47 protein-coding genes and 2 pseudogenes (2 of these 49 cut by a window edge) are annotated in these 57,671 nt (G+C 64.9%); 26 read left to right on the top strand and 23 right to left on the bottom strand.

The window, feature by feature from the left end:
• From HD841_RS14055 to HD841_RS14130, 17 genes and pseudogenes are all read right to left on the bottom strand, one after another.
• Positions 1-124, bottom strand: the beginning of a protein-coding gene (locus HD841_RS14055; protein WP_179509523.1) for a DUF6527 family protein. It extends 401 nt beyond the left edge of the window; 124 of the gene's 525 nt are visible here — the first part of the coding sequence; its start codon is at positions 122-124; the stop codon falls past the left edge of the window.
• Positions 121-1,467 (bottom strand): HesA/MoeB/ThiF family protein, encoded by a 1,347-nt coding sequence (locus HD841_RS14060; protein WP_179509524.1) that lies wholly within the window; start codon positions 1,465-1,467, stop codon positions 121-123. Before HD841_RS14060 ends, HD841_RS14055 begins: the two co-directional genes overlap by 4 nt.
• Positions 1,464-1,847 (bottom strand): E2/UBC family protein, encoded by a 384-nt coding sequence (locus HD841_RS14065; RefSeq protein ID WP_179509525.1) that lies wholly within the window; start codon positions 1,845-1,847, stop codon positions 1,464-1,466. The genes HD841_RS14060 and HD841_RS14065 overlap by 4 nt, the downstream gene beginning before the upstream one ends.
• Positions 1,847-2,590 carry a multiubiquitin domain-containing protein gene (locus HD841_RS14070; protein WP_179509526.1) on the bottom strand — a complete coding sequence of 248 codons (744 nt, stop codon included), beginning with the start codon at positions 2,588-2,590 and terminating at the stop codon, positions 1,847-1,849. Before HD841_RS14070 ends, HD841_RS14065 begins: the two co-directional genes overlap by 1 nt.
• An 89-nt stretch (positions 2,591-2,679) precedes the next feature.
• A complete protein-coding gene (locus tag HD841_RS20775; protein ID WP_373563041.1) occupies positions 2,680-3,483 on the bottom strand; it encodes a PD-(D/E)XK nuclease family protein in 804 nt (267 codons plus the stop codon).
• 124 nt (positions 3,484-3,607) lie between these two features.
• Positions 3,608-5,986, bottom strand: a pseudogene (locus HD841_RS14075) (UvrD-helicase domain-containing protein); the annotation flags it as partial.
• Between the two features lie 99 nt (positions 5,987-6,085).
• Positions 6,086-6,676 (bottom strand): hypothetical protein, encoded by a 591-nt coding sequence (locus HD841_RS14080; protein ID WP_179509527.1) that lies wholly within the window; start codon positions 6,674-6,676, stop codon positions 6,086-6,088.
• Positions 6,669-7,478: an RNA polymerase sigma factor gene (locus HD841_RS14085; RefSeq protein ID WP_179509528.1), complete on the bottom strand. Its 810-nt coding sequence runs from the start codon at positions 7,476-7,478 to the stop codon at positions 6,669-6,671. The genes HD841_RS14080 and HD841_RS14085 overlap by 8 nt, the downstream gene beginning before the upstream one ends.
• Before the next feature lie 326 nt (positions 7,479-7,804).
• Entirely contained in the window at positions 7,805-8,239 is a 435-nt protein-coding gene (locus tag HD841_RS21015) for an aconitase X swivel domain-containing protein (protein ID WP_179509529.1), read from the bottom strand.
• The gene (locus HD841_RS14095) at positions 8,236-9,540 is read right to left on the bottom strand and encodes an aconitase X (RefSeq protein ID WP_218845568.1); all 1,305 of its coding nucleotides are present in this window, start codon (positions 9,538-9,540) and stop codon (positions 8,236-8,238) included. The genes HD841_RS21015 and HD841_RS14095 overlap by 4 nt, the downstream gene beginning before the upstream one ends.
• Positions 9,541-9,682: 142 nt before the next feature.
• Positions 9,683-10,624, bottom strand: a complete 942-nt coding sequence (locus HD841_RS14100; protein WP_179509530.1) for an alpha/beta hydrolase — start codon at positions 10,622-10,624, stop codon at positions 9,683-9,685.
• On the bottom strand, positions 10,621-11,538 hold the full coding sequence (locus tag HD841_RS14105; protein ID WP_179509531.1) for a sulfite exporter TauE/SafE family protein: 918 nt from the start codon (positions 11,536-11,538) through the stop codon (positions 10,621-10,623). The genes HD841_RS14100 and HD841_RS14105 overlap by 4 nt, the downstream gene beginning before the upstream one ends.
• Positions 11,539-11,607: 69 nt before the next feature.
• The gene (locus tag HD841_RS14110; RefSeq protein ID WP_179509532.1) at positions 11,608-13,557 is read right to left on the bottom strand and encodes a M2 family metallopeptidase; all 1,950 of its coding nucleotides are present in this window, start codon (positions 13,555-13,557) and stop codon (positions 11,608-11,610) included.
• Positions 13,554-14,558 carry an ornithine cyclodeaminase family protein gene (locus HD841_RS14115; RefSeq protein WP_179509533.1) on the bottom strand — a complete coding sequence of 335 codons (1,005 nt, stop codon included), beginning with the start codon at positions 14,556-14,558 and terminating at the stop codon, positions 13,554-13,556. The genes HD841_RS14110 and HD841_RS14115 overlap by 4 nt, the downstream gene beginning before the upstream one ends.
• A gap of 102 nt (positions 14,559-14,660) precedes the next feature.
• Positions 14,661-16,949, bottom strand: a complete 2,289-nt coding sequence (locus HD841_RS14120) for a TonB-dependent receptor (protein ID WP_179509534.1) — start codon at positions 16,947-16,949, stop codon at positions 14,661-14,663.
• Between the two features lie 297 nt (positions 16,950-17,246).
• Positions 17,247-17,900, bottom strand: coding sequence for a helix-turn-helix domain-containing protein (locus HD841_RS14125; RefSeq protein ID WP_179509535.1), 654 nt, complete (start codon positions 17,898-17,900; stop codon positions 17,247-17,249).
• Positions 17,901-18,005: 105 nt separating this feature from the next.
• A complete protein-coding gene (locus HD841_RS14130) occupies positions 18,006-19,247 on the bottom strand; it encodes a M24 family metallopeptidase (protein ID WP_179509536.1) in 1,242 nt (413 codons plus the stop codon).
• A gap of 424 nt (positions 19,248-19,671) precedes the next feature.
• Between HD841_RS14130 and HD841_RS14135 the strand changes: the two genes are divergently transcribed.
• Positions 19,672-20,316, top strand: coding sequence for a recombinase family protein (locus tag HD841_RS14135; RefSeq protein ID WP_179509734.1), 645 nt, complete (start codon positions 19,672-19,674; stop codon positions 20,314-20,316).
• 23 nt (positions 20,317-20,339) lie between these two features.
• Here the strand turns inward: HD841_RS14135 and HD841_RS14140 are convergent, their stop codons facing one another.
• Complete coding sequence (locus HD841_RS14140; RefSeq protein WP_257015582.1) at positions 20,340-21,773, bottom strand: transposase; 1,434 nt, start codon at positions 21,771-21,773, stop codon at positions 20,340-20,342.
• A gap of 473 nt (positions 21,774-22,246) precedes the next feature.
• On the opposite strand from HD841_RS14140, the gene HD841_RS14145 reads away from it, so the two are divergent.
• The 5 genes from HD841_RS14145 to HD841_RS14165 all read left to right on the top strand — a co-directional run bounded on the left by HD841_RS14145 (position 22,247) and on the right by HD841_RS14165 (position 26,427).
• Positions 22,247-23,767, top strand: coding sequence for a PAS domain-containing sensor histidine kinase (locus HD841_RS14145; RefSeq protein ID WP_257015584.1), 1,521 nt, complete (start codon positions 22,247-22,249; stop codon positions 23,765-23,767).
• The gene (locus HD841_RS14150; protein WP_179509537.1) at positions 23,760-24,389 is read left to right on the top strand and encodes a response regulator transcription factor; all 630 of its coding nucleotides are present in this window, start codon (positions 23,760-23,762) and stop codon (positions 24,387-24,389) included. The genes HD841_RS14145 and HD841_RS14150 overlap by 8 nt, the downstream gene beginning before the upstream one ends.
• A gap of 53 nt (positions 24,390-24,442) precedes the next feature.
• On the top strand, positions 24,443-24,832 hold the full coding sequence (locus HD841_RS14155; RefSeq protein ID WP_179509538.1) for a response regulator: 390 nt from the start codon (positions 24,443-24,445) through the stop codon (positions 24,830-24,832).
• 72 nt (positions 24,833-24,904) lie between these two features.
• A complete protein-coding gene (locus tag HD841_RS14160) occupies positions 24,905-25,705 on the top strand; it encodes a universal stress protein (RefSeq protein WP_179509539.1) in 801 nt (266 codons plus the stop codon).
• A 35-nt stretch (positions 25,706-25,740) separates the two neighbouring features.
• The gene (locus HD841_RS14165; protein WP_179509540.1) at positions 25,741-26,427 is read left to right on the top strand and encodes an OmpW/AlkL family protein; all 687 of its coding nucleotides are present in this window, start codon (positions 25,741-25,743) and stop codon (positions 26,425-26,427) included.
• 40 nt (positions 26,428-26,467) lie between these two features.
• Here the strand turns inward: HD841_RS14165 and adhP are convergent, their stop codons facing one another.
• On the bottom strand, positions 26,468-27,496 hold the full coding sequence (gene adhP, locus HD841_RS14170) for an alcohol dehydrogenase AdhP (protein WP_179509541.1): 1,029 nt from the start codon (positions 27,494-27,496) through the stop codon (positions 26,468-26,470).
• 230 nt (positions 27,497-27,726) lie between these two features.
• On the opposite strand from adhP, the gene HD841_RS14175 reads away from it, so the two are divergent.
• From HD841_RS14175 to HD841_RS14245, 15 genes are all read left to right on the top strand, one after another.
• Positions 27,727-28,074: an ArsR/SmtB family transcription factor gene (locus HD841_RS14175; protein ID WP_179509542.1), complete on the top strand. Its 348-nt coding sequence runs from the start codon at positions 27,727-27,729 to the stop codon at positions 28,072-28,074.
• On the top strand, positions 28,071-28,499 hold the full coding sequence (gene arsC / locus HD841_RS14180; protein ID WP_179509543.1) for an arsenate reductase (glutaredoxin): 429 nt from the start codon (positions 28,071-28,073) through the stop codon (positions 28,497-28,499). The genes HD841_RS14175 and arsC overlap by 4 nt, the downstream gene beginning before the upstream one ends.
• Positions 28,499-29,785 carry an arsenic transporter gene (locus tag HD841_RS14185; RefSeq protein ID WP_179509544.1) on the top strand — a complete coding sequence of 429 codons (1,287 nt, stop codon included), beginning with the start codon at positions 28,499-28,501 and terminating at the stop codon, positions 29,783-29,785. The genes arsC and HD841_RS14185 overlap by 1 nt, the downstream gene beginning before the upstream one ends.
• Positions 29,786-29,920: 135 nt before the next feature.
• A complete protein-coding gene (locus tag HD841_RS14190) occupies positions 29,921-30,970 on the top strand; it encodes an endonuclease/exonuclease/phosphatase family protein (protein ID WP_179509545.1) in 1,050 nt (349 codons plus the stop codon).
• 89 nt (positions 30,971-31,059) lie between these two features.
• Entirely contained in the window at positions 31,060-31,359 is a 300-nt protein-coding gene (locus tag HD841_RS14195; protein WP_373563028.1) for a hypothetical protein, read from the top strand.
• Positions 31,360-31,421: 62 nt separating this feature from the next.
• Positions 31,422-31,829, top strand: coding sequence for a response regulator (locus tag HD841_RS14200; protein WP_179509546.1), 408 nt, complete (start codon positions 31,422-31,424; stop codon positions 31,827-31,829).
• A 484-nt stretch (positions 31,830-32,313) separates the two neighbouring features.
• A complete protein-coding gene (locus HD841_RS14205; protein ID WP_179509547.1) occupies positions 32,314-33,489 on the top strand; it encodes a zinc-dependent alcohol dehydrogenase in 1,176 nt (391 codons plus the stop codon).
• Between the two features lie 371 nt (positions 33,490-33,860).
• A complete protein-coding gene (locus HD841_RS14210) occupies positions 33,861-34,097 on the top strand; it encodes a DUF3253 domain-containing protein (RefSeq protein WP_179509548.1) in 237 nt (78 codons plus the stop codon).
• A gap of 48 nt (positions 34,098-34,145) precedes the next feature.
• Complete coding sequence (locus tag HD841_RS14215; RefSeq protein ID WP_179509549.1) at positions 34,146-34,400, top strand: hypothetical protein; 255 nt, start codon at positions 34,146-34,148, stop codon at positions 34,398-34,400.
• Positions 34,401-34,565: 165 nt separating this feature from the next.
• Positions 34,566-35,645: an L-glyceraldehyde 3-phosphate reductase gene (mgrA, locus tag HD841_RS14220; protein WP_179509737.1), complete on the top strand. Its 1,080-nt coding sequence runs from the start codon at positions 34,566-34,568 to the stop codon at positions 35,643-35,645.
• Positions 35,646-35,917: 272 nt separating this feature from the next.
• Positions 35,918-37,738 carry a TadE/TadG family type IV pilus assembly protein gene (locus HD841_RS14225; protein WP_179509550.1) on the top strand — a complete coding sequence of 607 codons (1,821 nt, stop codon included), beginning with the start codon at positions 35,918-35,920 and terminating at the stop codon, positions 37,736-37,738.
• On the top strand, positions 37,735-38,310 hold the full coding sequence (locus tag HD841_RS14230; RefSeq protein ID WP_179509551.1) for a TadE/TadG family type IV pilus assembly protein: 576 nt from the start codon (positions 37,735-37,737) through the stop codon (positions 38,308-38,310). The genes HD841_RS14225 and HD841_RS14230 overlap by 4 nt, the downstream gene beginning before the upstream one ends.
• Entirely contained in the window at positions 38,307-38,957 is a 651-nt protein-coding gene (locus HD841_RS14235) for a TadE/TadG family type IV pilus assembly protein (protein WP_179509552.1), read from the top strand. Before HD841_RS14230 ends, HD841_RS14235 begins: the two co-directional genes overlap by 4 nt.
• Before the next feature lie 222 nt (positions 38,958-39,179).
• Entirely contained in the window at positions 39,180-39,674 is a 495-nt protein-coding gene (locus tag HD841_RS14240) for a YfiR/HmsC family protein (RefSeq protein ID WP_179509553.1), read from the top strand.
• Between the two features lie 2 nt (positions 39,675-39,676).
• A complete protein-coding gene (locus HD841_RS14245; RefSeq protein WP_179509554.1) occupies positions 39,677-41,716 on the top strand; it encodes a TonB-dependent receptor plug domain-containing protein in 2,040 nt (679 codons plus the stop codon).
• A 376-nt stretch (positions 41,717-42,092) separates the two neighbouring features.
• Here HD841_RS14245 and HD841_RS20780 read toward each other — a convergent pair whose 3' ends face one another.
• The 3 genes and pseudogenes from HD841_RS20780 to HD841_RS14255 form a co-directional block, all read right to left on the bottom strand.
• Complete coding sequence (locus tag HD841_RS20780; RefSeq protein ID WP_373563042.1) at positions 42,093-42,476, bottom strand: NAD(P)H-dependent oxidoreductase; 384 nt, start codon at positions 42,474-42,476, stop codon at positions 42,093-42,095.
• A gap of 7 nt (positions 42,477-42,483) precedes the next feature.
• A pseudogene (locus HD841_RS21020) lies at positions 42,484-42,807 on the bottom strand (NAD(P)H-dependent oxidoreductase); the annotation flags it as partial.
• Between the two features lie 820 nt (positions 42,808-43,627).
• Entirely contained in the window at positions 43,628-46,711 is a 3,084-nt protein-coding gene (locus HD841_RS14255; RefSeq protein ID WP_179509555.1) for a tetratricopeptide repeat protein, read from the bottom strand.
• A gap of 499 nt (positions 46,712-47,210) precedes the next feature.
• Here HD841_RS14255 and HD841_RS21025 point away from each other — a divergent pair, with 499 nt between their 5' ends.
• Positions 47,211-47,468 (top strand): SEC-C metal-binding domain-containing protein, encoded by a 258-nt coding sequence (locus tag HD841_RS21025; protein WP_373563043.1) that lies wholly within the window; start codon positions 47,211-47,213, stop codon positions 47,466-47,468.
• 195 nt (positions 47,469-47,663) lie between these two features.
• Here HD841_RS21025 and HD841_RS14265 read toward each other — a convergent pair whose 3' ends face one another.
• Positions 47,664-49,814, bottom strand: coding sequence for a putative bifunctional diguanylate cyclase/phosphodiesterase (locus tag HD841_RS14265; protein WP_179509556.1), 2,151 nt, complete (start codon positions 49,812-49,814; stop codon positions 47,664-47,666).
• A gap of 276 nt (positions 49,815-50,090) precedes the next feature.
• Here HD841_RS14265 and HD841_RS14270 point away from each other — a divergent pair, with 276 nt between their 5' ends.
• The 4 genes from HD841_RS14270 to HD841_RS14285 all read left to right on the top strand — a co-directional run.
• Entirely contained in the window at positions 50,091-52,715 is a 2,625-nt protein-coding gene (locus tag HD841_RS14270) for a glycosyl hydrolase 115 family protein (protein ID WP_257015586.1), read from the top strand.
• Between the two features lie 114 nt (positions 52,716-52,829).
• The gene (locus tag HD841_RS14275) at positions 52,830-54,014 is read left to right on the top strand and encodes a TetR family transcriptional regulator (protein ID WP_179509558.1); all 1,185 of its coding nucleotides are present in this window, start codon (positions 52,830-52,832) and stop codon (positions 54,012-54,014) included.
• A gap of 78 nt (positions 54,015-54,092) precedes the next feature.
• Positions 54,093-55,448 (top strand): MFS transporter, encoded by a 1,356-nt coding sequence (locus tag HD841_RS14280; RefSeq protein WP_179509559.1) that lies wholly within the window; start codon positions 54,093-54,095, stop codon positions 55,446-55,448.
• A gap of 74 nt (positions 55,449-55,522) precedes the next feature.
• Positions 55,523-57,671 carry the 5' portion of a TonB-dependent receptor gene (locus tag HD841_RS14285; RefSeq protein ID WP_257015589.1) on the top strand. It continues 275 nt past the right edge of the window, so only the first 2,149 of its 2,424 coding nucleotides appear in the window; its start codon is at positions 55,523-55,525; its stop codon lies beyond the right edge, outside the window.

Here is a 57,671-nt window from a genome sequence, read left to right on the forward strand (position 1 = left end):
CGATCGCCCGCGGCCTGCCCCGGAGGATCAGCGACGCGTCGCCCGGCTGGCCGAGGGTGGCTTCCGCCTGGTCCCGGTATTCGGCGTCGCCGACCATGCGCACCTTCCGCGCCGGCGGGCTCATCGCCCGCCTCCCTTGCCTGCGCTCGGTCGGACCGGCAGGCCCCACGTCGCGCCCTTCGCCAGAGCGCCCGCGTGGGAACACACGACGCAGTCCGGATGCGCCGCCACGGCCATCTCCCGAACCCTTCCGCGGATGCCGTCGTAGGTCTGATGTCGTGGCTTGATGGGCACCGGCGTCACCGCGCCGAGGACCATCGTCATCGCGAGCGAGCTCACCGTCGAGTTGATGGAGAGCACGGCGGGCTGCGGCTCCCGCACGCCATGGACATACGGGTCGGCCGCGCGCTGCTCCGGCGTCTGCATCTCGCGAAGGATCGCGTCGGCGTCGAGCGCGCCGCAGCAGGTCAGGCACGGGAGGCCGGGGGAGAGCATCTGCACCCGTCCGGTGACGTGGCTCACCGCCCCGTTCGCGACCGTGATGCTGACGCCCATGTCGATCACGGGCACCAAATGCTGGTAGGCGGCCTGGTTCACCACGGCGCGGCTGGCGTGCGAGTCCGTGCACAGGAGGATGAAGTCGAACGTCGCCAAGCGGGCGGCAACATGCTCGTCCACGATGTCCGCCTGCATCGGGATCACCGTGGCGGCCGGGTTGATGGCGCGGATCATGCGCGCGGAGACATCCACCTTGGGCCGGCCCACGTCCGATGGGATCGAGCCCACGAGGCGGTTGAGGTTCGTCTCTTCCACGAGATCGGGATCGATGACGGTGATCCACGAGGCGCCGAGATGGGCCAGCTGCTGGCATTCAAGCGATCCGGTGCCGCCAGCGCCGATCACCGCGAAGCGGAGTCGGCGGAGCAGGCGCTGCCCCGGTTCGCCGAAGGCGCGGACCTGGCGGTCGTCACGGCCGTGAGAGGCCCTGCCTGCGAGCGGCGAGTGGAGGACGAGCTTCTCGCCCACCTCCCACACCGGCACCTCCTCGTCGCCGCCAAGGATGCGGGCGCGCGCGCCCTCCGGGCCGATCACCAGTGCGACGTGGGGCACCGGCGCGCCGCGCCTGCCGAGATAGGACGCGAGTTCGGCCTCACCGTCGTTGTCGGTCTCGGAGAAGTGTGGGTTGCCGCGGCTGCCGGGATGGGTGTGGATCGCCACGACCGCCATGCCGGTGATCCGACTGCGATTGCCCACGTCAATCAGGAACCCGGGCTTGAGGACGGCCGAGACGCAGTCGCGACGTTCGTAGGCATCGTCCGGCACGGGAGCGGCGTCGGCGACGATCCACGACCCGCTCGCGGGATCATGATGGGCGTAGCCGATGGCGCAGCTCTCGAAACCGTCGGCGTCTAGCAGGCCGGAGGCCAGCGCCGAATAGGTCGGCGCCGCGAAGCGCAGGCCGCTCATCGGACTTGCCTCAGACGATCGATCACCACGTTCATCCACGTCGACAGGGTGTCGCGGTTCGGGCTCCAGGCGCTCGCGAGGTGCCACGAGAACCACATGCCCTGCTGCCTGGTCTCGGGGATGACGTTCAGCGCCGCGTTCTGCGGCGTGGCCCCGGGGGCGAGGAGGAGGTCGGGATCCGCCCAGAAGCAGTCGAGCTGCGCGAAGGGGTAGCCGGGCGGGACGAGGAAGCGAATGGTGGTCGAGGACCTCGACCACCCCTCCGGCAGGCGCACCCCGGGCACGGTGACGAGCGTGGTGCCGCTCGCCATCGTGCTGGCGTGCGCTTCACCGAAGCGCTCCCGCAGCTGCTCGAGCTGCATGCTGAGGATGCCCGACATCAGCCGAAGTTCGCCTTGGGGACCGACGAGAAGCGGCGAACGCCGTGCTTGGGGTCGAGGCTGACCGTCTCGTCGTCGCCGATGATGCGATCGGGATCATCGCCCGCGCCTTCGAGGGAAAGGTCGTGGGTCTGATCCCAGTCGGGCACCATCGCCTTGATCTGCGCGCCGGTGACCTTCTTCTTGTCGGTCTCGTAGGGCTTGCCGTTGACGAAGAAGGTGTAGGTGACCTTGTTCGGCGCCGTGATGAACTTCTCGACGCCGTCGCCGGCGAGATCGGCCGCGCTGCCCTGCTCGATCAGCTTGTCCTTGCCGCCGCGCACCTCGAGAAACACCGCCTCGTCGTCGCCGATGCCGGCGAGCGAGCGGAGCACAGCTTCCGGGATGGAGGGGCGGCCCCACACGATGCGGCTGTCGTTGAGCTTCACGCGGTAGAGCGGATCGGTGCTGAAGGCGACGAACCGGTGGGCGGCGCGGTCGCGCAGATCCACCTCCTCGTCGGCGCGGACGTCCTCGAAGTCGCCTTCGGGGGTGATGACGAACAGCGCGTGGCCGTCCACGTCCTTGATGCCACCCGCCTTCAGGATCTGGCGGCCGAGGGGCACGGGATCGTCGAGGACGATCGGCTGGTAGTTGAGGTCGTCGAGTGCGAAGGAGACGCGGTAGCGTCCGGGACACAGCGCGCGGCCCTCCTGAACGGCGCTCTCGACGTCGTCGATGTCGGGGTGGTCGATGATGGTCATGGTGTTGTTTTTTCCTCTTCGGACCTCGGCAGATCTGCGTCGGTCTCGAAGGGTCAATCCCGCCAGCTCGGGCCGACCGGTAATTCCGGTCAGAGATTTTTTTGCAGGTTCCCGTCGGCGAGGGGGCCGCAGGTGAAGAAGGCGGGGCAGAAGGGACAGGTGCGGTCGGACCGCTCGGGTTCGAACCGGCCCGAGGCGATCGACTCCAGCGTCTCCGTCAGCTTGCCCAGGTTCCTGCCTAGTGCCTTGCCGTCGAAGGCAAGCGCGATGGTCGGCTCGTCATCGCCGAGGTGGATGATCTCCACGACGCAGCCGGGCAGCGACGCCGCGGCGGCCATCTGAAAGGCCGCGTCGGCGAGCGCCTTGCCGGTGGAGGACGACTTGTGCCCGGTCCTGATGACGCGGGCCACGTGACGACCGCCTGCGGTGACGACGTCGTCGGCGACCGCGGTCACCTCGTCGCCCCCGATCGTCGCCACCAGCGGCCCCGTGTCGGCGCGGGCCCCTCCCGCGCGGATCGTCACGAAGCGTCGGAGGAGGAGCGTGGCGACCTCCCGATGGAGGCGATACTCCTCGGTGGCGAGGGGACCCTCGGACCAGCGCAGTTCGAGCAGCGCCTCCATGTCGGCCATCGAGGATGCGGAGGGATCGGTGGCCGCGAGCTCCTTCACTACGCCTCGCACCAGGTCGTGCATCCTCGTCATCGTGGTCGGCGTGCGCCGCCCGCCTACGTCGAGGACGTGCGTGTAGAGAAAGCGGCGGGGGCAGCGGGAGTAGAGGTCCAGCTGCGCGGTGGTGATGCACACCGGCGGCCCGATGCGGATCGGAAGCGGCAGGGTCTCGGGATCGGCTGCACGTTCCGCATGCGCGATCGCCGGGCGTGCGTTCGTCACCCCCAAGTCGGGCGATGAAGGGGGAGGCGTCGCGCCGGGCCCCCTTCGCCGTCCTGGTGGCCGAATACAGCAGCAGCCGGTCGCGCGCGCGGGATGCGGCGACGTAGAGCAGGCATTCCTGTTCGAGCGCGTGGTCCGCGGCGGCGAGGGCGACGGTGCCGCCCTGTCCTCCCTCGATCATCCCGTCCGGGACCGGGCAGGCGGGTTTGCGCGCCGTGCTCGGCATCGCGTTCTTGTTGAGGCCCATGACGTGCACTGCGGGGAACTCGAGCCCCTTGCTGCCGTGGATCGTCATCAGCCGCACGGCGTCGATGCCCTGCGCCGCCGCAGGAAGCTGACGGAGGTCTCGCTCGTCGGCGAGCTGGACGAGGCGCCTGATCCCGTCGAGCGTGCGCTGGATCGGGAGGCCGGGTCCCGATCGCTCCGCGCGCAGGAAGCCCATCAGCTGCCAGATCGCCACTCCCATGGCGCGACTCGAGACGTCATCCGCCGAGGCGAGCAGCGCTGCCGTCCGCGTCCGGTCTAGCAGGAGGTGGGCGATCACCGTCCACGGCCTCGCGTCGATGCCGAAGCCGGCCAGCATCCCGGCGGTCCGATCGAGCGCGTCGGCGTCGCTCTGGTCCAGGTGCGGCGCCCTGGTCGTCGTGGATGTCCACTCCATTGGCGCCGCGTCGGTGGCGCGCAGGTGCTCGACGACGGCCGATGCGCCGGCGAGGCTCAGGCCGGTCGCGAGCCCTTCAAGCGAAGGTTTCCGAACGAGGCCCATCGCGCGTCGGTCGACCAGCAGTGAAAGGACGGACAGGAGATCCTTCACCTCGGGGCGCTCGAACAGGTTGCCAAGATAGAGCACCGGGATGCCGCGCCGCTCCAGCTCGCGGCCGACGCGGGTGAGCCGGTCGTTCCCCGGGCAGAGCACCGCCTGATCGCGGAACGGCACCTGCGGCGAGCCGCGGAGGATCTCGTCGGCGAGCGCGTCGGCCTCGTCATCGTTGTCGCCGAAGGTGACGTGCTCGGGTCCGATCCCGATGGACGCGCGGAAGGCGTCGAGCGACGCGTCACCGGTGCCTGCCTGCATGCTCCCGCCGAACCTGGAGAATGCGCCGACGATCTCTGGCGTCGAGCGGTAGTTGACGAGCAGTCGGCCGCCCGATGCGCCCGGGAAGTCGTGGGTCGCGAACCGGGACATGTTGAAGGACGAGGCGCCGCGAAACCTGTAGATCGCCTGCCGCGCGTCTCCCACGGCCCAGAGGTTCCTGCCGGCGTCGGTCAGCCTCTGGAGCAGCCGCACGCTGCTGCGGTTCACGTCCTGATACTCGTCGACGAGGATGTGCGAGTAGGTGGCGCGCAGCGCGGCCGCCGCCTGTGGGTCGCCGTCGAGCAGCTTGACCGGCAGCGAAACGAGGTCGCCGAAATCCACGGCGCAGGCCGCCTGCTTCAACTCCTCGTACCTCCTGTAGACGAGCGCGACCTCGGCGCACCGCTCTCCCGCCTCGCGGGCGTCGGCGTCGACGGCGTTGTCCACCATCTGCTGAGCGAGTGACGCGAAGCGCTCGGCGTCGGCGACCTCGTCCTTCGCCCGCGACATCGCGCCGAGCATGTCCTTGAGCGGCCGCGCCGGATCCATAAAGTCGCGGTGGTGCAGAAGGTTCAGGGCCAGGTATTCACGCTCCATGATGGCGATCGCCTCGCTGCGATCCATCATGCGCGGCTCCTTGGCGAAGCCCAGCTGGCGATGGTGGCGCCGCACGATGTCCAGGCCGAACGCATGGAAGGTGCCGATCCACATCGCCGGCGCGGCGTCGGGGCGGAGCGCCGCGATGCGGTCTGAAAGCTCGCCTGCGGCTTTGTTCGAGAAGGTGAGCACCAGGATCGTGCGGGGATCGACACCGTCATCGACCAGCCCGGCGACGCGCCCGACGAGCGTCTGCGTCTTGCCGGTCCCCGGTCCCGCCTCGAGTAGGTAGGGCGCGCCGCGATGTCGAGCGGCTTCGGCCTGTTCCGGGTTGAGGGGCTTGGGTGGGGACGCTGGCTGCTGTGGAGGGGCGGCTTCGATCTCGGGGAGCAGCAGGGCGTCGAGGAGCTGCATCGCGACGACGTCGAAGGGGGCGCCGAGCCGGTCGGCGATCTGGCTGGCGGTCATGCCGCCGAGATGCAGGGATCGCGCACGAGCGCGGGGAAGGATCAGCTCGCGGCCGAAGAGATCCATCTGGACCTCGCGGCGCTGCCGCCGGCTATAGTCGACAACCCTGTCCTCACCGACAGGCGCTGCCTCGGCCGGACGGGCGGGATCAACCTCCAGGGCGATGTGCGCCGTCCGGTCATCGCCAAGGGTGGCGTGTCCGAGCTCGTGGCCGATCAGGAACGCTCTTGCGAATGCGTCGCCCGCGTCCTTGTGTCGGATTGCCCGGTCGCTCGGATCGAAGTGCGCGTGGCCGCCGGCCAGGATGGGACTTCCCGCCTCGACCGGCTCGACGTCGAGACCTTTGTCGGCGGCGACGGCCATTACGATGTCGATCGGATCCCACGGGTCCGCGCCGCCGGCGATGACTGCATCGTGCAGGGCCGCAGCGCGCTGACGCGCGATCTCGACGGCGTCCACCGCTCAGTCCCGCGGGTTCAGCAGCTGCTTGCGCCTGTCCTCCGGGACCCTGCACTGCTCGAGCAGTGCCTTGAAGGTCACCTTGTTCCCGTCCGCGCCCGGCGCGTCGTCGGACTTGTAGCTGAGGCCCGGCGTCAGCCTCGGCGGTCCCGCCAGGAAGGCGCTTAGCTCGTCGACCCCGGTGCGCAAGCCGCGGGCCAAGTCCGCGAGGAAACCGACCGGGACGCTGGCGAAGTCGACCGACCGGGAGCGGAAGCCCTGGATCACGCCACTGGGGACGTCGAGCGAGCGCCTGAGCGTGACGAGTTCGCCGGACGAGAGCGTGGCGAACGGATCGGCTACCTGCGCCGCCATGCGTGCCGGTGCCGCGGCATGGAAGTCGGCCAGCGACGCCTCGACCCAGGCCTCGTCGACGGGCGCCGAGATGTCGGCGGTCGTGCGCTGGAGCCGCAGCTCCATCGACAGATCGATGAGGTCCTCGGCGAGTTCGGGGTGGAGGCGCAGGTATCGTTCTAGCGTGCCCCGGTCGTGCTCCGGCTCCACGGCGAAGGCCATCAGGACCTCCTCGGCGTCATGGTGAGCCTGGTCAGTCATTCCGGCTTCCGATCCCCAGCTGCTCCCGTATGGTCGCGATGGCGGCGTCGCGTCTGTTGCGCACGGTCTTCTCCGATCTCACGCCGAGGATCTTGCGTATCGTGAGGACGTCGTCGTCGATTGAGTCGATGGGCATGTCCTGGAGGAGCATCTCGATAACTCTGCGTTGCTTGTCTGGTAGCGTCCTGATCGCTTTGGCGACCTTGGACCGGTAATTTGGGTCATCTGATAGCAGCTCCTGTTTGACGTCGAGGCTGCCGACCGCCTTCTCCACCGCGATGGATGGTTCGCCGCTTTCCTCGTCGTCGATGGCGTCCCTTCTCGCCATCTGCCGTCGCGCCCGGCTCATGGAGGTCTTGCGCAACGCCGCGACCGCGCCCGAAAACATGACTTCAAAGTAGTCGAGCGCGGATCCAGGAGCCGCACGGTCCTCGATCAGCCTAGCCTTAAAGATGTCGCGCACGCTATCCCGCGCATCCGCCCCGTAGACGTTCTCGGGACCGCCGGCCCGCTCGCCCTCAATGCGGGGAAGAGCGGACGCCAAACGCCGCATGAGTTCTCGGTAGAGTTTGTTGAAGTACCGCTCATCGTTGTCGTTCCGCGCGGCACGGATCAGGTAGACAAGGCACTCTGACTGCACATAGTTCGGTGAGGTCGGGTGTCGCACCTTCAGCCTCTCCAGCATCTCGTCGCGCGACAGGTTAACCAGCGATGCCAGCGCGGTCTCAACCTCCACACGTCGAGTGTAGGGAGTGCCATCCTGCTTCTTCTTGGTGAGCGCCTCAACCTGCCGTTTCTGCAAAATTTTCCTCTGAGTTTTTTGCCTTTTGGCGTTTTACTTCTTTAGATACATAAGTGGCAGAACTGACCAACTATTTCCACTCAAATTTGTCGAGCCGATTTGTAAAGCGAGCGGGTCCTGGACCAAGCGCCGTTATCGGGGAGGCCCGGGTTTGTACCTTTTGTTAGAGCATTGGTACATTGGCTCTTACCGTCACAACCGGACGTGGCTGTTGAAAAATTTCGGCGGACGCAGGATCCTTCGTTAATGAGAGAGTATGGGACACTCATGCTTGGCGTTCGCGAAACTCCTAATTTAGCGGCGATGACATCTGACCGCGTTTAAAGCTATTCCCCCTTAGATGGGAATCTAAGGCAGCCGAGGTTGCCATCCGACTGCACAGTAACAATCCCTTTTACAGGAAGGTCGCCCCATCGATTTTCTGGCACCAGAACGATCGGTATGTGAACGCCGTACAGGTCCGCAGTAACCAAGCTGCCAATGGTTAGGATGGGGTCAGCCTGTCCCAGTATGATCGCAACGGGGGCTACTTTGCGCCGGGCGGCTTCGGCCAATGCACTAGACGATGAGGAGGAACCCCGCGCAGCCGGCATGGCCAGCACCTTGCCAGCAAGCGATAGGCCATAATCAGGGTGATTGACGTCGCAGATCATGCCGTCTTCCAGACTAAGCCCACCCCATAGGCTTAGCGGAGCAGACAGAGGCGCAATCTGGCCGCTCGCAGTGCCTGAACAAAGGGCCTTCAGCGCTTCTATTTTCATAGGTCCACCACCCGACCTGCCTCAGCCGATCGCACGCATTGCTCCAAGCTCATCAGCCCAACCCGCCGGCCGAGATTACCCGGGCCGTAATGCGCCCATTTTCCCGAATTCGTAACGATCGCGCCCGTCGTTTCCCGCACCACAGGCGCCAGATAGGTGCAGGTGTCGACGACGAGGCGTACGCCAAAGGCGCCGATCGCATGAAATTCTGTGGCCTGCTCGACATGCCCGGCGATCTCGCGAGAGGTGGAGACATAGACCTCCACTCCACCCGCCGCACGTCGGCCGTCAACTAGACGAGCAAGCCGTCTGAATTCAGCAAGAGAGAAGTGCGGGGTGCCAAGGCAGACCGCTGCGATCTTCTCACCGGGCTTTACCGGGCACAGCACCTGTACAGCCTCACGTAGATGCTTTCCGGTAAATCTCATTTCCGGCAGCTCGCGAGGACCACCCGTCGCCGCTGCCAGGGTCGACGCCTCGGGCGTAAGCCCGATGGCGTGGAACAGCGCGATAGCGCCCGCTGATGCGGCACTGGCGCCCAGTGCCTTGAACTCATCCTCGTTCGTATCGGACGGCAGACCTATGATGGCTGGCACCCTTCCGGCCGAGCCTAACCCCAGGACGTATCCGACTGCGGCAAAGTAGAGGTCGCGTGCGAGATCGCTCTCCCCAATCGAGGGTACCTCAACGATCAGCGTTGCCCGCCTATTCTCGGTCAGGTGCAAGCCGGCAGCCGGAACGCGCCCGGTCAGCGCGGCACACAGATCGGTGAAGTCGCCATAGCGGTCGGTCCGTGCGCCAAGAACCGAGTTAGCGAAGACGATCGCGTTGGATTCGGCCCAAGCGATGTGTTCGCCGACGCCTGGCCGCAGCATTCGTTGATAAGGCGCACAAGTCAGTGTGGGTAGGCATCCCAGCGCCTCGTGCAACTCCGTCAGCTGCGTCTGCTCTGATATCAGGTCCACGGGGCCCTGGTGCCATCCAGGATGAACGACGTCTACCGCCGCAACGTTAAGTGTCGTCGGCACACGCACCTGTCCGCCAAGGTCGACGAAGCGGCGCGCGAAATCGATGCTGGATGGGCCATGATAGAGGCATCCGTCGATATGGGCAGACTGGATCGAGAGGAAGCGTTCGGCTGCGAACGCCTCGCCATATTGCATGAGTAGCCGCATGGCGTGGGCCGCTGCGGCGCCATGCTCGCCTGCCAGCAGCGCGGTGTCGATGGGATCAAGTTGCATCACAGGCGGACGATCGTTGAAAACGCGGGACGAGGTTTGTAGCTCGAACGATGGCTGCACTTGTCTTCTGCGGCCGGCCTCTTGCTCGAATTTCGGCCCGCACTGTTGTTCGAGCGGCTAGGGCCGGGCTCCTGTGACCTGGCCGATCCGGTCGGCAATTCCATGCGATCGCGCAATGCCATCGATGGTGAGAGACCTCGCGTCATACGCGCGTGACCAAACCAGCCTGGACACTCGGCGGATTTGGATCGAGCAACTTGCGTAGGCCAAAAGTCAGCCCTGGCCCGAGTATCGTGTGGTGCGTGGTATCCTCCAGAACACCGGTGAAGATCCGGTCAGACTGTTTGGCCTCCGACACCGCTTCGCCCAGGAATTGAACATTGCGGGTCATGTGGAGCTCGCTTGGACTGATCGCCTCCTCTCGATCGCCCGCCAACGTCACCACGCGCGGAAAAGGCGAAGCGGCCTTCAGCGCCGCACGCCATTGCCGCAGCAACAGATGGTCGTCGAACCACAGCGACGGGCTAAGCGCCAGCACATTTGAAAATAGCGTCGGCTTCTTCAGTGCGGTTTCCAGCGCAAAGAGGCCTCCGAGCGAGTGTCCAACAAGCGTGGACTGCGCGACATCGACAGTGAATGTGCGCTCGATCATCGGCTTTACGACCGATCCGATGAAATGCCGGAATGGAACAGAGCCCCCATAGCGAACGCCCTTGATTGGCCCATTGGCGTTTGGCGTGAGGTCATAGCGCCGGCGCGACGACTTATCCGCTGCAGCCGGATCAGCGTAACCCAGCCCAATTACCAAGCAGGGTGGTACCGATCCGCCCCACTGCATCGTTCGCACCAGACCTGCGACGACCGCAAAATTGTCCCATCCGTCCAGTACGTAGATCGGCACAGGTTTGCGGCCGCGGATCATCAGCGGCAGCTCTTCCTCCACTGGATGGGGATGCGCGATCTGAATGGTGAGCGCCTGTCCGTCTGGCATGGTAAGCAGGCGCTGCTCGCTATCGTTGAGGACGGCAGGTGCCGGGGCGGGAGCAGCTAAATGTGAACCACGCAGAGCGGTTGCCTGCACGCCTGTGGACGCAAGTGCGGCGGAGCTGCCCAGCAACACTCCGCGTCGTGAGAAGTCGGTCAACGCGGGTCTCCTGCGATGATATTCGTGTTTGTCGAAGGTGTCGGCGCCGTATGGCCGGAGGACGCGCGCGCGCGCGCGGCGGAGCGCAGCATCAATACTGCAGCATAGGCGACGACCGCGACTACCCCCCAGCGTAGCGCACCAAGCGGCAGCGACTTGATGAGAAAGGCGGCCAGCAGCACCGCTGGCGCCCCACCGATCGCCATGCCCGCCACCAACCCCATATTTAGTGGTCGCGTGCGGACGATAGCTGTGCCGCTTGCGACAAAAATTAGCGCGGCGGACCCCATCATAATCGGAAAAGCAGCGCGCGGATCCATGCCAAGCAGGCTGACCAAGATCAGCGTAGGCGCAAAGCTGCCGATGCCAAGGTTGGTGAGTATGCCGAGCATAAAAGACGCGGTGGCGAGGAGCAAGAAACCGCTTGGCGGTAGCGACGATGCGGTGCCGCCACCCGGGAAGATGCTCAGATTGGCAAGGCTATAGAGCACCGCCGCAATCAGCAGTCCTACACCGATGGTTGTTTGTATGGCACGTACCGGCAGCTGTGGCGCCAGTGCGACACCGAGAACCGCGCCAAGACCAGACGCGGCGATGCAACTCGCGAGCAGCATTGGATCAACCGCCACAGAGGTGATGTAGACGAAAGCCTCTGTGACAGTTGCGATCGTATAGCCAACGATCATGGTAGAAGGAATCAGTACGTCGGGCGTGAGCCGACGTATCTTGAGATATGCGGTGGATGGTGCGAAAGAGCCTATACCGAGTGCATCAAAGAAATTGGCGACAGCGCTTAGCAGTATGCCCTCCAGCCGCGGTGAAACTGGATCCCGCCACCAGCGCAGCGCGAGCGCTACGACAAAGACAAGCGTGGCCAATCCAAGCACGGTGAGCAGCACTGCTAGGTACGGCATGGCGTCCCCCGCACGACATCGGAAAGAGCTAAATTTCTGCTCGGGTTCGCTGGGCCTGGATGCCGACCTTTACCAGCCACATCGCTCTCCGGCGTTTTGCTGATCCAGCCAATGCTCTAACGGCCGGTAATAGGCGATCATCGCGCGAGGATCGGCATCCGATTGCCCGGTAAATAGCTTCAATGCTTCGGCATTGGACCGTGAACCGCCGAGTGCAAGCATGGCCTTCAACCGCGTGCCTACTGCCTTGCTGCCGAAGATGGAACACCGGTGAAGCGGTCCCTTCCAGCGGGCGATGCGGCAAGCGGCTTCCTGAAATTGGTACTGGTAGAGGCGCGCCTTGAGGTAGCTTATGTAAGGGACATTCTCTGGAACGTGATATTTAGCGCCAGCATCAAAGCCGTTATCGGGACGGGGGGTTGGGGGCGCCATTCCCTGATACTCGCCCACCAGCTCCCACCAGCTACGGTTGTAGTCGTCAGGTTTGATTGTGCCAGCAAACACGTTCCAGCGCCACTTGTCGAGCGCGGTGGCAAAGGCGAGCAGCGGGACTTTGTCCAACGCACCTTGAAGGAGCTGATCAATATCATCGCCGCCCGAAGCATCGGGGGGGAGCACGCCAATTTTACGATAATTCGTTGGTGTGGTCGCTGACAGCGCAATGAAATCGCCAATTCCCTCGTGAAATCCTTCGTCGGCGCCCCGGCGGAACAGGAATGGCTGGTCGGCGTAGCTTAGGTAATAAAAGTCATGTCCAAGCTCGTGGTAAACGATACGAAATTGAGAACGATTGACGAGCAGGCACATTTTCAACCGAACATCGCGACTGGTATTGATCGTCCAGGCCGATGGATTGCAATCTACGGACCGGTCGGCTGGCTTTACGAACTGCGATGTTGTCCAGAAACTTTGCGGCAGTGGATCAAAACCAAGCGAGGTGTAAAATGCCTCTGCCGTACGAACCATGCGGAGGGGATCATAGCCGGCAGCCTGCAGATAGTGATCAATGTCTGGTCGCGCTGCGGCATCGGGCTGGAGCACATCCAAGATGTTGATCCAGCTTTGTCCCCACATATTGCCCAACAGGTCAGCGCGGATGGGACCGGTCCGGGGCTGCACTGTTGTCCCGTAGCGTAGCGAAAGCCGCTTCCGCGTGAAGCAGTGCAATGCCTGATAGAGCGGGCGCAGCGCTGCCCAGGCGCTATCTACATCCTGTGCTACCTGCGCAGGGGGGCGATCATATCCTGACCGCCACAACTCCCCCATGTCCGCAAAGCCGAGGCTACGTGCTCCCTTCGCCGACAGGCGAACCATGTCGACATAGGCCGGCTTCATCCGCGTGGCCGTGCTACGCCAACCTTCCCACAGCTTCCGAGCCTCGGCAGGGTCGCGGGTCTTCGCCAACAGCACTTCGGCCTCGGCAAGCGAAGTCGGCTTCCCGTTGAAGAGGAACGAGCCGGTCGCGAACTGGCTGCTCAGTTGCGTCTGGTCGGCAGCGAGCTGCGCGGCCTCCTGATGGTCGGTTGGCGGTGGAACGATGGTGGCGATCCGCAGCAGTGCAAGCTTGCGGCGCGAAACCGGATCGACGTGGGTGGGATCGTAGGCAGTCGCCTGGCGGGCAAGATCAAGGCTGAGTGCATTCAGCCGCATGCGTGCTTCACTGCTGATCTTGTCGGTGTCCGGCGTGATATAGGTGGTGTTTACCCAGTCAGCCCGATTAGCCTCGGCCGTCGCCGTTTCCAGCGCGGCTTCCGCCTTGGCTAAAAATATGTCTACCCGTACCGGGGCCGGTGCTGCGGCCAGTACCGGCGGTTTTCCACCTGGCATTGGAGATGCGAGCGTAGGCAAGCCGTCTGACCGTTCGCTCGCGGGTCGGGAGACCTTCTGCGCGGTTGCGACGTCATATCCTGCACCGGTGAGGATTGAACCAAGGACGATCATCGGCGCGATGCCAAACACCGAGCGAGACAACCGCGTCTTTCCGGTTGGATCGATGCTTGTCTTTGAAGCCAGGTTCATGTGCGCGCGCCAATCGCATTGTCACGCAAGCTAAAGACCTCTGCCCGTCGCCGCTGCCAGACGGTGATCGCAGTCGCCAAGTCAGCACGAGCGGTGCCAACCGATTTAAAGATCGTGATCTCGCTTTCTGTACATCTGCCTGTCGTGAGAGAGGCGAGACTTGCCAGATCACCTCGGATCGACGCCGGCGTTATGGCTCCCGTCTGAAGCGGATCGATCAAATCTCCAGCTTCGTGAAGAGCAGCTTGGTCGTCGACGTATACAGGACCTGACGCAATGCCCTCATCGTCCAATTCTCGCATGTCTGGGCGGTAGCCACCGATCAAATCTACATGCGTTCCTGGTCGGAGCCACCGGCCCTGGATGAGCGGCTGGGTAGCTCTGGTAGCCGCCACAACGATGTCAGCGGCTTGCACCGCAAGTTGAAGGTCGCAGCAGACGTCGATGTCGATGTCGATCAGGCGATGGCGCAAGCGCTGCGCCGCAAGATGCGCCTTCGCGGTATCTCTTGCCCAAAGTGTGATACGTTTCAGCTGGCGCGCTTCGGCGTGAGCCGCGGCGATGTATGTGCAAAGGTGTCCTGCGCCCAGTATTGCTAGGTGGGAGGCATCCTGCCGAGCCAGCCTGGCCGCCGCTAGCGCCGAGACCGCAGCAGTTCGCCAACCTGTAAGCTCGCCCGCATCCATGGTGGCGAGCACTTCGCCCGTTCGAAAATCAGCAAGCGTGAACAGTCCAGAAATAACTGGTCGTTCGGTGCCCGCGTTCCCCGGGTTAACCGTCAGCATTTTAATGCCGGCATAACCGTCAGATACCACCGGCATCACGAGGAGTTCAGTTCCGCCCGTCCAGTCAAGGCGTTGCCGCAGAGGTGCATGACTCTGCCCCAGGAAGAAGTCTGACAAGCTCTCCAGAAGCCTTGCCCCAGCGAGAACGCGCGCGACGTCCGCCGCCGCCAGGTGTAAAATCCCATGGTTTGTGGGCGCGTTCGCACGGAACGACATTCTGTTTCCTTTTTCCCAAGAGTCGATATCCCGGGAGCGAGCGGTTAGCGTTTGAGTTTGTTGCCTCATGCATCACAGCCGATCTTCAAGGTCGAAGTACCGTCAAATGGACCAATCAAAAGTCAATCGAATAGTTCTCGGCTTGATTGTTCCCAACTGATCATAATAGGTCCCGACGCCAAGCAATTCGCCAAAGTATCGGGGAAATGTATAATCGTCTGTAACCCCGCGCTTATCGAACAGATTGTCTGCTGCCAGCGTCAAGCGCCATGACCCTGCGTCGACACCTGTGCGCAAGCCAAAGGTCTCGAAGCCCGGAATGAGGACGTATGGTGTATTGACACTCAGACGGTAGCTGTTGGGTCGGTTTGAGCTGAAGGTAAATGTCCCGCCAGCGAAGCCCTTAAGCTGATCGGAAATCGGGCGTTCATAATCAGCGGTCAACGACCCTGACCACCGTGGCGCACCAGCCATCCGTTCGCCCGGCACGGCGCCGACCCCTGTCCGTTCGTCAGACGTAATCCTGGAGTCAGTATAGGACAACGTTCCAGCAAGGTTGAGCCCTTGTACCGGCAGCAGGGTAGCCGAAGCCTCAAAGCCCTTACTATCGGCTGTCCCGTTATTGCCGCGGAAGGTTAAGCGGTTGACGATAAGAGGCAGCTGTATGGATGACCAGTCAATGTAAAAGCCTGAGAGCGTGAAGGTCGCCTTCTTGTCAGGCGTGCTCAGTTTCAGACCTGCCTCGTAGTTTGTCAGCTCCTCCGGTCCGAACGAAGGCGGGATCGCCTGCCCGACGGCGAAGAAGTTGGGTCCACCGGCGCGGTACCCAGTGGAAACATTGGCGTAGAGGAGGATATCTTTAGCCGGATGGAACCGGCCGGTCGCGCTCCAGGTAACCTTATTGTCGTCGGACGCACCGCTTCGGCCGTTGAACGCGCCGGAATTATTAGTCCCAAAACCGTTCTGATCATTGTGACTATATCGAACGCCGCCCGCAATATCAAACATGCCGTTAAAGTAGTAGGTTGCATTCGCGAACACAGCCTTCTCGGCATAGCTCGCAATTGTGCCGCTGACGTCACTGTCCAGCGACTGCATTGACGGCAGATCGATAAGGTAATCAGTCGATGTACGGTTATAATGTTCGTTGGTGTAAAAACCGCCTAGCTGCCACTCAAGACCATGGCCCGAAGCACTCGGTGACTGCAGCCTCACCTCCTGCACGAACTTGTTATTCGTGCCCTTAAAGACGGTGCTATACTGAGATGTGGGGTCGATTGCCACTGAGGTACTGGCCCGGCTGAAACGCTGCCGCGTCCAGGCGGTCGATGAGATCAGGCTGGCAAAGCCGAAGTCGTAGCTCACCACGGCATTGTACATGTTAAAGCGGTCTGACACGCCTTCGGGGATCGGTCGCGCTTGCGTCAGATCGCCAAATGCTGGCGTCTGCGTGGTGCGGAGCGCGTCGACCGAAGAGTCGCCGCCTGTGGTCAGGCGTTGGAGCAGCGCCGTCAGCTTGATGGTCAAACCGCTTAGCGGGCGGAGTTCCAGAATGGCCCGACCGCCCCTGTTCTTGGCCCAGTTCACGTCTTTCTCGTTCAGAGAGACATTGTCGATGTAGCCCGCATCCTTGCGATAGAAGCCTACCACTCGCAGAGCGGCCCAATCGGCCATGGGAACGTTGATCATGCCCTTGATGCCAAGGTCCGTACCGCCCTTGTGAACGGCACCTATGTTGGCTGATCCGGCCGCAGCAACGCGATCAAATTTCGGTGATTGGGGCACGTATTTGATAACACCCCCAAGGGCGTTGGCACCGTAAAGCGTGCCTTGCGGACCACGCAGGATTTCGACCCGCTGCAGATCGAAGGGATCCGGATCGATGTTCAGATCCCCCGACAGCGACGACGTCGCGGAGGTGTTCAACGGTACCTCGTCGAAGTACGTGGCCACGGAGGTACTCGGCTGCGTCGTACCAACATTTACGCCGCGTATGCTGATCTGAGTTCGACCTGGCGTGACGCTTTGAAACGAGACACCAGGAGCGAGACGGATGAAGTCCTGGAACGAGCTCAAGCCGAGCTCCTGAAGGCGATTGCCGCTTAGCGCAGTAACGGAACTCGCAACGTTGAGGAGGGTGTCGTCACGCTTGGCGGCGGTCACGACGATATCGCTGTCGTTCGACGCGGTCACCGCGGGTGTAGCTGCTTGATCGGCAGCGGGATCGCTATTGGTCGTGGGGGTATTCCCACTGGTCTGAGCAGAGGCACCCTGAGCGGCCAGAAGAGGAAGAGCTGCAACACTGGTCAATATAATTGCACGCGCGGCCCTGCGGATCGCGCTGATCGACGTACCAGAGACGCCTTCACCATAGCCAAAAACCGGTCCCATCTGCCCACCCCTTCCGATTCTTCCATTTCGCAAGAAACTTGCCGAACAGTCACATCGGTTTTCCATTATGTCAATAGCGGCAAAGCGACCTAGAACATCATGGTTGCGATGGCGGGCAGCCGCGCACCCGGCATCACTTAGGGGGATAAGCACCATTATTGAGGTGCCGATCGCTCGATGCCGGCAGCTCAGGACAAATTACAGTGAGGTCGTGTGAATGCGGCCAAAGCCATCGCAAACGATGACCTGGCCGTCTTGTCAAATCAGAAGGATTTACAATGAAGCGAGAGGTGTTGCTTATGTGTCTACAAGCTTCACCTTTGCTTCCTGAGCCGTAGGCTGTTCCAGCGGATCATCGCCAGCCTGTTCACTTGATGCGATGATGAGGATCCGGGCTGGTCCCGGACCCGCGTTCAGGTACACATGTCCGACATGACTATCGAAGTAGGTCGACTCGCCCACAGCTAGGCGAAGAGGTGCATAAAGGTCGGTACGAACCTCAACCATCCCTTCGAGAACATAGGCAAATTCCTCTCCAGGGTGTCTCAGCAATCCCGTGAATTCATTGAGTGATCTAGCATGTAACTCCATGATGATCGGGGAGAACCGTTTGGCGACTAGATCCTCTGCGAGGTATCTGTAGCTGTAGACACCTGCCTCGATAATAAATCCGCTGCTACTGCGTTGAACGCTGCGACGGCCCAATAGCGTTGGCATGCTGCCATAATCGAATGTGCCACCTTCTGTGAAAAGGCGAGCAATGTCCACTTGGAGTGAAGATGCTAGCTGGATCAGCTTGTCGTAGGTTAATGATCGCTGCCCGTTTTCTATTTTAGATAATGTTGACACCGCAAGACCCGTTTCTTTCGAAGCCTGCGCTAGACTCCACCCACGCTCTTTGCGGATAGCTCGGAGCGCCGCCCCCAAAGTGGGCTTATCAGATCCCGTCATTGCCTTGTTGTCTTCCGAGTTGATCGCTTCACCGCACGAACGTGGCGGATTTCGGCTATTTTGCCACATTTCTCCAACTTGGAAAGCTCTGTGTACCCTTGTTCGCTAAACGGGTTGGTCAAGCGAAGTCGGTGGATTTGAGAACCAACGCGGACCGTGCTCCGTCATGTAGAAGCAATCTTCGATACGAACGCCGAACAGGTCCGGAACATAGAGCCCTGGTTCGTTCGAGAAGCACATGCCTGGTTGAAGCCGCCCCATTTCACCATGAACCAGGTTTATCGGTTCATGGCCGTCGAGACCTATGCCGTGCCCGGTGCGATGAGACAGCCCTGGAAGCCGATATCCGGGGCCATAGCCGAGCTTTTCATAGTAACTCCTTACAGCATCATCGACCACTCCCGCCGGCTTCCCGATAATTGCGGCATGAAACGCCACCTGCTGACCTTGCTGCACCTGCGACCACAGCATTCGCTGGCGATCGGTCGGCTTGCCGACGACGAAGGTACGCGAGACATCAGATTGGTAGCCGTCGACGCTACACCCACAATCCATGAGGACAATATCCCGGGGCCGAACCACTTGTGGCTCGTTCGAACCGTGTGGCAGAGCGCTCGCTTTCCCGACCAACACCTCCTCGAATTCGGATTTCCCACCCAGCCTCTCAGTCGCGCCTTTCATGATAGCCTGTACGTCTGCTGGTTTCATGCCAACGCGAACGCGCGGCACAGTGTACCGATAGGCAGCGATGGTTATGTCCGTTGCGTACTGCATCAGCGCGAGTTCAACCGGCGATTTCACCAAACGGCATCTCGGCACGACATCCGAGGCGCTGCGGAATTTAACTCGGGGCCGGCTTCGCATCAGGCCATCGACGATAAAGAAGCGGACAGTTTCCTCAATGCCGATCACATCTACGTCTGTCGGTATTGCCGACGCAATTAGTGCGATCGGATCCTCATCTTCAAGCCATGTATGCACCTGCGCCTCAATGGCGAGCGACTCTCGTACCGAGGGTTCTTCAAATGACGGGGTGATAACGCTGATTTCGCCCATCACCGGTATCAAGGCGCAGGTTATCCGCTCGCTGCGCCACCAGTCGATCCCGGTGTAGTATCGCATGCTGGCGCCAGGCTCGACCAAAATGGCGGCAAGACCCTGCTCGCGTATAAGCACCTGTGCACGTGCAATCCGTGTGAGGATTTCAGCTGCCGTGATGGGGTTTGGTCGCGGTGGCAACGTCGCTAGCCCTGCGTGGCTCAATGGCACATTGCCTGTCGCGCCTAATGCAAGCCCCGCCGTCACCCCTCTCAATAGGTCACGTCTCCCTGTCTTATAAAAAACCATGCCACACGCCCGTATTCTGACACCTGATTGTATCTAGTATTGAAAAAATTGCCAATCCGGCAATTTCTTTTGCCGGTTCTGGCGGGCGCGCCTATTGAGCGATGCGAATGAGATAGGGCAAAATAAGGCTCCTCGCCGTGGCAGAGGCGGCAGCTACAGCGCTACATGTCCCTTGAATCTTAAGCGGAAGGACGCCCGGGCTGTTCGGCGGAAGAGTTGGTTGATTGACAGCGCGGTGGGCGCCTTTTTTCCGGAACTGACCGCCAGACATGGGAAACAGGAGAACCTCGACCGCCCAAAAAACGACCGGTTTTCTGGCGATCGAGGATTTTGCCTCCTCAGCGCACTCCGGAGATCGGAAAACCCGTTGCGGAAACCTCCGGCACATTGCAGGGTGCCGGATGTCTTTTCTGGCAGGGTAACAATGCTCATCGGATATGTGAGGGTGTCCAAGGCTGACGGGTCACAGACGCTGGCACCCCAGCGCTATGCGTTGCTCGCTGCCGGCGTCGATCCCTCGCGAATTTATGAAGACCTTGCGTCGGGGCGGCATGACGCCCGTCCTGGCCTGACCGCGTGCCTGAAGGCACTGCAGCCCGGCAACACACTGGTCCTCTGGAAGCTGGATCGTCTTGGGCGCGACCTCCGCCATCTGGTCATCACGGCCGAGGCGCTGCGCGAACGCGGCATCGGGCTTAAGGTGCTGGCGGGCGCCGGCGCGCAGATCGACACCACGACAGCCAACGGCCGTCTCGCCTTCGGCATCTTCGCGGCTTTCGCCGAGTTCGAACGTGAGCTTATTGCCGAGCGCACGCAGGCGGGGCTTGCTGCTGCACGTGCACGAGGCCGGATGGGTGGTCGGCCTCGCAAGATGGATAAGGCCACGCTGGCGATGGCGATGGCCGCCATGTCCGACCGAAACGCGATCGCAGCCGATGTCGCGCGCCGTCTCGGAATGACGACCACGACGCTCTATATGTACGTGAACGGTGACGGCACGCCTAAGGCGCCGGGCCAGGCACTGCTCGACGGTGTGCCGTACCGCAAAGAACGGCTGCAAGCCGCGTGATGCATCACGCCGCGCCTCAGCGACTAGGCATATCGTCGAGCAGGCGAGGCGATCACGTCGTGTTCAATCGACCGGGCCGAGATCGCAGCCGGCGTCAGCGCTGCGGGGATGCATACTCCCCGGCGTGGCTTGCCCGTCAGCCGCTGGGGTCGCGCCAGGATCATCAGATTCATCACCGCAGCGCCGATCAGGAACTCTTCTTCAGCTCCGCGTATGCCCCGCAGGTGAAGCCGCCTCATGCCATGCTTGCCCTTGGCGTCAGCGAAGAACCGTTCGACCCCTCGCCGCAATCGCATCGAGCGCTTGTAGAGGCCGGTTTCCGTTTCCGCTCTGGCAAGATCGCGGACGTCCTCATCATCCAGACGGACAAGAGTACGGCGTCGCGCCTTCGTGCATTTCTTTCGAAGCACGCACGCCTCGCAGTCCCGGGCATCGGCAGCATAACGGTGTACGCCGGTGGGCAGGTGAAATGCGTGGTGCCGGAGGAGCCTACCGTTCGGACAGGTAAAGCTGTCGGTGTCTCGATCATAGCTGAAGGCCGTTCGCGGCAGCTTGCCCTTGGTCTGCCGCGTCCGATCGATCACGGGGATGTGTGGGATCGCGCCGTGGTCCCGGACGAAGCCCAGGAAGCCGGCGCTGCCGTAGGCCTTATCGGCAGCAACCCGCTTGGGGTGGAAGTCGAACCGATCTGCCGCCCTCTCGAGCATGACGCGGCCGGCATCGACCTCCTCCGCGAAACGAGCCGGCGTCGCCTCGACATCAAGCGCAACGCCACTCGGGGTGTCAACCAGCGCGTTGAGGGCGTAGCCAAACCGGCCCCGCACCGTTCGCGCCGACCAGGCTGCGGCAGGATCTGTTCGAGAGACGCCTTGGCAGCTCTTCGAGCGCGCCATTTCCCAGACGGCATCTCCTGTGTCTTGCACCCATTCCCGAACCGCGCGCGATGCGTTGGCGACATACGGCAGGTAGCCAGGAACGGTCTTACGCTGCCAGCTTGCATCAGCCGCTATAAACGACGCGTCGATCGCGGCGTCTTTTCCTCCGACCAGCCTTTCGTCGATGCAGCGTCGAACGGTGCTGTCGAACAGGGTCCGGAAGACGCCGGCGTCACGGAAGCGGCCATGTCGGTTTTTGCTGAACGTCGAGTGGTGCGGAACCCTGTCTTCCGGCGCGAGACGGCAGAACCAGCGGTAAGCCAGATTGTAGCGCATCTCCTCGCACAGGCGCCGCTCGGACGTGATCGCGTAGATGCGGCCAATCAGGGTCATGCGGATGAGGAGCTCGGGATCGACCGATGGTCGCCCCCGTGCACTGTAGTGACCGGCCAGTGCCTGCCTAAGCTCGCTCGTGTCGAGACATCGGCCGATGCGACGCAGCAGGTGGTTTGCGGGCAACATGGCTTCTATGGTGCGGCGGGACGCCACTTCCCGCCCACCGCGACAGGCTGGTCCCATCATGGCGGCGCTCCTCTCGGCAGGAGTGAAACGAAGGAGCGACCCGACATGTCCGGCATTTTTCAACAGGCCCGGACGGTTGTGATCCTGCCCGTTGACGCACGGATTCGTGCCGGTTTCAAAGTGTCAAAAGGGCGCTTCACAAGCCCGCTCACGGTTCGAGGGGACGACCCGTTCACGCCCCATGCCCTCCCGCGTGAACGAGCGTCTGCTTTGTCGTGATCGACGCCCGAAAGCGGCCATTCCGGTTTCCACCAAGGCTGTGTGGAAACGGCCGTGGTTGTTGGTTGGATTGACGCGCGCGGGGTTGGTCGTTCAGCCCTGCAGTGCAGCGATGAGCCCTGGCACGCCGAGGAGGGCGATGGTGCGCTTGATGTTGTAGGCCAGGATGTGGAGGCTGGCCTCGGTCGCGACGTTCCCGACCATCCTCATGCTGCCCCGTATCAGCATCGCCCTGGGTAAGATAAGGGGATCGGATGACGCGGACATCGCATGACCACCGGATCGCGGATCAGATGGCGCGCTTCGTCGAGGGCGTCAGCGACCGTGCGGTCATGCTGCTCGACCCCGCGGGGCGGGTAACGGCGTGTACGCCGGCGACGATGGCGCTGCTCGGCTGGCCGCAGGAGGCGCTGGTCGGCCGGTCCGCCGCAATTCTCTATGCCGCCACCGATGCCGCCGACCGGCTTGCCGCCGATCTCGCCGCCGCGGCAGCCGCATCGGCGGCACATCGCTGCGAGCAATGGCGGCTGCGGCGCGACCGGTCGGAGTTCCTCGGCGAGACGATCCTGGTCGCGCTGCGCGACGACGCCGGCACGCTGACCGGCTTCGGCCAGGCGATCGCCGACGTCACCGCCAGCCACGCCTCCAGACTGGCGCGCCGGCAGAGCGAATCGCACGTCCGCTCGATCCTCGCCACCGTGCCCGATGCGATGATCGTCATCGATGCGAAGGGCCTGATCCTCTCGTTCAGCGCCGCGGCGGAGCGGCTGTTCGGCTTCACCGAAGCGGAGGTCGCCGGGCGCAACGTCAGCATCCTGATGCCCGCCCCCTATCGCGACCAGCACGACGATTATATCGCCCGCTACGAGCGGACCGGCGAGCGCCGGATCATCGGCATCGGCCGCGTCGTCACCGGCCAGCGGCGCGACGGCACGCAATTTCCAATGGAATTGTCAGTCGGCGAGGCGCGCGACGAGGGCCACCGCCTGTTCACCGGCTTCATCCGCGATCTGACCGCGCAGCAGGTGGCCGAACTGCGCATGAAGGAATTGCAGTCTGAACTGATCCACGTCTCGCGGATCAGCGCGATGGGCACGATGGCCTCGACCCTGGCGCACGAGCTCAACCAGCCGCTGACCGCCATCGCCAATTACCTGGAGGCGGGGCGCGACATCCTCGACCGGGACGGCGCGGCCGGGGCGGCGGACCTGCTGCGCGAGGCGATGGCCGAGGCGGCGCAGGAGGCCTTGCGTGCCGGCCAGATCGTCCGCCGGCTGCGCGACTTCGTCTCGCGCGGCGAGACCGAGCGCGCCGTGCAGGCGCTGCCGCCGATGATCGAGGAGGCGGCGCGGCTCGGCCTGCTCGGCGCGACCGAACATGGCATCCGCCTGTTCCGCGACTTCGATCCGGCTGCCGCGCACGTCCTTGCCGACCGGGTCCAGATCCAGCAGGTGCTGGTCAATCTGCTGCGCAACGCCGCCGAGGCGGTGGTGGGGACCGACCGGCGCGACATCACCGTCGCCACCCGCCGCATCGGCGCGATGGTCGAGATCATGGTGGCGGACACTGGCCCGGGCATCGCCGCGACGATCGCGCCACGCCTGTTCGAGGCGTTCGCCAGCGGCAAGGACCATGGTATGGGCCTCGGCCTGTCGATATCGCGCACCATCGTGGAGGCGCATGGCGGCCGGATCTGGGCGGAGCCGGGCGCCGACGGCGGCGCGGTCTTCCGCTTCACCGTCTGGAGCGGGGATACGGAGGAGGAGCATGACTAAACCGCGGCACGTCCATGTCGTCGACGACGAGGAGTCGGTGCGCCGCTCGATCGGCTTCATGCTGCGCACCGCGGGCTTCACCGTCGCGACCTGGGAAAGCGGCGTCGCCTTCCTGCGCGTGGCCAAGGCGGCTGAGCCGGGCTGTATCCTGCTCGACGTGCGGATGCCGGAGATGGACGGCTTGGCGGTGCAGCGCGACCTCGCGGCGAGCGGCATCGCCATGCCGGTGATCGTCCTGACCGGCCACGGCGACATCGCCACCGCGGTCGCCGCGATGCAGGCGGGGGCGATCCACTTCCTCGAAAAGCCGTTCGAGAAGGCGGCGCTGCTCGCCGCGCTCGCGACCGGGTTCGAGCGGCTCGACAGCCACGACGCGGCCCTGGCCGACCGGCAGGCGGCGGCGGTGCGCATCGCCGCGCTGACCCCGCGCGAGCGCGACGTGCTGCACGGCCTCGCCCGCGGCCACCCCAACAAGACGATCGCCTATGACCTGGGCATCAGCCCGCGCACGGTCGAGGTGCATCGCGCCAACGTGATGACCAAGCTCGACGTCCACAGCCTGTCCGACGCGCTGCGCATCGCCTTCGCCGCGGGCATCGGCGGTATCGGGAATATTCCGTAACGACGCCGCCGCTGCGAGCCGCCACACCGGCGGTTCCGACAGTGGAGGATAAGATGACGAACAGCCAGAGCCCGCCCCCCGTCCGCCGCGCGCTGTTGGTCGAGGACGACGAGGGGGTGCGCCGCTCGCTGCAACTGCTGCTGCACTGGCGCGGTTTCGAGGTGCGCTCCTTCGCCGCCGCCGGGCCGTTGCTCAGCACCGCCGCGATCGAGCCGGCGGACCTCCTGATCGCCGACTATCGCCTGCCCGACGGCACCGGCATCGACGTCGCGCGCGCGCTGCGCGCGCGTGGCTGGGCCGGCCGGTCGATCCTGATCACCGGCTTCCCGCATGCGGATGTGAGCGAAGCGGCAGCGGCGCACGGCTTTGCCGCGGTGCTGGAGAAGCCGTTGCGCCCGCACCTGCTGGTCGCGGCGCTGAAGGACGGTGCGGCGTCCGTATAATTGCGGATGCACGGCCCAGGCGGCGCGCTCTAGCCAGAGGGGGTTACGATCCTCCAGCACGGGGCGAATGCCATGAAGACCATCCTTCTGCTGATCCACGACGATGACGGCCAGGAAGGGCGCCTGCAGGTGGCGCTCGATCTCTGCCGCGCCACCGGCGGGCATCTCTCCTGTCTCGATGTCACCTATGCGCCGCCGATCGTCGGCGGCTTCTACGACGATGCCTATGCCGTCGGCGAGTTGCTCGTCGAGGAGACCGCACGCGAGCGGGACAACAAGCGCATGCTGACCGCGCGCCTGGCCGGCGAAGACGTGCCCTGGGACTGGATCGACATGACCGGCGACTTCGCGCCCTGTCTGCAACGCGCCGCGGCGCTGGCCGACGTGATCGTCGTCAACCGGCACGTCGGCGGGCTGTGCTACCCCGACATGCGCGGCGCGACCGCCGAACTGGTCGTCCGGTCGGGCAAGCCGGTGATCGCGGTGCCGCCCGCCTGCCGGCGGCTCGACCGCGACACCGCGCTGGTCGCCTGGGACGGCTCGCACGCCGCCACCGCGGCGCTGCGCGCGGCGGTGCCGCTGCTGCAACGCACCGGCCGCGTCACCATCGTGGAGGGGCAGGACGGATCGGTCGTGATCCCCGCCGAAGACGCCGCGACCTATCTGTCGCGCTATGACGTCCATGCCGAGGTGCGCCGGCTGGCGACGCCGCGGGGCGCCGGCGCGGCGCTGCTCGCCGAGGCCGCGTCGGGTGCGTTCGGCTATCTGGTGATGGGCGGGTTCGGCCATGCCCGGCTGACCGAGATGCTGTTCGGCGGGGTCACCCGCGCGCTGCTCGCCGACTGCCCGATCCCGCTCTTCCTGGCGCACTGACGCGCCCACCCCTCTACCAGCCAAGGAGGCCATCCATGAACCGTGTTCTCGGCGCGACGCTCGCGCCCGCCCTCGCGCTCGTCCTCGCCACCCCCGCCGCCGCGCAGAGCGACGCGCGCGTCGGCCTCGCCCGGGGCGACGTGCTGCTGCGGCTGCGCGGCATCCTCGTCGCGCCGAACGAGCGGTCGAGCGGCATCGCCCCCGCCTTCCCGTCCGAACGGGTCAAGGTCGGCGACGCGGTGATGCCCGAGGTCGACCTGACCTGGATGGCGAGCGACCATATCGGCGTCGAACTGATCGCCTCGACGACCAAGCACACCGCCGCCGGCCGGACCGGCACGACCGGATCGATCGGCGATCTCGCCTCGACCTGGGTGCTGCCGCCGACCGCGACGGTCCAATATCATCTCAACCCGCGCGGCCACGTCCGGCCCTATGTCGGCGGCGGGATCAACTATACCGTCTTCTGGAACGAAAAGGCGTCCAAGGGGCTGGAGGCCGCCGTCGGCCGCACGCGCGTGCACATGAGCGACAGCGTCGGCTGGGCGGCGCAGGCGGGCGTCGACATCGATCTCAACCGCCGGCTGTTCCTCAACCTCGACGCCAAATATATCGACATGGACACCAACGTGCGTCTGACGACCACGGCGATCGGCACGCAACGGACGCGCCTGCACCTCGATCCGTTCGTGTTCGGCGTCGGCGTCGGCCTGCGGCTGTGAGCCGAAGGGGGGCGGCTGGTACTGCCGCCCCCGCGTTCACCTAGGCGGCGAAGTCGAGCACGATCCGCCCCTCGATCGTGCCGGCGCGCATCCGGTCGAACACCGCGTTGATGGACTCTAGCGACGCGGTTTCGTAGATCGCGCGCACCTTGCCGAGCGCGGCGAAATCGAGCGCTTCCTGCAGGTCGAGCCGCGTGCCGACGATCGACCCGCGCACGGTGATGCCGTTGAGTACGGTATCGAAGATCGGCAGCGGGAAATCGCCGGGCGGCAGGCCGTTGAGCGCGATCGTGCCGCCGCGCCGGGTCATCCCCATCGCCTGCGCGAAGGCCCGCGTCGAGACGGCGGTGACCAGCACGCCCTGCGCGCCGCCGATGCTCTTGCGCACGAAGGCGGCCGGATCGGTCTCGCGCGCGTTGACCGTCAAGGCGGCGCCCAGCCGTTCCGCCAGCCGCAGCTTGGCCTCGTCGACGTCGACCGCGACGACGTTGAGCCCCATCGCCACGGCATATTGGACCGCCATATGCCCGAGCCCGCCGATCCCGGAGATCGCGATCCAGTCGCCCGGCTTGGTATCGGTGACCTTGAGCCCCTTGTAGACGGTCACCCCGGCGCACAGCACCGGCGCGATCTCCGCGAAATCCGATCCCGCGGGCAGGTGGCCGACGTAATCGGGATCGGCGATGACATAATCGGCGAAGCTGCCGTTGATCGAATAGCCGGTATTCTGCTGGCTCTCGCACAGCGTCTCCCAGCCGCCGAGGCAATGCACGCAATGACCGCAGGCGGAATAGAGCCAGGGAACGCCGACCCGGTCGCCTTCCTTGACATGGGTGACGCCGGCCCCGACCGCGGCGACCGTCCCCACCCCTTCGTGACCGGGAATGAACGGCGGGTTGGGCTTGACCGGCCAGTCGCCATGCGCGGCGTGGAGATCGGTATGACAGACGCCGCACGCCGCCACCTTCACGAGGATCTGGCCACGCTCGGGCCTTGGCACCGCCACCTCCTCGATGACCAGCGGGGCGCCGAATTCCCGCACCACCGCGGCCTTCATCGTGTTGTCCATGTCGATCCTCCTCGTCAGACCAGGTGCGAGGCTTCACGGTCGGTTGCGGACACCGCCGTGCCGCGTCGCCAGTGCGGCGCACGGCCGGCATCGCCTGCGCTCCGGTCCATGCGCCTGCACCCTGCCGACGATCCTAGGCGCCGGCGCGACGGCGGCTGAATCCGTAAGACTACCTAAAGCGAGCGCTGGCGACCGTTGGCGCGGCGGATGATATCCGCTATGCTGGATATATGGATACCGATTCGGCCATTGCCGCGCTCGGAGCGCTTGCACAGGGGACGCGGCTCGACGTGTTCCGCCTGCTCGTGCGGCATGAACCGCAGGGCATGGCGGCGGGGGAGATCGCCCGGCAGCTCGATGTGCCGCAGAACACCATGTCGGCCCATCTCGGCATCCTCGCCCGCGCCGGGATCGTCCGGTCCGAACGGCACAGCCGCTCCATCATCTACCGCGCCGATCTCGACGGCCTGCGCGCGCTGACGCTCTTCCTCGTCCGGGATTGCTGCGCCGATGCGCCGGACCTGTGCGCGCCGCTGCTCGCCGAACTCGCCCCCTCCTGCCGACAGGACGCCCCATGACCAAAGATATCGTGATCTACCACAATCCCGCGTGCGGCACGTCGCGCAACGCGCTGGCGATGATCCGCAACGCGGGGATCGAACCGCATGTCATCGAATATCTGAAGACCCCGCCATCGCGCGCCTTGCTGGCCGATTTGATCGCGCGCGCCGGGCTCACCGCCCGCGCGCTGCTGCGCGAGAAAGGCACGCCTTATGCCGAGCTTGGCCTGGCCGATCCGTCGCTGTCCGACGACGCGCTGCTCGATGCCATGATGGCGCACCCGATCCTCATCAACCGGCCGCTGGTCGTCTCGCCGCTCGGCGTGAGGCTGTGTCGTCCGTCGGAGGCCGTGCTCGACCTGCTGCCCGCGCCCCAGCGCGGCGCCTTCGCCAAGGAGGATGGCGAACCGGTGGTGGATGCCGCCGGACGGCGCATCGGCTGATGCTGGCGGCGCTCGCCATCTTCGTCGTCACCATCGCGCTGGTGATCTGGCAGCCGAGGGGGCTGGGCATCGGCTGGAGCGCGCTGGGCGGCGCGGCGGTGGCGCTGCTGGTCGGCGTGGTCTCGCTGGCCGACGTGCCGGTGGTGTGGGGCATCGTCTGGAACGCCACGGCCACCTTCGTGGCGATCATCGTCATCAGCCTGTTGCTCGACGAGGCGGGCTTCTTCGAATGGGCGGCGCTGCACGTCGCGCGGTGGGGCGGCGGCAGTGGCCGGCGATTGTTCGTGCTGATCGTGCTGCTCGGCGCAGCGGTGTCGGCATTGTTCGCCAACGACGGCGCGGCGCTGATCCTGACGCCGATCGTCATCGCAATGCTGCGGGCGCTCGGCTATCGCGAGCGGGCGACGCTGGCCTTCGTCATGGCGGCGGGCTTTGTCGCCGACACCGCCAGCCTGCCGCTGATCGTCTCCAACCTCGTCAACATCGTGTCGGCCGACTTCTTCCGCATCGGCTTTGCGGATTATGCGTCGGTGATGGTGCCCGTCGATCTGGCATCGATCGCCGCGACGCTGGTCGTGCTGCTGCTCGTCTTCCGGCGGGACGTGCCGCGCGACTATGACCTGGCGCAGCTCCGCCCGCCGGCGGACGCGATCCGCGACCGTGCCACCTTCACGGCGGGAAGGGTCGTGCTTGCCGCCCTGCTCGCCGGCTTCTTCCTGCTCGAACCAATCGGCGTGCCGGTCAGCGCCATCGCGGCGGCGGGCGCAATGCTGCTGCTGGTCATCGCCGCGCGCGGCCACGTCATCCAGACCCGTACGGTGCTGCGCGGCGCGCCGTGGCAGGTCGTGATCTTCTCGCTCGGCATGTATCTGGTCGTCTACGGCCTGCGCAACGCCGGGTTGACCGGTCATCTCGCCGCCCTGCTCGATGCCGCTGCGCAAGGCGGCGTCTGGGGTGCGGCGTTCGGCACCGGCCTGCTCGCCGCGCTGCTGTCGTCGGTGATGAACAACATGCCGACGGTGCTGGTCGGCGCGCTCGCGATCGACGCGAGCCATGCCAGCGGCGCGGTGCGGCAGGCGATGATCTACGCCAACGTGATCGGATGCGACCTCGGCCCCAAGATCACGCCGATCGGTTCACTCGCGACGCTGCTGTGGCTGCACGTGCTGGGGCAGAAGGGCATCCGCATCGGCTGGGGCTATTATGTCAGGGTCGGCACGACGCTGACCGTGCCGGTATTGGTGGTGACGCTGGGTGCGCTCGCGTTGCGGATCGGTGTCGGCTGAGACGGAAGTGCCTCCAGCGAATTTGGGGCAGATAGCTGGATGATATCTTTCGGCTACCCCCTTTGGCTGGCTTGGTAATCGCGACACGGCCGCGCCGTTGTGATATGCCATTCCGACGGGTCGGGGAGGCCACGCATGCCCTATTATGCTGGATTGAGGCGGGAAACGGACGACGTCCGGCGGCGGGTCGCCGATGGCCTGGTGCGACTGCGCCGCACCATCGTCGACAGCGGCGTGCCCGCCAAGACCCTCGACGGCGACGTGCTGATCGCAAGCTGGAACATCCGCGAGTTCGACAGCGGCAAATATGGCGGCAGGCTCGTCGACGCCTTCTACTACATTGCGGAGATCATCAGCCACTTCGACCTGGTCGCGGTGCAGGAGGTGCGCGCCGATCTGTCCGCGCTCGATCGGGTGATCGGCCTGCTCGGCGGCTGGTGGAAATATGTGGTGACCGACGTGACGGAGGGGACCTCGGGCAACGGCGAGCGGATGGCGTTCGTCTACGACAGCCGCAAGGTGGCGTTCGGCGGCCTCGCCGGCGAGATCGTCCTGCCGCCCGAGAAGGTCGACACCGAGGTTCTCCAGTTCGCCCGCACCCCGTTCGTATGCGGCTTCAAGGCCGGCTGGGCGCGGATCGACGTCTGCACCGTCCATATCTACTACGGCAAGGGCGTCCCGGTCGACAGCCGCAGGCTCGAGGAAATCCGCAAGCTGGCCAAATTCCTGGCCAAGCGCGCCAAGATGGCGGCGCAGCCGGCGGGCACGGCGCCGCGCCCCGGTTCACCGGACAATCTGGTCCTCCTCGGCGATTTCAACGTGTTCGCCGCCGGCGACGCGACGCTGAAGGCGATCACCGATGCGGGCTTCGCGATCCCCAAGGTGCTGACTGACCGCAAGGGCAGCAACATCGCCAAGAACAAATATTACGACCAGATCGCGATATGGCGCGGTCGCCGCTTCGACACGACCGATCGGGGCGGCGTGCTCGATTATTACCAGGCGGTCTATCGCGACGAGGACGAGGCCGGCTATGCGGCGGAGATCAAGCCGGCGAAGTCGGGCAAGGCACGCAAATATGCCGACTGGCGGACCTATCAGATGTCCGACCACCTCGTGCTCTGGGCGGCGTTCAAGGTCGATTTCGCCGACGACTATCTCGCCGGGCTCGCGACCGGGGAATAGAGCGGCGTGGTTGCGCGCGAGCCGTGGCGCCGTGTGGCGTCGTCATACCGGCCCGCGGGCGAACGCCGGGCAACCACGGCAGCGTTGGTGTGTTCAGGCTGTTCATGCCGAACCGACGGTGGGGCGGCATGTTCAAGGGGCAGACAATGGCATTCGCTGACGACATGACCAACGCGCTCGATATGGCGCTCGTCGCGGCGCGGACCGAGTACCGCGACGCCGTTGTCGAACTCGCCACGCGTGAAGCGGCCAAGCCTGTCTCCAGCGCGCGCGACCCCGCCGATATCGATCGTATCCATCATGCGCGGACCCGCGTGATCGGGCTGGATGCCGCGCGTGAGGAACTGTCCCGCATGATCGACGAAGGCGCGCTTCCGCCCGGCGTGTAGGCGCGGACCTCTTTGATCTGCTGACGGTAGGACCGTTATCCTGTCCTAGTGGTTGAGGGGCGATGGAAACCTCTACGATCCCCTATGCGCTCGCCGTCGATGATGATCCCTTCATCCTGATGGACGTGACCGGCATCCTCGAAGATGCCGGGTTCCGTACGCATGAGGCCGATGACGGTGACGCCGCCATTCTCATGCTGCCCGAATATGCCCACACCATCACCCTGCTCTTCTCGGACGTCGATATGCCGGGGGATACCGACGGATTTGCGCTCGCGCGCCATGTTGCGGAACACTATCCGTGGATCGAGATCGTCATCGCCAGCGGGCGCGTAAGCCCGGGCGCGGGAGACATGCCGGAAAAGGCGACCTTCCTGTCGAAGCCTTTCACGGCTGCCATGATCACAGAGCATCTGCGGGAAACGTTGCCGGATGGGAAGAAGCCCGAGCAGCTGCGCACCGCCGTTTAGTCGCCGACCGGCCGCGCGACCGCTGGCGCCCGGTCCAATCTGCCCCACCGATCATGGCAAAGTGGCTGATCTAGGCCGGATCGACATTCAAGCTTCGGAGATAACGCCGGCCCCGGCAGGGCAAGGCTATCGTGTGGACCTTCGCTTTAGTCCGCCGCCTCCCAATCCCACCCCGTCACCCCGGACTTGTTCCGGGGTCCACTCTGCGGCGAGGGGAAAGGCTTGATGGGGCACCATTCCCTCGTGGCCCGGTGGACCCCGGAACGAGTCCGGGGTGACGGACGCGAGGAGGACGCCGACACGAACCTCATCACCGGAGCCATAGGCGACAGCCCTCCCCCCTAGAGGGGAAGGAGTTGGGCTGAATGTCGATCCGGCCCAGATAGATAACCGGCCCGCGGGCCCATTCCGTGATCCAGGGCGTTGGGGGTGTTCAGTCGCTTTTCCGATCCAGGCGGAGCTCCTGCTCACACGGAGAAGACATATGCGCGCACTATGCTGGCACGGTAAGGGTGACGTCCGCGTCGACACCGTCGCGGACCCCGAGATCAAGCATCCGCGCGATGCGATCATCAAGGTCACCGCGTGTGCGATCTGCGGGTCGGACCTCCACCTGCTCGACGGCTACCAGCCGACCATGGAAGCGGGCGACATTCTCGGCCACGAAAACATGGGCGAGGTCGTCGCGCTGGGCTCTGAGGTCACCAACCTCAAGATCGGCGATCGGGTGGTGGTGCCCTTCACGATCAGCTGCGGCGACTGCTGGTTCTGTCGCAAGGGCCTGTTCGCGGCCTGCGATCGGACCAATCCGAATGCTGAGATGGCCGCCAAGGCGATGGGCCACGCGCCCGCCGGGCTGTTCGGCTTCAGCCACATGCTGGGCGGCTATTGCGGTGGCCAGGCGGAGTACCTCCGCGTGCCGATGGCCGATTTCGGCCCGATCAAGATCCCGGACACCGTCACCGACGATCAGGCGCTGTTCCTCTCGGACATCTTCCCGACCGGCTACATGGCCGCCGAGAACGCGCAGATCGAGCCGGGCGACACCGTTGCCATCTGGGGCTGCGGCCCGGTCGGCCAGTTCGCCATACGCTCCGCACTGATGATGGGGGCGGGGCGCGTGATCGCCATAGACGAACTGCCCGAGCGGCTCGCCATGGCCGAGGCTGGCGGTGCCGAGACGATCAACTTCGCCGAGACCGACGTCTATGACGAGCTGCAGGCGCGGACCAAGGGGCGCGGCCCCGACAGCTGCATCGATGCGGTCGGCTGCGAAGCGGCCGCGCACGGCGCTGCCGACGCCGTCATGGACAAGGTCAAGGCGAGCATGATGCTCGCCACCGATCGGGTCCATGTGCTGCGTCAGGCGATCATGAGCTGCCGTAAGGGCGGCACCGTCTCGGTCCCGGGCGTCTATGTCGGCATGGGCGACAAGCTGCCGATCGGTGCGGCGATGAACAAGGGGCTGACGATCAAGCTCGGACAGACCCACGTCCAGCGCTACACCAAGCCGCTGCTGGAGAAGATCGTGGCCGGCGCGATCGATCCCAGCTTCGTCATCACGCACCCGGCCAGCCTCGAGGATGCGCCGGAAATGTACGCCAAGTTCCGCGACAAGGAGGACGGCGTCATCAAGGTGGTGATGCGCCCGCACGGCTGAGCCGCCAAGCCGTTGGTCTTGCCCTGCGTCCGGCCCCACGGGGGGGGGGGGGGCGGAATTGCGGCGCAACCCGCCTCAGCAGGCCAGCGGCTTGAACCGGACGCAGGCGAAGCCCAGTCAGGCCGGATCGACTTTCAAGCTTTGAAATAAACTCCTCCCCCGCCAGGGAGTGCAGGGTTGGATTGCCCCCGGCAATCCAAGCACATGCCAGGGGCATGTGCGACCCGGCGCTGTGGCGCGCCCGGAGGGCGTGACGGAGGGGGAGGTAACGATGTCTTCGGTGGCGTGTCCTCCCCCTCCGTCATGCCTTCGGCATGCCACCTCCCCCTGGCGGGGGAGGAATGTATCGACTGTCGGTTCCACCTAACCCGATGACCGATCCAAGGGCCACGACGCTCTCTCTGCTTGCGCGCCGCGCACCGGACGCGACGATCTGCCCGAGCGAGGTGGCGCGTGCGATCGCGCCGGACTGGCGGGCGGCGATGCCTGTGGTGCACGCCGCGGTCGACGCGCTGGTCCGCGACGGGCTGGTGCGACTGAGCTGGAAGGGGCAAGCGCTGACAACGCGATCGGGACCGTACCGGATCGCCCGTCGCAGCGATGGGTGAGGCAAGGCCCCTCTCCCGCACGCGTCGTTCCTGCGCTATCGGGCGGCAATGGCGAGGAAGAAGCGCTACCTGACCGCGACGATGGCCGACGGCTACGTGAAGACGATCGGCCCGACCGCCGCGCCGTTCACACATTATTGGCGGATCGTCGCGCATCTGCACGACGGCAAGACCGAGGTGTTCTGGGGCCACGCCACCTCGGCAAAGGAGGCGGCGGCCAAGGAAGCGCTGACCGACCAGGCGGCAAGGCGGCACGGGTGGAAACGCTTCGATTTCGAGGTCGCCGAGCTGACCGAGCACTGACCCGTCGCCTGGGGTTCAGTCACCCCGATGGCGTGCCCACATGACGGCACCCGATGTACATTCATCCTGATCGCCGCGCCGCCGGTCGGCTTCCCCGCAACGAAGCGTGAGAATGAGGCTGAAACTGTTGCCCTCTCGAGCGTTGGAACGGGCAAAGGAAGCACCATGCCATTTGATCCGCCCTACGTTGCCTCGCCTGACCGATATGACAGCGGCATGCCGTACCGTCGCACCGGCCGCAGCGGGTTGAGGCTGCCCGCCATCAGCCTGGGACTCTGGCAGAACTTCGGCGGCACCGACGTCTTCGAAACCGGGCGATCCGTCCTGCGCCGCGCGTTCGATCGGGGCGTCACCCACTTCGATCTCGCCAACAATTATGGTCCCCCCTATGGCTCGGCGGAGGAGAATTTCGGCCGTGTGCTCGCCGCCGATCTGCTCGCCCATCGTGACGAACTGATCATCTCGACCAAGGCTGGCTGGGACATGTGGCCCGGACCGTACGGCGATGTCGGCTCGTCGAAAAAGTACCTGATCGCCAGTTGCGAGCAAAGCCTCAAGCGGATGGGGCTCGACTATGTCGATATCTTCTATTCGCACCGCGTCGATCCTGCGACGCCGCTCGAGGAGACGATGGGTGCGCTGGTTCAGCTCCACCGGCAGGGCAAGGCGCTCTACGTCGGCATCTCCTCCTATGCGCCCGAACTGACCCGGCGCGCGGCGCAGATCCTGGCCGAGGAAAAGGTGCCGCTGTTCATCCACCAGCCCAGCTATTCGATCTTGAACCGCTGGATCGAGCGTGTACTGCTCGCCACCCTGGATGACCTCGGCACGGGGTGCATCGCCTTCTCACCGCTCGCCCAGGGCATGCTGACGGACAAATATCTGCATGGCGTTCCGCCGGAGGCACGCGCCAACCGAGGCGGATCGCTGTCGCAGGCCTTGCTTTCGGAGACGAACCTGGCCGCTATCCGCAACCTGAACGCTATCGCATCGGAGCGCGGGCAAACGCTTGCCCAGATGGCGATCGCCTGGGTGCTGCGCGATCCGCGTGTCACCTCAGCCTTGGTCGGTGCCCGCACCGTCGAACAACTCGATGACTCGCTCGATGCCATCAAGCGGCTCGATTTCTCCGCCGACGAACTCGCCGCCATCGACAAGGCTGCCGAAGACGGCGGGATCAACCTGTGGGCGGAATCGTCGGACATCGCGGCACTGCCGGCGGCGCAAGGTGTCCCGGCACCGTAATATCGCTCACGGTTCGCGTCCGACCTGGGGGTCTTTCATGCCATCTTGATGGCATCGTGGCACGAGAGACCCGGAATCGGTCGTTTGCACCTCGCCACACCGTGCCGGCTGCCCGGTAACGGCGGCCGTCATGCCGCTGGGGGTGGAACCATGCGCTCGGCGCGATAAAACCGTTTCCGTTCTAGTGTCGGATTTTTAACCCATAACCACCTACAAGATCGCCGGAATACAGCGACTTGCCCCGGGGCAGTGGCGATCGTGGGGTAAGCGACTTGGGTTCGAAGTGGTTTGATGCGCGGGTTGCGCGTCTGTGTGCAGACAATGCCGGCAATACGATGGCCATCATGGCGGCCGCGATGATACCGCTGATCGCGATGATCGGGTCGGGCGTCGACATGACCCGCGCCTATGTTGCTCAGAACAGGTTCAGGCAGGCTTGCGATTCCGGTTCGCTTGCCGGGCGTCGTGTCCTCACCGGAGTGACCGTCTCTGAAGCGGCACGGGTCGAAGCGACCAAATATTTCAAGTTCAATTTTTCCGACGGCCTGTTCCAGTCCGCGCCGTACCAGCTCAACATCAGCGTTCCTGCACCCGGCACGCTCAAGATCGAGAGCAGGACCACGATACCGACAACCGTGATGAAGTTCTTCGGCTTTCAGACGCTGCCGATCTCCGCCACGTGCTCATCGACGCAGGACTTCGTGAACACGGATATCGTGATGGTGTTCGACCTCTCCGGATCGATGAACTGCCCGCCGGGCGGGGCCGGCGACTGCGGAGGGACGGAGCAAAGCGGCTCCAAGATCGCCGCGCTGCGAAACGCAGCGACCAGTCTGTACGACACGCTCGACTCCGCGCAGACCCAGCTGGAGCAGAACAATCTCCGGCTGCGCTATGGCTTCGTCAATTACAGCAGCTCCATCAACGTCGGTCGGATCCTGTACCAGAAGAATCCGGACTGGCTGGTCCAAAGCGCGACCTATCAGTCCCGCACCCCGGACTGGATCGACGCGACCCAATATTTCAACGGCAAAAGCGCGTGCGAGAAAGCGTATACCTATGACGCGTACGTCAAGCAGGCCAATCCCGAATATACCGGCGTCATGGGGGGCTGGTGGCAGCGCGGCAACAATTGCCAGGTCATCGCGCAAAGCAACACGCATCCCGATGGCTATACGTACGGTCAGCGCACGCTGGATGTGCGAGCCCATCTCGCCAGCAACCTGATCGCCAGCGGCGCCACGACGCCTGTGCCGATATGGCCGATCACCGGGACGAATGCGCCGCCGGACGATCTGCCGTACGTGAAAACCTCGATCTGGAACGGATGCATCGAGGAACGCCAGACCAATTCGTCTGCGATCGACGGCGGGGCCGCGACCACGGCGCCATCCGACGCCTACGACCTTGATGTCGATACGATTCCCTGGAACGATGCCACGCGGTGGAAGCCCATGTGGGGCGATATCGAGTGGTTTCCGGTCGCCGCGACGGGCGGCATGGCAAGGCAGCCAGATGCCCCCTGCCCGACCGAGGCCCGACGCCTGCGCAGCTACTACAACAACCGCAGCGACTTCGTGAACTACGTTGGCAGCCTGACCGCTCGCGGCGGCACGTACCACGATCTGGGGATGATCTGGGGAGCGCGGTTCCTCTCGTCCACCGGGCTATTCAAGTCCTCCACGCCCGAGACGAACGACAATACCGATCCGGACAATCCCGCGAAGATCCGTGGCTTCTCCGTGAAGAAATACATGATCTTCATGACGGACGGCGAGATCGCCCCGACGACCACCGCATATTCCGCCTATGGCGTGGAATATATGGACGGCCGCGTCCTCGGCACTCAGTACAGCAACGATAATGCCGCCCTCACCCGTCGGCACCTGCAACGCTTCCGCATGGCCTGCAACGCTGCAAAGGCAAAGGGCATCGATGTCTGGGTCATCGCATTCGCAACGTCCCTGACCGCAGACATGCAGAATTGCGCATCGAAGCCCAGCCAGGCGGCGGGCCTGTCCACGAATGCCGCACTCATCGCCAAGTTCCAGGAAATCGGCTCGAAGATCGGGTCGCTGAGGCTCAGCCAGTGAGGGCGCTGCTGAAAGATCGACGTGGCGCGACGGTCATCGAATTTGCGCTGGTCATCCCTGTCGTCTGCACGTTGCTTGCTGCGGGATTTGAGCTTGGGTACCGGGTGTACCTCGGCGCGATCGTGCAGGGCGCGTTGCTGGAGGCGTCGCGGCGCGCCAGCATCGGCAACGTTACGGAACAGCAGCTAGAGGACATCATTCGCACCCGCGTAGCGGCACTGTCGAGTGCTTCGAACGTCAAGGAAGTGAAGAAGGAGAACTTCTACAACTTCTCCAACGTCGGCAAGCCTGAAAAGCTGAAGTTCGACAAGAACGGCAACGGATCCTACGATGCCCTGGAAGACTGTTACGAGGATGCGAACAACAACGGGTCGTATGACTATCAGGCAAATGCGGGGCTCGGGACGGCGGATGACATCGTCCGCTATACGATAAGGGTCGAGTACCCGAACATCATGCCGGTCCGGCGCATGTTCGGCTGGGGTGCCAAGCAGGTCATCACCGCGTCGACCGTGCTGCGCAATCAGCCGTTTACGTCGCGCATGATGCCAACTGTTCGGTGCCCGGCATGACGACGGTCCATCCTGTCAGAAGACTGGCATCAAGCAACAACGGGGTCGCACTCACCGAGTTCGCCTTTACCCTGCCCGTCATTCTCATCATCCTGCTCTATGGTATCGAGGTCGCGAACTTCGGCCTGGCGGTGCTGCGGGTTCATCAGATCGCGGCGACGTCGGCGGACAATGCCGCGCGCGTGCGGGATTCGATCAGCGAGGACGATGTCAACGAGGTTCTGATTGGCGGCAAGACCATCGGCGAGACGATGGACTTCGCCACCCGGGGACGCATCGTCTTGAGCGACGTTCTAAGCAATGGATTGAGCGGCAGTAACGCCGGCCAGAAGATCCTGTGGCAGCGATGCAGTGGCGCCCTCGATGTTCCTGAATCGCAACCGATGTATGGCACCGAAGGTAAAGGCGCGGCGGACAACAGTCTGCCGGCGATGGGGAAAGCCGGACGTCAGATCGCTCCCTCGGCGACGTCGGCGATGGTCTTCGCGGAAGTGACCTATCGCTACAAGCCCGTCGTATCCGCGACGTTGTTCGGCACCCCGATCTTGCGGTCCGAGGCATCCTTTATCGTTCGTGAGCGCCCGTCGGAGACCCTCACCCTGCCCCCGAACACCACGGCGAGCAAATGCGGCGTCTTTCGCGCCTGAGCTTCCGGACCATATCCGGTGGTGGATCACCGGCGGCGGCGGCCACGCTGCACCGCAAACCCGATCGGCGCTTTGCGGCCGCCGCAAGATCGATGTCCGGGGACACAGGCGCCGGGTCGCCTTCGATCGTTAACCTATTCTAGAAAAACGCGGCTTATTGGGCGCGCGATGCGCAAAGCGGTGCGCAGGGGGACTGTCTTGGTGAGGTTACGAACGCTGGCGATGAGCCTGGCGGCGCTTGGGTACGCCGTGCCGGTGCTGGCCGAGCTCAACGTCCCGATCGCGGCGCGCGTGATCTCGTTTCGGCAGCCGGCGCTCGGCGGTCCGATCATGACCGCTATCCTCTACGAGCCTGGCAACGGGGCGTCGGAGGCCGAGGCAGCGTTGATCGAGCGGACCATCGGGTCTGGGCTCGTCGTCGGGCGCAGCGTCATCCGCACGCGCCGCGTTCCGATCGCGACGATGGGAACGCTGTCGGGATATCGCGTCGCCTTCGTGACGGCAGGCCTTCGCGACGACCAGGCAAGCATCGCGGCAGCTGCCGACCGCTCGTCTGTTCTGACCATCACGTCCGATTCGGCCTGCGTCAACGCTGGCCGGTGTGTGGTGGGCATCACGCAGGGCGCCAAGGTTCAGATCACCGTCAACCGGGCTGCAGCGCGTGCGGCGAATATCCGCTTCGGATCGGCATTCCTTATGCTGATCAAGGAAATCTGAGAATGCGCCTGTCCAAATGTGGCGTCAGCCTGCCGATGCTCCTGTTGGCCGGCAGCGTCCTGTCCCCTGCCAGCGGTCTGGCCCAGGCTGTCGATTATCAGTCCTTGCAGGAGACCATCGGCGAACCGGTGACCACCAGTGTCACCGGCAAACCGCAGCGTGCCTCCGAATTGCCGGCGTCGACCCTCATCATCACACGCGACGACATCTCGCATTCGCCGGCGCGCGACGTGCCCGGCCTGCTCAAGACCTATGCCGGGGTCGATGTGAACCGCTGGACGGCGGGCCAGAGCGATGTCGCCGTACGCGGCGGGGTGCAGACCTATAATGCCCGGCTGCTGGTCCTCGTTGACGGGCGGCAGGTCTACCTCGACCATTACGGCATGACGGACTGGAACCTGCTGGGGGTCCAGTTGGAGGAAATCCAGCAGATCGAACTGATCCGCGGTCCAGCCAACGCCCTGTTCGGTTTCAACGCCGCCAGCGGCGTGGTCAACATCGTGACCAAGCGCGTCGGCGAGGCGCCGGCGGCGGTGGCCACGGCAGAAGCGGGCAATCACGGCATCGGCAAACTGGCCGGGTCGATAACGCTGCCTATCGCTCCGATGCTCGGTGTCCGATTGTCCGGCGCCCATGCGCGCGAGGACGAGCGCGACATCCCGTCGGGGCTTCTTCAGCCGAGCCGGATCTTCGACGTCGCCAGCGATCAGATTTCCGGCGACATCACCGGCTCGTTCAACGGGTTGGAAGCCGTCGTCGGCGGCGGCCATGCCACCAACAGCCAGATCGAGTATCTGCCGAGCCAGCTCCTGTCCAACCAGCATTATCGCAGCAGCAACGTCCACGGCTCGGCAGCGCGAGACACACGCTGGGGCGGCCTGACGCTGAACGGCTATGCCAATTGGCTCGATGCGGATTACGGGGTCGGAACGAACGCGAACGGCACCGATCCGATCACGCTCAGGAACAGGATCATCGTTACGCAGGCGTCGACGCTCGTCCGCCTCGACGCCGCCAATACCCTGCGGGTGGGGGTGGAATATCGCAACAACCGGCTGCTGTCCGCTTATCAGTTCGCCGAACGCATCGCCTATGATGTGGCATCGGGCAACGCCATGCTCGACCTGCACCCCGACGATCGGCTGTCGCTGACGGTCGCCGGTCGACTGGATCGGCTATGGCTCCATCAGTCCGGGGTGATCACCCAACCCGCTTACGACGATCCGCGGGATTTCGATCGCGCCTTCACGCGGTTCAGCTTCAACGCCGCGCTGCTCGTCCATACCGGCGAGACGGGCCTGCTGCGGATCAACGGCGGCCGAGGCTACCAATTGCCATCGCTCGTCAACTTCGGATTTCGCCTGCCGATCGTCACGCTCTCGCCTGTTCCGGTGTTCGTCGCCGGCTCGCCGCGCACCTCTCCGGTGCTGATGTGGAGCGGCGAGATCGGCTATAACCATATGCTGGGTGCCACCCACCTCGATGCGACTGCGTTCGTCACGAGGACGGAGAATGCGATCGCCGCACCGGGCGACGGCCTGCAAACCGAGCTGTTCCTGTCGCCTGCGCCGTCTGTGGTCGCGCGGTTTCGGGCGACGGGTGATTACACCACTTATGGCACCGAGATATCCGCCTATGGCGCGATCGGGCCGCTGACCTGGCGTGGCAATTACACCTGGACGCATACGGACGAACAGCTGACGCCGCTGACCCTCCCCATCCCCTATGCGCTCTCACCCCGATCGACCACGCCGGCGCACAAGGCCAATGTCGCGCTGGGCTACGATATTGGGCGTCTGTCCCTAGCGGGTATTGCACGCTACACCTCGTCCACGCGCCAGTTCGCCTTCTCTTCGACACCCCAACTGCTTCTCTACCGCGTTGACAATGCACTGGCCCTTGACGCTCGAGCGGGCTGGCGGCTTACCCATGCGATGGAGCTATTCGCGGCCGGCGAGAACCTGACCGTTGCCGGTGGCGCAGCGGTTTCGCCAATTCCAGCAGACCGACGCGTGCGAGCCGGCGTTCGCATCGCCATCTGAGCATCGAGCAGTGACGATGAGGGGCGGTGCGGTGGGCGGATCAGCCTTCGGCCCCGATACCGCGGCTGCGACATATGGTCGCGAGGATATCGTCTTACTGCGGGAGCACCCGGTTTAGCGTACGCCAACATCAGCGCAAGCTGTCGATAGCGTCGCAGGGATCGTCGAGGCTCTCTCCGCGGGCAATGGCGCGGCGTCCTCCCCCGCGCGATCCGCGACGGTGGCCTGCCCCGTCAGGAGATCAAGGCGACGACCAAACTACCCCGAAGCGCAAGGTCGCGCCGCATGACGCACGCACTGCAAGGCAGGCACCGCGACCGCCGTCAGTCCGCAGCTGCGCCAGTTGCCGCTCCGCCGTCGGGCGGTGACCGCACGGTCAGGCTTCCCACCGCGCTGGCTGGATTCGGGCCAGCATGTTGCACGTCCTCGCCGCGGTGGTGCGAACCCGATGGAGTTGCGATGCCGCATGCTGCGTGCTCATGTTCGGCATGATCTCGTCGAGCGCGACATGCTCGCTCTGCCGCATGCCTAACGCGCGCCAAAGATAGACGTCGAGGATCGCGCGCAACGCGCCATCCTGGCCATGGTCGTGCAACCAGGCGGCGGGCAGGCCCGAGGTGCTGAACGACAGCAACGGCTTGCCGACGAGCGCCGGCTGGCCGGTGTTGGCGGCGATCTTGCGGAACGAATGATTGGCACCGAGCACGCGATCGACATAGCCTTTCAGCATCGCCGGCGGCAGCCCGTACCAGATCGGGATAGACGAGGATCAGCAGATCGGCGGCGCGCAGCAGGTCGAGCTCGATCGCGACATCGGGAGCCGGCAACCAGTCTCCCTCGGCGGGGCGCTCCGCGGCGCGCAGAACCGGATCGAATTCCATCGCGTAGAGATCGCGGATGACGATGTCGTGAGCCTGCCGGCGCACGGTGCCCGCATAGGCGTCGACGATCGCATGATCGAAACTGTCGACCGAAGGACTGGCGCACACCAGCAGGTGGCGGAAGGGAGCAGGCGGCCGGGCGCTCATCATCATCGTCTCCACAATCGCGAATGTCCCGGTATCGTGGCGGCGGCCACCGCCACCCGCCATGCGGAGTAATACGTAGCCAACGCGCGTCGCCGACGACCGCGCAGCTAGGCCGCGGCGTGCGACACCTACGGCGCAGGCAGCATTTGCCGCTCGCTTGACACGGGCAGCGGCGGGCGATGCGTCGTTACGACCGGGCCCTGCCCGTCCGCGCGAGCCGGGCGGCGAATGTACGAAGATGGTGGCGGATGCCAACCGGTCCCAAAAGCGAACGTGCCGCTCACGCGTTCAGCATGCCGCGGCTGAGCTCATCCAGGACGATGATCCGCGATGGCCGCCGAACTTACCGATGCAATCGGCGGGTGCAGCTGCTTTACCAGCCGAACGCGATTAAGTCCCAGGCGGGATCGACATTCGGTCCAGCGGGATCGACATTCAAGCTTCGGAGATAACGCCCGCCCCGGCAGGCAGGGCTATCGTGTGGACGTTCGCGTGAGTCCGCCGCCTTCTCCTCCCACCCCGTCACCCCGGACGTGTTCCGGGGTCCACTCTGCGGCGAGGGGAAAGGCTCGATGGGACACCGTTCTCTTGTGGCCCGGTGGACCCCGGAACGAGTCCGGGGTGACGGATACTAGGAGGACGCCGACACGAACCTCATTACCGGAGCCACAGGCGATAGCCCTCCCCCTGGCGGGAGAGGAATTGGCCTGAATGTCGATCCGGCCTAGTTCCTCGCCTTGGCGGGGGAATTTTTCTCCAAAACCTCAATGTCGATCCGGCCCGAGCTCGGATTGTAGGTGCGGTGATGCGCGACGTATGTCGCGGCAGGGCCCGAACGGACACGCCCGAATGCTCCCGCCGTGAGCCTGCCCTTGGTGGCGGATCACCGCGTCATGCCGAACGCGGCGTACCGCGTCTCGACGCGTGGATCGATCTTGATCGCAGCGGCGGCGTCGGCGTCGGATTTGGCACGGTCGCCCTTTTTCGACCAGGCGATCGCTCGTCCCCATAACGACGATGTCTCACGTGGATCCATCGCCAGGACGCGGTCATAGTCCGCGATCGCGTCATCGATGCGGCCCATCCGCAGCAGCGTGAACGCGCGACTGTCGCGTATCGCCACATCATTCGGCAATTTCGCGAGCCCGGCGTCGCATGCTTCCAGGGCGCGCGCCAGCGCGACGCCGGCGGTCGCGGTTTCCCAGCAGAGGTTGTTAAGCTGAAACGGCGTCGTCGCCTTCGCCCGGAGGATCGCCCAATCGGACTCGCCAGCGGTTTGCTGGCCGGCCCGCATCCGGGTCAGGCTGCGTACAAGGAGGATATTATCGTCATCCGGATGCGCGGCCACCGCCTTGTCCACCGCCGCCAGCGCTGCCTTCGGATCGCCGGCCTTGAGCTCGAGATCGGCCTTGTATTTGACGGCGTCGCCAGTCGCATCGAGTGCCAAAGCCGCATCGAGATCGGCGCGTCGGCCGGCGATGTCGCTGTCCGGACGCGCCATCGCACGATTGACGTACAGATACGCCTCCGGCTTGATCGCGATGGCGCGATCATACAAGGCCATGGCCTCGGCAGGCCGATCGGCGGCGATGCGTATCGCTGCAGCCGCGGCCAACGCATAGGTGTCGGTCGGGAACGTTTTGGCGATCGCGTCGGCCTCGGCCAGCGTGTCGTCGGTCCGGCCCATGTCCCGCAGGATGTTGGCGCGCAACATGTACGCCTGTATGTCCGTGGGATTGATAGCCTTGATCTTCCCGACATCCGCCAACGCCGCGTCGTTATCCGCCAATTTGCGATAGGCCGCCGCTCTTGCGTAGAGCGCAGCCGTATCGTCCGGCGTCAGTTCGATCGCACGCGTATAAGCCGTCACCGCCTCCTTTGGGCGGTTGTTCTGCATCGCGATCCAGCCGCGTCGATTGGCGGTAAACGGGTTGCGCGGCTCGATCTGCTCGGCCGCAGCGAAGTCCCGCTCCGCCGCTGCCAAGTCGCCCTTCCGCGCATAAGCCAGCCCGCGGTCGGCGAGTGGCCAATAGGTATGGGGCGCGAGTGCAGCGGCCTTGGAATAATCGGCGATTGCGTCGTCATAGCGTTCGCGATGGAACAATGCGTTACCACGATCGAGCAGGGCGACGGCGGTGGTCGGGCTCTCTTTCAGCGCAACCGCCAATTCGGCGTCGGTCATGACATAATCGTCGGGCCGGCGCAGATAGACGGTCTTCTCGGCGAGCGCACGCAAACGCGGCTGGGCAGCGGCCGCCTCGGCGTTGGTCATTTCGGGCACGAGACTGCGTTCGGTTTTCTCGATCGTGAAGGTGCCGTCCTTGACGCCGCCATGACGGTGATATTCGATTCCTCCAACGGTCTCATCGACGGCGGCGGCAGCCGAGTCGAAGACACTTCGGAACCCGGACGGCAGACGGATGCTCTCCTGCACGCGATTGTAATATGGGAAGGGTAGCGCCCAGGGCGCATCGCGATCCGGACCTGCCTCCCGGGCGAAATCGGCCTTATAGCCGACGCCGGTGCCATCCGTCTCATACCAGCCGCTGCTCCAGTCGAGCTTGGCGCTGCCGGTCATGCTGAGGCGGGCCTCGCCGCTCGCCCGGTCGAAGGACGCGGCGGCGCTCTTCACCTCAACGAAATCATATTGGCCGTGCCAGTATTCGCGGAGCGCCTGATCTTTCGCCGCGCCGGTGAGGTTCGCCAGCGAGGCATTGAGGCCGATCGCCTCATCGCCCGTCATCACTGTGTCGACGGTGAAGGGAGCGGGGACCGTAAGGCCATTGCGCGCGTCGATCTGGATCGTGGTCGCCACGCTCGGCGCGGTCAGCGGCGGCGGCATGATCCGCACCAGTGCCGCCTGTTCGGGCAAGACCGGCAGGCCCCAGCCGAACGCCGGTGGCCTGATCCGGTCGAGATCGGTGTCGCCCGTGCGCGTGCCGTCGAGCCAGAAGACGCGGCCGCCGATATGCGCACGAACGAGGACATGATCGAACAGCGCGATCATCGGCAGACGCTGGTCGAGGCCGTCGCCGAAGCCGCTGCCGACGAGCACCGGTTCGGCTTCGATCCCGGCGACATGCAACAGACCGAGCAGCAGCGCAGTCTTCGCCTTGCAGTCACCATAACGACGCGCCCAGGTCGTCGCCGCATCCGCCGGGACCAGGCCGCCGGCCCCCATCGCCAGCGCGACATAGCGGATGCGATCCTGCACCAGCGTCAAGGCGGCCTGCGCGCGCGCCTTGGCGTCGGGGAGCGCGCGTATCCTGTCCGACTCGGTTTTCAAGGCGCCGTCGGCCGGCAGTTGCGCAGCCTGCGCGAACAGTGGTGCGAACAGCTTGGCGAGATCTGCCCAAGAGGTGAAGTCGCTCGCCTCGAGCAGGCGGCCGATGCGGAACCGCGCCGGTGCTCCCTTCGGCAGCACGGCTGGCACGACGTCCGACATGCTGATCTCGGCAACGGTATACCCACCCTCCTTGCGGGTGACGACGCGCGGCAGGCTGCCGTTGCTGCGCAAATGTACCGGAATATCCGACGGCCAGCGGATCGAGGCATGCGCCCGGGTAATCGGCAGCGGGTTCCAAGCTGCCGCCAGTTGCTCAACATGACCCTTGACCACCGGATCGGCGTGACTGACCGACATTGCCAGTTCAAGGACGTCGCCGACCTGTAGGCCTTCCGGCTGGATATTCGCCGTCAACACTCCGTCCAGCATCGCCTGTTCAAGGTTCTGCTCGCGCCGCACCACGGTGAAGGTCTGGCCCGCCTTGAGTACGTCGATCACCTCGGCGCCGCGGTGGATCAGCAACTTGTGGACGGTCAGCGTGTCCGTGTCGGGTCGCCAGGGCACCGAGATGTTGCCGATGGCGAGACCCGGCGGCGTCTCGATCTCGATAAGGCTCGCCGAATAGACCGTCTGCCGCCCGCGCTCGAGCTGCACCTGCTGGTCCGACAGCAGAATACGCATCGGCGCGCCGTCCTGTTTCGCAGGGGTCGCCGGAGCAGGTTGCGGTTTCACCCAGGCCGGAACCGGGCCAAAGCTCGGTTTGTCCTCGGCCAGCGCAGGCATGGCACACACGCTTGCCGCGGCAAGCGCGATCATCGAACGTCGCACCTTCACCCCCATGATTCGGCCACAGCCTAACGAGGGGCGGGGGTGTTGCAAGACGCTGTTACGAGCGAATGTGCTGCAGACGGCGCGACGAGCGCTGGGTTGAGACCCGGCTGGCATTCGCAGGCGCGGGCGTGCGCAGGCGAGGGCGTCAACGATATCAGCCATCTGTCGGCACGGGAAGACGGCCGCTCGCCCGTCTCGATCCTGCGTCGACTGCGTGCTATCACAGCAGTGCCAATGCAACAGGAGGCGACAATGGCAAACGATCACGATCCGCTCGACCAGCCTTGCTTTCGAGCGCACCTCTAAGCGCCGTCAGGGCTACCCATCCGAGACCCACGTGAAGCGCGGCATGCGCGTCGTGCACGGTGACAAGGAGCTGATTGAGAAGCTCGGTCGCAATGATCCTTGCCCGTGCGGCTCCGGACTGAGATTTCAAGCGGTGCTGCCTCGCGTCCGGTTGCTTTCGACGGCGCAGAGCGTCACGATTATTGGCGATAATCCATCAAGCCGGGGTCGGCGCGGGCCAACCCTCGCCAGTGCGCTTCAAGCGGTCAGTCGCAGCTGCCACCTCTCGCCCGAAGCCGGTGGTCGGCGATCGAAGAGCTGATGCCAGAAGCGACGCATATGGGTTCCTGAGCTTGGACGACGCACGAGCAAATGTGAGGCGTGGTCGCGCGCCTGCGATGAGCACCGTCCGCATAGCTCCCCGGCGAACGAACCTCGGTGGAGCACGCTTTTCGCCAGGACCGACAGCGGCCCGCCCCCCATCCTCCGACGGCCTTGCTCGTCGAGCGACTGATGGTCAGGCTGCGACCCGACCGGGCTGGTCGAACAGTCGCACGGTCTGGGCGAACGAGGCCGGTTTGCCGAAAAAGTAACCCTGACCCTGTGTGCAGCCCTTGCCGATCAGCATCGCGGCCGCGGCAGCGTCCTCTATCCCCTCGGCGGTCACCTTCATATCGAAGCTGAGCGCCAGGGATATGATGGCATCGACCAGCTTCTCGCTTTCGATGCTGCTCGACAGCGACTTGACGAAGCTCTGGTCGATCTTGATCTTGTCGAACCGAAGGCGACGCAGATTGGACAGGCTCGAATAGCCTGTACCGAAATCGTCGAGAGCGACGGACATCCCGCTGTTCCGGAAGGTCCCCAGGACGCGCTCGGCCGCAACGATGTCGTCCATCACCGCGTCCTCGGTGATCTCGATCTCGAAGCGCGACGGCGCCATGCCTTCCTCGACGATGATCGCGATCAGAGAGTCGGCCAGTCCGGGTTCCTCGAACTGTGTCGGCGATATGTTCAATGCCAGGCGCAGATGATCGGGCAAATGACGCGCATCGATACAGGCCTGGCGCAGGATTGCCTTGGTCATGTCGGTGATCTGACCGGTCGTATCGGCCAGTCGGATGAACGCATCCGGTGTCAACAGGCCAAGCCGCGGGTGCTGCCAGCGCGCCAAAATCTCGAACCCGCACAGGCCATTGTCGGAAAAACGAACGATCGGCTGGTAGAAAGGCCGCACCTCGCCCCTGCCGATACCATCGCGCAGGTCCTGCTCCATGTGGCGCCGTTCGAGCCGCTCCGCTTCCATCGCAGGGGAAAACAGGCAGACGCCCCCCTTGTTGCCGCGCTTGGCCTCATACATCGCGATATCGGCGGCATGCAGGAGTTCACTGGCATCCGTCCCATCCTGAGGGAAGCACGACACGCCGATACTGGCACCTACCAGGATCATGTTGCTGCGCCACGCCAACGGCTGATGGAGAAGCCTGCTCGCCTCGCCGGCCAGATCCATCGCGCTGGCACAGCCGTCATCGTCCGGAACAAGGATGGCAAACTCGTCGCCGCCAAGCCGGGCGATGATGCTGGAGGCTGTAAACACGCTTTGCAGACGGTGCCCTACCGTCTGGAGAACGGCGTCCCCGGCGGCGTGGCCATGCGTGTCGTTCGCCTCCTTGAAGCCATCCAGATCGATCAGCACGACCGACACCCTGCGGCCGGTCGCGGTGGCTTCCCCTATCGCGATTTCGAGCGCGCTGCCGAACTCCCGGCGGTTGACGAGTCCCGTCAGACCGTCGGTGCGGGCAAGGAACAACGCTTCCTGCTCGGCCTCGCCGCGCCGTTTTATCTCTGCGCGCAACTGTATGCCCCGTTCCGCCGCCAACGCGAGCCAGGCATAGGAAAGGCCGGCGACGATCAGGACCGCTGCGGTGACGAAGGCGACCAGAAAGCGCGTACGCATCGCCGCCGCTTCGGCATGCTGATGGGCATCCGAAATGCCGGAGGCCGCTACGCCCTTGATCTCAGTGAGAACGCGATCGGCATTGTTCCGAAACGGCCGGAGCATCGCCACGCTGGCGGCGAAGTTCACCTCCAGCATCGACGACACCACCTCGACGGCCTCATCATATTTGGCCAGCTCGGCCACGACCTCGCGGGTACGGAGCCGATCTTGCGGCTTCAGCGCTTCCTGCACCTTGGCCAGGTCCGTGCTGATCCGCGCGATGCGCCGTCGGATCACGAGCAGACGCGCCTCGACCTCCGGTGACCGGCCGTTTGCCGCCTCATCCACCAGCAGGCGATACAGGTTACCGTCTTCGTGATCGAACCGGGCGGCGATCTCGCTCAGGGATACCGCGGTCTCCATGTCATGATCGACGATCAGGCTGTTGGTGTGCTCGACATAGATCAGCGTGCCGAGACAAAGCGTCACCGCGAGCACCAGCAGAACGATGACCGCTCTGGGTCCCGCAACGTGGCGTGGCAGCCGTCCGAGGAGCGACGAGCGGACATCCGCTGCCCGGGTCTCCGCCGGCTTGGGCGGGACGATGGCCGGCGCCAGTGCTCCGCTCGGAACCGACGTGGATCGAACGGCAGCGGATCCCAGGCCGTCAGCCGCCGCACGCCGACGGATGCGTGCAGCCGCAGCGCGGATGGTTCGTCGATCCAACATCTCGAACCCGCCATCTCATAGGAAAACCTAACAATTCGCTTATCTGTCGATATTCGACGTTTCGCTTGGGAAGCCTGGGAGGGATGCCGGGCGCAGCTCGTTCGCCTCAGAATTTCGTAACGTTACCGCCGGCCCCATGCAGCTGATTTGGGACGGTCACTCTGGTCGCGCTGACCCGGCGGTAATCGGGACGGCGTGACCTTGGCGGGACGACGGTCTACGATCGGGCTGAACAGACCTGATCGGGTGATGATGAAAGCTAGCCGTAGGACACTCTTGACCACCGCCGCCCTCGCCGGCGTCGCGGGACTGGCGTTGGTACCGGCCGCGACCGAAGCGACGCCGCGCCAGCCCCGACACGAAGGCCGGCCGTTCGGCATAATAGCGAACGGCCAACCCGTCGGCGTGCTGATCGACGCCGAAGCGGACAGCGCCGTCCGGCACGTCGCCGACAGCTTCGCGGCCGACCTGGAGCGGGTCAGCGGAAAGGCGGCGGCGCGTCCGACCGCCGGCCAGGCGGCAAACGGTCCACTCGTCATCATCGGGGTGTTGGGCGCGAGCCCGATGATCGACCAGCTTGTCGCGGACGGCCGGCTCGACGTATCCGACCTGCAAGGCGAGTGGGAAGCCTACCGCCAGGTCGTGGTCGATCGGCCCATGCCGGGCGTGCCGCGCGCGCTGGTGATCGTCGGCTCCGACCGCCGCGGCGCGGTATTCGGCACCTATGACGTATCCGAGCGGATCGGCGTGTCCCCCTGGCACTGGTTCGCAGACGTGCCTGTCGCCCGGCGCCGCAGCGTCTTCCTCCCCGCCGAACCGCGCCGCGGTCAGCCCAAGGTGCGCTATCGCGGGTTCTTCATCAACGATGAGGCTCCCGCATTCAGCAATTGGGCGATCGAGAAGTTCGGCGGCGCCAATGCCAAGATGTACGCCCACGTCTTCGAGCTGCTGCTCCGGATGAAGGGCAATTATCTTTGGCCGGCGATGTGGGCACCCCGGGCGTTCAACGACGACGACCGGCAGAACATGGTATTGGCCGACGCGATGGGTGTCGTCATGGGCACCTCGCATCACGAGCCGCTGACGCGCGCGCAGGACGAATGGCATCGCAACACCGCCGACGGGGTGACCGGCGGCAAGTGGGATTATACGACGAACCGGGACAATCTGCGCCGCTTCTGGCGTGGGGGCGTCGAGCGGATGATGTCCAAGGGCGACGGCCGCGGCTATGAAAGCCTGCTGACGGTGGGCATGCGCGGCGACGGCGACGAGGCGATGGCAGAAGGCACTGCCACCGGGCTCCTCGAGACGATCGTGGCGGACCAGCGCCGGATCATCGCCGAGGTCACCGGCCGGCCGGCGGAGCAGACGCCGCAGATGTGGGCGCTCTACAAGGAGGTTCAGGACTATTACGACCACGGCATGAAGGTGCCGGACGATGTGACCCTGCTCTTCTCCGACGACAATTGGGGGCAGATCCGGCGACTGCCGCCCGTCGGGGCGACGCCACGCAAGGGTGGCTACGGGGTCTATTATCACTTCGACTATGTCGGCGTGCCCCGCAACTACAAGTGGATCAACACCAACCAGATCGAGAAGGTCTGGCAGCAGATGGACCTCGCCTACCAGCGCGGCGCACGCAACATCTGGATCGTCAACGTCGGCGACATCAAGCCGCTCGAATTCCCCCTGAGCTTCTTCATGCGCCAGGCCTGGGATCCCGAGGCGATGACGCCTGCGGCGCTGGCGGCCTATCCGGAAGACTGGGCGAGAGGCGCGTTCGGCCCCGAGCATGCCGGGCAGATCGGCGAGATGCTGACGACGTATGGCCGCTATGCCGCACGCCGCAAGCCGGAGCTCATCGACCAGAACAGCTTCCCGCTGGGTGCGCGGACCGGACGCGGGCCGCTCGACGGCGGGGAGTTCGGCGCCATGGTCGCGCAATGGGATGCGCTGGAAGCGCGAATGATGGACGTGCGCGGACGGCTTCGCCCCGAGCAGCGCGATGCCTATTATCAACTCGTCGAACATCCGATCTCGGCGCTCGGCAATCTGTACCGCCTCTATTACGCTGCCGCCTGGAACGAGCGGCTCGCGTCGGGCAACGATCCGAGAGCGAACGCCTTTGCTGATCAGGTCGAAGCGACGTTCAAGCGCGATCAGGACCTGACCGATCGCTACCATGCGATGAACGGCGGCAAATGGAACGGGATGATGGCCCAGGTCCATATGAACTATGTGATCTGGAACGACCCGGTTCGGCAGAGCATGCCCAGCATCACGCGGGTCGGCGGCGATGTGCCCGAGGCAGAGCGCAACCGCCCGCCGCAGTTCATCGCGCGCGCCGCGGCGCCCACCGGCGTCATCGCGATCGAGGCGACGGCGTTCGATCGAAAGCGCGACGGCAAGGGCCTCGCCTGGACGGCGATCCCCAACCTGGGGCGTACCCGCGGTGCGCTGGTGGCGCTGCCGCAAGGCAGAGGCCCGACCGCGGTCGCCGACCAGATCCGCGTCGAGTACGACCTCGTCGCCGAAGAGCCGGGCGCGGCTCACCTCACGCTCTATCTGGCCCCGACGCTGGACACGGTCGGCAAGGGCAGCGTCCGGATCGGTGTGTCGGTGGACGACGGCTCCGTGCAGATCCTCGCTTCGGAGCTCGAGGCGACCGGCGGAGCGCAGGACACGCCGGGACAGATCCGCTGGGCCGACGCCGTCCGTAACAACGCCGTCGTCCTGACCGCCGCGCTCGGCGCGCTCGGTCGCGGCAAGCATACGCTGAAGCTCTGGCGCCTGGACGACAATGCCGTGCCGCAAAAGCTGGTCGTCAGCACCACGACGGTACCGCCATCCTATCTCGGCCCGGAACCCGGTCCCTCGTCCCGACTGCTTTCGAAGGGATAGGCGCCAAGTCCTATCAATGCGGGTGACGGGCCCGGCCCCGTGACCTCGCCACCCGGCGATGACGGTCATCGGTCCCCGTGACGCTGTACGGGGTCTTGCAGTAGGGCTGGCCGTATGGACGGGAAGGACAGCATCGGCCGGGACGGCATCGATCAAGGCGCGATCGTCGACGCCGCGATCGACATCATCGTTCGCAATGGCCTCGGCGGACTGACACTGCGCCCGTTGGCGTCGAGCCTCGGGGTGAGCGTCGCGGTGATTTCGGCGCGGATCGGCGCCAAGGATCGGCTGATCGACCACGTCGTCGACCTCGCCGCACATCGCGATCGCGATTTCTTCGCGCGATGGACGGAGCTCGCCGCGCGCGTGGCACCGGAGGACGGCGTCGCACGCGCTGCGATGGCCGACCTGGCCTTCCGCGAGTGGGTGAGCGCGGGCCGGCAACAGGCGATCGTGCTGGTCGAACTCGTCCACCATCACGCTTTGCAGGGCGCGCCCTCGCCCGCACTCGATCGGTGGCTGGAGCGGGCCGGTGACTTCTGGTCGACGATGATCTTCGGCGTCGCGGACCTCGCCGATCTCGCGCTGGGCTATATCCTCGACGAGGCGGGGTTCGCTTTGGGGGCGGGCGATGATCCCGCTTACGCGGTGTTGCGCACGTTGTGCCTGCAGCGGTTCGCCGCGGGCGTGGTCGGCGGCGAAATCGGCCACGGTGCGGAGATCGAACGGCTGATCGCGCTGCTCCGGCCGGACGACCCGCCGGCAACCGTCGCCGACGACCCCAAGCGGCGGCGGATCGCCGACGCCGCCGCCGGGGTCATCGTCTCGCAAGGCATGGCCGCGGCAACCCACCGGTCCGTCGCGCAGGCGGCGGGCGTTCCGGCGTCGACGGTGGTCTACCATTTCGGCGGACGCGCGGCGTTGCTCGTCGCGGGCCTCCATGCCGTCATCACGCGCTTCCACGGTGCCCGCGACCGCGCGCGCGTGCAGGGAACCGTGGCCGACCAGGACGTCGAGGCACGCGATCTCGTCAAGGCGACATCGATGATCGCTTTGGCCAGCCTCCGCGAGGCGAGCCTGCGGCCCTATGCGCTCGACATGCGGCGACGGCGGGGCGAGAACATCCGTGCCGCCGACCTCGCCCCGCTCGGCTTCGGTGCGCGCGCCATCCCCGGCTTCGATCGCGCCGCCGCTCAGGTCATCTCGGTCGCGCTGTTCGGCATGCGGATGGTGGCGATGAGCCGCAATCTGCCGGAAGCCGAGACATATCGCCGCGCCTTCGCGGCGCTCGACGCGTGAAACGCGCAACGATCGGACTGATCACGTCCCCCGACGTCGGTGTCATCGAACGGGAACATCATCCGCCTACAGGGCCGCGTGGAACCCGGCTCAACCGATCGCGGGGCACCGTCCGGCATCCAGATGCTGGCGCTGTCGCTGCCGACCTGGGCTTTCGCCGGCTACGACCTGGCGCGGCGCACCTTCCTCGCGGCCTATCTGTCCTATGATCTGGGTCTGCCGATCGCGACGGTCGGCCGGCTCGTGCTCGTCGCCGGTCTCGCAGCCATTCCCGCCGAAATGATCGCCGGCGCGCTGTGCGATCGCGGCTCGGCACGGATCGGCGCGCGCGTCGCGTGGATGCTGGTCGGCACCGTGTTGCTCGCGGCGGGCGGCGGCGCGCTGCTCTGCCTCACCCGGGCGAGCCCTCTGCCGCTGGTCGCCCTCGCGCTGATCGGCCTCGTGGTCGGCTGGGCTATCTGCAACGTCACCCACGGCGCCTGGGCCTTGGAGGCGACGCGCGACGATGCGGGCCGTACGCGCGTGTTCGGGCTGCGCTCCCTCGCCGGCATCATTGGCGGCATATCGTTTTCGCTGATCGGCGCGCTCCATCATGGCCACGCCTCGCCGTTCGTCGCAATCCTGCTGATCGTATCGATCGGCGCGCCGCTGGCCCATCTCGGCCTGGTGGCGCTGGTTCCCGATCGCGCACCCCCGGTCGCGACGTGGCGCCCCGATACCCTGTGGGAGCCGGTGCGCCTGCTGTTCGTCAATCGCGGCAACCGCCGGCTTGCCGCGCTGTTCGCCCTTAACGGCGCGCATACCGCGATCACCGGGACCGCCTATCTCTATCTCGTCGACGCGGCGCTCGCGCTTCCCGGCTGGGGCCCGACCGGGGTTCTCGTGCAGTCGGTATGCGCCGCGATCGGCATCGCTGCGGCGATGGCCATCGGGCCCCGCCTGCGCGCCATTCGCACGTTCCAGGCCGTCTGCTGGATCAACGGCGTGCTGGCCCTCGTGCTGGTCGTACTGCCGGCCGGCCGCCCCGCCGCGCTGATCGTCTGGTCGGCGCTGTTCGGGCTGGTCTCAGCGGTGGATTTCATGGCGTTGCGGGTGCTGCTGGGGGAGCGGCTCGATCACGCGACGCGCACCGGCGACGCAACCGCGCCCGCTGCGGCGCATTATGCCGGCTTCCACCTGCCCTTCAACCTGTGCGGCGCGCTGGCGACGGGCCTGCTGTTCGCCGGCTACCGGCTGCTCGGCTTCGACCCGTCGCTCCGCCACGGGCTGGACCAAGCGTATGGGCCCGCGCAGCTCCTGCCGGCGCTCGGCGCGATGCTGCTGATGGCCGCCTCGCTCTGGCTGGCGCGATGCCGGGACACGCGACCGCATCATGTCCGTCACGGCTGCACCGGGCGCAGCGCGACGGAAATCGCGCAAGCTGAACAAGCGTAATTTTCCTGTCACGGATCGCCCGTAGAGACTCGCCGGGCATGCCGCCGAATCGACGGCGCTAGGGGCAAGATCACATGCGAAATTCCAAATTGGCGCGCCTGCTGACGGGCGCTGCGCTGCTGACCAGCGCATTGGTTGCTGAACAAGCGTATGCTCAAACCGAGACTCCGACGAAACGCGACGCCGCCAACCCGTCGGACGGCAGCGACGCCAGCGACGACGGACAAGGCTTGGCCGACATCGTGGTGACCGCGCAGCGCCGCCCCGAAAAGGCGCAATCGGTGCCGATCTCGATCACCTCGGTCAGCGGAGAGCAGTTCCAGAAGACCGGCTATATCGGCCTTACCGACCTGCAATATGTCGTCCCCGGCGTGCAATATAACCCGACGCAGGGCGCCGCCTTCCAGATCCGCGGCGTCGGCAGCAGTTCGTTCGATCTTTCCAACGCCAAGTCGGTCAACGTCGTCGTCGACGATGTCGTGATGGACAACCAGCGCGACAACGGCCTGATCGGCCTCGTCGACATCGCCCGCGTCGACGTGCTGATGGGGCCGCAGGGCACGCTGTTCGGCAAGAACTCCACCTCCGGGGTGATTGCGCTGACCACCAACAATCCGGTGATCGGCCAATGGTCCGGCAACGCCTATGGCAGCTATGGCGAACGCAACGACCGCATCGTCAACGGCACGGTCAATTTGCCGGTCAGCGACACTGCCGCGCTACGCGTCTCGGCGTTCGAACAGGGCCAGGACGGCGCCGGCCGGTACATCACCCTCAACCGCAACCTCAACCGCGTCGATGAGTACGGCGTGCGCGCGAAACTCCTCTACCGGCCGCTCGACGCGCTCGAATTCGTGCTCGCCGGTGAATATACCCGGCACTACGACACCTCGGTGCGCACCCCCGTCGGCGGCCCGGCCGGTTCGGTCTTCGCGCCCTCGGCCGCGATCACCGCGCAGATGGCCGCGCTCGGCCTCGTCGCCAACGAGAAGAATACCGATTCGCTGGACAGCTATCTCGGCTCGATCGGCATGACCAACACCGGCGGGTCACTGCACGCCAATTACGATCTCGGCGCGGTGACGCTGACCTCGATCACCGCCTATCGCGAGACGGTGTACGACAACGACACGCCGGCCGATCTGCTGCCGGCGAACATCAACGCCTATCTGCCGTTCAACATGGGGCGCCTGCGTTCGAACAAGTTCAGCGAGGAGGTCCATCTCGCGTCATCGGCGGGGCAACCCGTCGAATATCTGCTCGGCGCCTTCTACAACAGGCTCAACGCCACCCAGACGCAGGTGCAATGGGGACCGCTGGGCGCGCCGGTCTTCGATGCGAACGGGGTGGGCCGGCCCATATTGTCCGCGAACACCGGGGCCAATGATCCGGTTACCGGTGCGCTGCTCGGCAACACGGTACGGTTCAAGTCGTACAACGAAACCGCGGCGGTCTTCGGCCAGCTCAAGCTCTCCGTCACGCCGCAACTCAGCCTGACGCTGGGCGGCCGGTACAATTACGACTGGAACGGCCAGTCGATCGGCTATTTCGACACCGACCCGCTGCCGATCACCGGCTATTCGCCCAGCTTCACGGCACCCAGCGCCGCGCCGACCACCGACTTCCGTGCCGGCGCCAGGAACGGCGGCAAGTTCACCTATCGCATCGCGCCGCAGTTCCTGCTCAGCCCCGACGTGATGCTGTATGCGACCTATTCGACCGGCTACAAACCCGGCGGGATCGCCTTCGTCGGCAACAAGTACAATCCCTATAATGCCGAGTCCGTGAAGAGCTGGGAAGCCGGCATCAAGTCGGAATTCCTCAACCATCGCGTGCGGCTGAACGTCGATCTCTATTCATCGACCTATACCGATTTCCAGGCGACGATCCTGACCCCGGTGACCACCGGCATCGGCGGCTTCATCCTCGCCTCGGCGATCGGCAACGCACCGGGGCTGCGCTCGCGCGGGTTCGAAGGCTCGCTGGCGGTGAAGCCGACGCGCGACCTCTCGCTCGGCGGCGCGGTGACGTACAACGACGCCAAATTCACCGATTACGTCGCCAGTCCGTCCGCCAATTACACGGGCACGCGCCTCACCAACGCCCCGCGCTGGTCGTTCACGATCAACGGCGATTACGGCACGCCGATCAGCGCCGAGCTGAAGGTGAAGGCGCATGTCGATTATGCCTATCGCAGTGCGACGCAGACCGTCACCGGCGCGC

Source organism: Sphingomonas melonis, assembly GCF_013409985.1.
GTDB lineage: Bacteria > Pseudomonadota > Alphaproteobacteria > Sphingomonadales > Sphingomonadaceae > Sphingomonas > Sphingomonas melonis_A.

What these genes read in the sequence shown, in the direction of transcription:
- HD841_RS14120 (WP_179509534.1), bottom strand. Translation starts at nt 16,949, where the DNA reads ATGGGACCGGTTTTTGGCTATGGTGAAGGCGTCTCTGGTACGTCGATC.
- HD841_RS21025 (WP_373563043.1), top strand. Translation starts at nt 47,211, where the DNA reads ATGCGCGTCGTGCACGGTGACAAGGAGCTGATTGAGAAGCTCGGTCGC.
- HD841_RS14265 (WP_179509556.1), bottom strand. Translation starts at nt 49,814, where the DNA reads ATGTTGGATCGACGAACCATCCGCGCTGCGGCTGCACGCATCCGTCGG.
- HD841_RS14150 (WP_179509537.1), top strand. Translation starts at nt 23,760, where the DNA reads ATGACTAAACCGCGGCACGTCCATGTCGTCGACGACGAGGAGTCGGTG.
- HD841_RS14065 (WP_179509525.1), bottom strand. Translation starts at nt 1,847, where the DNA reads ATGTCGGGCATCCTCAGCATGCAGCTCGAGCAGCTGCGGGAGCGCTTC.
- HD841_RS14160 (WP_179509539.1), top strand. Translation starts at nt 24,905, where the DNA reads ATGAAGACCATCCTTCTGCTGATCCACGACGATGACGGCCAGGAAGGG.
- HD841_RS14255 (WP_179509555.1), bottom strand. Translation starts at nt 46,711, where the DNA reads ATGCGTATTCTGCTGTCGGACCAGCAGGTGCAGCTCGAGCGCGGGCGG.
- HD841_RS14115 (WP_179509533.1), bottom strand. Translation starts at nt 14,558, where the DNA reads ATGTCGTTCCGTGCGAACGCGCCCACAAACCATGGGATTTTACACCTG.
- HD841_RS14130 (WP_179509536.1), bottom strand. Translation starts at nt 19,247, where the DNA reads ATGGTTTTTTATAAGACAGGGAGACGTGACCTATTGAGAGGGGTGACG.
- HD841_RS14080 (WP_179509527.1), bottom strand. Translation starts at nt 6,676, where the DNA reads ATGACTGACCAGGCTCACCATGACGCCGAGGAGGTCCTGATGGCCTTC.
- HD841_RS14275 (WP_179509558.1), top strand. Translation starts at nt 52,830, where the DNA reads ATGGACGGGAAGGACAGCATCGGCCGGGACGGCATCGATCAAGGCGCG.
- HD841_RS14105 (WP_179509531.1), bottom strand. Translation starts at nt 11,538, where the DNA reads ATGCCGTACCTAGCAGTGCTGCTCACCGTGCTTGGATTGGCCACGCTT.
- HD841_RS14205 (WP_179509547.1), top strand. Translation starts at nt 32,314, where the DNA reads ATGCGCGCACTATGCTGGCACGGTAAGGGTGACGTCCGCGTCGACACC.
- HD841_RS14190 (WP_179509545.1), top strand. Translation starts at nt 29,921, where the DNA reads ATGCCCTATTATGCTGGATTGAGGCGGGAAACGGACGACGTCCGGCGG.
- HD841_RS14165 (WP_179509540.1), top strand. Translation starts at nt 25,741, where the DNA reads ATGAACCGTGTTCTCGGCGCGACGCTCGCGCCCGCCCTCGCGCTCGTC.
- mgrA (WP_179509737.1), top strand. Translation starts at nt 34,566, where the DNA reads ATGCCATTTGATCCGCCCTACGTTGCCTCGCCTGACCGATATGACAGC.
- HD841_RS14140 (WP_257015582.1), bottom strand. Translation starts at nt 21,773, where the DNA reads ATGATGGGACCAGCCTGTCGCGGTGGGCGGGAAGTGGCGTCCCGCCGC.
- HD841_RS14245 (WP_179509554.1), top strand. Translation starts at nt 39,677, where the DNA reads ATGCGCCTGTCCAAATGTGGCGTCAGCCTGCCGATGCTCCTGTTGGCC.
- HD841_RS14155 (WP_179509538.1), top strand. Translation starts at nt 24,443, where the DNA reads ATGACGAACAGCCAGAGCCCGCCCCCCGTCCGCCGCGCGCTGTTGGTC.
- HD841_RS14210 (WP_179509548.1), top strand. Translation starts at nt 33,861, where the DNA reads ATGACCGATCCAAGGGCCACGACGCTCTCTCTGCTTGCGCGCCGCGCA.
- HD841_RS14175 (WP_179509542.1), top strand. Translation starts at nt 27,727, where the DNA reads ATGGATACCGATTCGGCCATTGCCGCGCTCGGAGCGCTTGCACAGGGG.
- HD841_RS14135 (WP_179509734.1), top strand. Translation starts at nt 19,672, where the DNA reads ATGCTCATCGGATATGTGAGGGTGTCCAAGGCTGACGGGTCACAGACG.
- HD841_RS14145 (WP_257015584.1), top strand. Translation starts at nt 22,247, where the DNA reads ATGACGCGGACATCGCATGACCACCGGATCGCGGATCAGATGGCGCGC.
- HD841_RS14235 (WP_179509552.1), top strand. Translation starts at nt 38,307, where the DNA reads ATGACGACGGTCCATCCTGTCAGAAGACTGGCATCAAGCAACAACGGG.
- HD841_RS14185 (WP_179509544.1), top strand. Translation starts at nt 28,499, where the DNA reads ATGCTGGCGGCGCTCGCCATCTTCGTCGTCACCATCGCGCTGGTGATC.
- HD841_RS14125 (WP_179509535.1), bottom strand. Translation starts at nt 17,900, where the DNA reads ATGACGGGATCTGATAAGCCCACTTTGGGGGCGGCGCTCCGAGCTATC.
- HD841_RS14240 (WP_179509553.1), top strand. Translation starts at nt 39,180, where the DNA reads ATGAGCCTGGCGGCGCTTGGGTACGCCGTGCCGGTGCTGGCCGAGCTC.
- arsC (WP_179509543.1), top strand. Translation starts at nt 28,071, where the DNA reads ATGACCAAAGATATCGTGATCTACCACAATCCCGCGTGCGGCACGTCG.
- HD841_RS14215 (WP_179509549.1), top strand. Translation starts at nt 34,146, where the DNA reads ATGGCGAGGAAGAAGCGCTACCTGACCGCGACGATGGCCGACGGCTAC.
- HD841_RS14110 (WP_179509532.1), bottom strand. Translation starts at nt 13,557, where the DNA reads ATGAACCTGGCTTCAAAGACAAGCATCGATCCAACCGGAAAGACGCGG.
- HD841_RS21015 (WP_179509529.1), bottom strand. Translation starts at nt 8,239, where the DNA reads ATGAAAATAGAAGCGCTGAAGGCCCTTTGTTCAGGCACTGCGAGCGGC.
- HD841_RS14060 (WP_179509524.1), bottom strand. Translation starts at nt 1,467, where the DNA reads ATGAGCGGCCTGCGCTTCGCGGCGCCGACCTATTCGGCGCTGGCCTCC.
- HD841_RS14070 (WP_179509526.1), bottom strand. Translation starts at nt 2,590, where the DNA reads ATGACCATCATCGACCACCCCGACATCGACGACGTCGAGAGCGCCGTT.
- adhP (WP_179509541.1), bottom strand. Translation starts at nt 27,496, where the DNA reads ATGGACAACACGATGAAGGCCGCGGTGGTGCGGGAATTCGGCGCCCCG.
- HD841_RS14200 (WP_179509546.1), top strand. Translation starts at nt 31,422, where the DNA reads ATGGAAACCTCTACGATCCCCTATGCGCTCGCCGTCGATGATGATCCC.